The organism is Avibacterium paragallinarum, from assembly GCF_011765605.1.
GTDB lineage: Bacteria > Pseudomonadota > Gammaproteobacteria > Enterobacterales > Pasteurellaceae > Avibacterium > Avibacterium paragallinarum.
This window is the reverse complement of record NZ_CP050316.1, coordinates 111877-164845: the sequence shown is the minus strand read 5'-3', so window position 1 is coordinate 164845 and position 52969 is coordinate 111877. Positions and strand designations below refer to the sequence as shown.

Annotated in this window: 73 protein-coding genes (1 of these 73 cut by a window edge); 34 read left to right on the top strand and 39 right to left on the bottom strand. The window is 42.4% G+C overall.

Features of this window, described 5'->3' with window-relative positions; translation table 11 throughout:
* Positions 1-66 precede the first annotated feature (66 nt).
* The 24 genes from HBL79_RS00965 to HBL79_RS00850 all read left to right on the top strand — a co-directional run bounded on the left by HBL79_RS00965 (position 67) and on the right by HBL79_RS00850 (position 18607).
* Positions 67-966, top strand: coding sequence for a GPO family capsid scaffolding protein (locus HBL79_RS00965; protein WP_035688583.1), 900 nt, complete (start codon positions 67-69; stop codon positions 964-966).
* Between the two features lie 2 nt (positions 967-968).
* Positions 969-1979, top strand: coding sequence for a phage major capsid protein, P2 family (locus tag HBL79_RS00960; protein WP_035688581.1), 1011 nt, complete (start codon positions 969-971; stop codon positions 1977-1979).
* Positions 1980-1989: 10 nt separating this feature from the next.
* The gene (gene gpM / locus HBL79_RS00955) at positions 1990-2811 is read left to right on the top strand and encodes a phage terminase small subunit (RefSeq protein WP_035688579.1); all 822 of its coding nucleotides are present in this window, start codon (positions 1990-1992) and stop codon (positions 2809-2811) included.
* A complete protein-coding gene (locus HBL79_RS00950; protein ID WP_017807147.1) occupies positions 2804-3256 on the top strand; it encodes a head completion/stabilization protein in 453 nt (150 codons plus the stop codon). Before gpM ends, HBL79_RS00950 begins: the two co-directional genes overlap by 8 nt.
* Positions 3244-3714 (top strand): phage tail protein, encoded by a 471-nt coding sequence (locus HBL79_RS00945; protein ID WP_035688577.1) that lies wholly within the window; start codon positions 3244-3246, stop codon positions 3712-3714. The genes HBL79_RS00950 and HBL79_RS00945 overlap by 13 nt, the downstream gene beginning before the upstream one ends.
* Positions 3707-4387: a phage virion morphogenesis protein gene (locus HBL79_RS00940; protein ID WP_035688575.1), complete on the top strand. Its 681-nt coding sequence runs from the start codon at positions 3707-3709 to the stop codon at positions 4385-4387. Before HBL79_RS00945 ends, HBL79_RS00940 begins: the two co-directional genes overlap by 8 nt.
* A 25-nt stretch (positions 4388-4412) precedes the next feature.
* Positions 4413-5540 (top strand): DUF2586 domain-containing protein, encoded by a 1128-nt coding sequence (locus HBL79_RS00935; protein ID WP_035688573.1) that lies wholly within the window; start codon positions 4413-4415, stop codon positions 5538-5540.
* 4 nt (positions 5541-5544) lie between these two features.
* Positions 5545-6000 (top strand): phage protein, encoded by a 456-nt coding sequence (locus tag HBL79_RS00930; protein WP_017807150.1) that lies wholly within the window; start codon positions 5545-5547, stop codon positions 5998-6000.
* 86 nt (positions 6001-6086) lie between these two features.
* Positions 6087-6320: a phage holin gene (locus HBL79_RS00925; protein WP_017807151.1), complete on the top strand. Its 234-nt coding sequence runs from the start codon at positions 6087-6089 to the stop codon at positions 6318-6320.
* A complete protein-coding gene (locus tag HBL79_RS00920) occupies positions 6292-6825 on the top strand; it encodes a lysozyme (RefSeq protein ID WP_081637554.1) in 534 nt (177 codons plus the stop codon). The genes HBL79_RS00925 and HBL79_RS00920 overlap by 29 nt, the downstream gene beginning before the upstream one ends.
* The gene (locus tag HBL79_RS00915; RefSeq protein ID WP_051128122.1) at positions 6810-7151 is read left to right on the top strand and encodes a hypothetical protein; all 342 of its coding nucleotides are present in this window, start codon (positions 6810-6812) and stop codon (positions 7149-7151) included. The genes HBL79_RS00920 and HBL79_RS00915 overlap by 16 nt, the downstream gene beginning before the upstream one ends.
* Positions 7078-7338: an Rz1-like lysis system protein LysC gene (gene lysC, locus HBL79_RS00910; RefSeq protein ID WP_152436195.1), complete on the top strand. Its 261-nt coding sequence runs from the start codon at positions 7078-7080 to the stop codon at positions 7336-7338. Before HBL79_RS00915 ends, lysC (HBL79_RS00910) begins: the two co-directional genes overlap by 74 nt.
* 21 nt (positions 7339-7359) lie before the next feature.
* Entirely contained in the window at positions 7360-7659 is a 300-nt protein-coding gene (locus HBL79_RS00905; protein ID WP_035688569.1) for a putative phage tail assembly chaperone, read from the top strand.
* A gap of 8 nt (positions 7660-7667) precedes the next feature.
* Positions 7668-7838, top strand: a complete 171-nt coding sequence (locus HBL79_RS00900) for a DUF6890 family protein (RefSeq protein WP_021723664.1) — start codon at positions 7668-7670, stop codon at positions 7836-7838.
* A gap of 8 nt (positions 7839-7846) precedes the next feature.
* The gene (locus HBL79_RS00895) at positions 7847-9940 is read left to right on the top strand and encodes a phage tail tape measure protein (protein WP_035688568.1); all 2094 of its coding nucleotides are present in this window, start codon (positions 7847-7849) and stop codon (positions 9938-9940) included.
* Between the two features lies 1 nt (position 9941).
* Positions 9942-10274, top strand: coding sequence for a DUF2590 family protein (locus tag HBL79_RS00890; protein ID WP_035688567.1), 333 nt, complete (start codon positions 9942-9944; stop codon positions 10272-10274).
* Entirely contained in the window at positions 10267-11436 is a 1170-nt protein-coding gene (locus tag HBL79_RS00885; RefSeq protein ID WP_017807158.1) for a baseplate J/gp47 family protein, read from the top strand. The genes HBL79_RS00890 and HBL79_RS00885 overlap by 8 nt, the downstream gene beginning before the upstream one ends.
* On the top strand, positions 11436-11963 hold the full coding sequence (locus HBL79_RS00880; protein WP_026138599.1) for a phage tail protein: 528 nt from the start codon (positions 11436-11438) through the stop codon (positions 11961-11963). The genes HBL79_RS00885 and HBL79_RS00880 overlap by 1 nt, the downstream gene beginning before the upstream one ends.
* A 25-nt stretch (positions 11964-11988) precedes the next feature.
* Positions 11989-14733 carry a phage tail-collar fiber domain-containing protein gene (locus tag HBL79_RS00875; protein WP_052716791.1) on the top strand — a complete coding sequence of 915 codons (2745 nt, stop codon included), beginning with the start codon at positions 11989-11991 and terminating at the stop codon, positions 14731-14733.
* Between the two features lie 15 nt (positions 14734-14748).
* Positions 14749-15387: a DUF4376 domain-containing protein gene (locus tag HBL79_RS12340; protein WP_046097309.1), complete on the top strand. Its 639-nt coding sequence runs from the start codon at positions 14749-14751 to the stop codon at positions 15385-15387.
* The gene (locus HBL79_RS12335; protein ID WP_035695526.1) at positions 15365-15634 is read left to right on the top strand and encodes a hypothetical protein; all 270 of its coding nucleotides are present in this window, start codon (positions 15365-15367) and stop codon (positions 15632-15634) included. Before HBL79_RS12340 ends, HBL79_RS12335 begins: the two co-directional genes overlap by 23 nt.
* Before the next feature lie 20 nt (positions 15635-15654).
* Positions 15655-16404: a hypothetical protein gene (locus tag HBL79_RS00860; RefSeq protein WP_035688494.1), complete on the top strand. Its 750-nt coding sequence runs from the start codon at positions 15655-15657 to the stop codon at positions 16402-16404.
* The gene (locus tag HBL79_RS00855) at positions 16401-16985 is read left to right on the top strand and encodes a baseplate complex protein (RefSeq protein WP_035688495.1); all 585 of its coding nucleotides are present in this window, start codon (positions 16401-16403) and stop codon (positions 16983-16985) included. Before HBL79_RS00860 ends, HBL79_RS00855 begins: the two co-directional genes overlap by 4 nt.
* Complete coding sequence (locus HBL79_RS00850) at positions 16982-18607, top strand: hypothetical protein (protein WP_035688496.1); 1626 nt, start codon at positions 16982-16984, stop codon at positions 18605-18607. The genes HBL79_RS00855 and HBL79_RS00850 overlap by 4 nt, the downstream gene beginning before the upstream one ends.
* Before the next feature lie 896 nt (positions 18608-19503).
* Here the strand turns inward: HBL79_RS00850 and HBL79_RS12330 are convergent.
* The 12 genes from HBL79_RS12330 to HBL79_RS00795 form a co-directional block, all read right to left on the bottom strand.
* On the bottom strand, positions 19504-19776 hold the full coding sequence (locus tag HBL79_RS12330; protein ID WP_035685195.1) for a hypothetical protein: 273 nt from the start codon (positions 19774-19776) through the stop codon (positions 19504-19506).
* On the bottom strand, positions 19754-20395 hold the full coding sequence (locus HBL79_RS12325) for a DUF4376 domain-containing protein (RefSeq protein ID WP_051128075.1): 642 nt from the start codon (positions 20393-20395) through the stop codon (positions 19754-19756). Before HBL79_RS12325 ends, HBL79_RS12330 begins: the two co-directional genes overlap by 23 nt.
* Positions 20396-22075: a pyocin knob domain-containing protein gene (locus tag HBL79_RS00840; protein WP_035685198.1), complete on the bottom strand. Its 1680-nt coding sequence runs from the start codon at positions 22073-22075 to the stop codon at positions 20396-20398.
* Positions 22076-22084: 9 nt separating this feature from the next.
* Positions 22085-22699 (bottom strand): baseplate wedge 1 family protein, encoded by a 615-nt coding sequence (locus tag HBL79_RS00835; RefSeq protein WP_017805938.1) that lies wholly within the window; start codon positions 22697-22699, stop codon positions 22085-22087.
* Between the two features lie 8 nt (positions 22700-22707).
* A complete protein-coding gene (locus HBL79_RS00830; protein WP_035685201.1) occupies positions 22708-24144 on the bottom strand; it encodes a baseplate J/gp47 family protein in 1437 nt (478 codons plus the stop codon).
* A complete protein-coding gene (locus HBL79_RS00825) occupies positions 24137-24502 on the bottom strand; it encodes a contractile injection system sheath initiator (RefSeq protein WP_017805941.1) in 366 nt (121 codons plus the stop codon). The genes HBL79_RS00830 and HBL79_RS00825 overlap by 8 nt, the downstream gene beginning before the upstream one ends.
* Positions 24499-25170 carry a Gp138 family membrane-puncturing spike protein gene (locus HBL79_RS00820; RefSeq protein WP_017805942.1) on the bottom strand — a complete coding sequence of 224 codons (672 nt, stop codon included), beginning with the start codon at positions 25168-25170 and terminating at the stop codon, positions 24499-24501. The genes HBL79_RS00825 and HBL79_RS00820 overlap by 4 nt, the downstream gene beginning before the upstream one ends.
* Entirely contained in the window at positions 25163-26128 is a 966-nt protein-coding gene (locus HBL79_RS00815) for a phage protein (protein ID WP_035685202.1), read from the bottom strand. The genes HBL79_RS00820 and HBL79_RS00815 overlap by 8 nt, the downstream gene beginning before the upstream one ends.
* Positions 26106-26438, bottom strand: coding sequence for a phage baseplate plug family protein (locus HBL79_RS00810; protein ID WP_017805944.1), 333 nt, complete (start codon positions 26436-26438; stop codon positions 26106-26108). The genes HBL79_RS00815 and HBL79_RS00810 overlap by 23 nt, the downstream gene beginning before the upstream one ends.
* A 107-nt stretch (positions 26439-26545) precedes the next feature.
* Positions 26546-27370: a phage antirepressor N-terminal domain-containing protein gene (locus tag HBL79_RS00805; protein ID WP_046097306.1), complete on the bottom strand. Its 825-nt coding sequence runs from the start codon at positions 27368-27370 to the stop codon at positions 26546-26548.
* A gap of 303 nt (positions 27371-27673) precedes the next feature.
* Positions 27674-28825, bottom strand: a complete 1152-nt coding sequence (locus tag HBL79_RS00800) for a type I restriction endonuclease (protein WP_017805946.1) — start codon at positions 28823-28825, stop codon at positions 27674-27676.
* 131 nt (positions 28826-28956) lie between these two features.
* Positions 28957-29550, bottom strand: a complete 594-nt coding sequence (locus tag HBL79_RS00795) for a phage baseplate protein (RefSeq protein WP_035685204.1) — start codon at positions 29548-29550, stop codon at positions 28957-28959.
* Between the two features lie 89 nt (positions 29551-29639).
* Between HBL79_RS00795 and HBL79_RS00790 the strand changes: the two genes are divergently transcribed.
* Both HBL79_RS00790 and HBL79_RS00785 read left to right on the top strand, forming a co-directional pair.
* Positions 29640-29822, top strand: a complete 183-nt coding sequence (locus HBL79_RS00790) for a type II toxin-antitoxin system HicA family toxin (RefSeq protein WP_017805948.1) — start codon at positions 29640-29642, stop codon at positions 29820-29822.
* Positions 29823-29865: 43 nt separating this feature from the next.
* Positions 29866-30285 (top strand): type II toxin-antitoxin system HicB family antitoxin, encoded by a 420-nt coding sequence (locus HBL79_RS00785; protein ID WP_017805949.1) that lies wholly within the window; start codon positions 29866-29868, stop codon positions 30283-30285.
* 37 nt (positions 30286-30322) lie between these two features.
* Here the strand turns inward: HBL79_RS00785 and HBL79_RS00780 are convergent, their stop codons facing one another.
* The 26 genes from HBL79_RS00780 to HBL79_RS00655 all read right to left on the bottom strand — a co-directional run bounded on the left by HBL79_RS00780 (position 30323) and on the right by HBL79_RS00655 (position 47500).
* Positions 30323-32581, bottom strand: coding sequence for a tape measure protein (locus HBL79_RS00780; RefSeq protein ID WP_017805950.1), 2259 nt, complete (start codon positions 32579-32581; stop codon positions 30323-30325).
* Positions 32578-32730 carry a hypothetical protein gene (locus tag HBL79_RS00775; protein ID WP_017805951.1) on the bottom strand — a complete coding sequence of 51 codons (153 nt, stop codon included), beginning with the start codon at positions 32728-32730 and terminating at the stop codon, positions 32578-32580. The genes HBL79_RS00780 and HBL79_RS00775 overlap by 4 nt, the downstream gene beginning before the upstream one ends.
* Positions 32731-32765: 35 nt before the next feature.
* Positions 32766-33251 carry a phage tail assembly chaperone gene (locus tag HBL79_RS00770; protein ID WP_017805952.1) on the bottom strand — a complete coding sequence of 162 codons (486 nt, stop codon included), beginning with the start codon at positions 33249-33251 and terminating at the stop codon, positions 32766-32768.
* Entirely contained in the window at positions 33251-33679 is a 429-nt protein-coding gene (locus HBL79_RS00765; protein WP_017805953.1) for a phage structural protein, read from the bottom strand. The genes HBL79_RS00770 and HBL79_RS00765 overlap by 1 nt, the downstream gene beginning before the upstream one ends.
* Positions 33680-33730: 51 nt before the next feature.
* Positions 33731-34804, bottom strand: coding sequence for a DUF3383 family protein (locus tag HBL79_RS00760; protein ID WP_017805954.1), 1074 nt, complete (start codon positions 34802-34804; stop codon positions 33731-33733).
* Entirely contained in the window at positions 34791-35300 is a 510-nt protein-coding gene (locus HBL79_RS00755) for a phage neck terminator protein (protein ID WP_017805955.1), read from the bottom strand. The genes HBL79_RS00760 and HBL79_RS00755 overlap by 14 nt, the downstream gene beginning before the upstream one ends.
* Position 35301: 1 nt before the next feature.
* Positions 35302-35661, bottom strand: coding sequence for a hypothetical protein (locus tag HBL79_RS00750; RefSeq protein ID WP_017805956.1), 360 nt, complete (start codon positions 35659-35661; stop codon positions 35302-35304).
* The gene (locus HBL79_RS00745; protein ID WP_241431794.1) at positions 35661-36116 is read right to left on the bottom strand and encodes a hypothetical protein; all 456 of its coding nucleotides are present in this window, start codon (positions 36114-36116) and stop codon (positions 35661-35663) included. The genes HBL79_RS00750 and HBL79_RS00745 overlap by 1 nt, the downstream gene beginning before the upstream one ends.
* Positions 36103-36456, bottom strand: coding sequence for a DUF4054 domain-containing protein (locus HBL79_RS00740; RefSeq protein ID WP_017805958.1), 354 nt, complete (start codon positions 36454-36456; stop codon positions 36103-36105). Before HBL79_RS00740 ends, HBL79_RS00745 begins: the two co-directional genes overlap by 14 nt.
* Before the next feature lie 9 nt (positions 36457-36465).
* Positions 36466-36687, bottom strand: a complete 222-nt coding sequence (locus tag HBL79_RS12405) for a hypothetical protein (protein ID WP_017805959.1) — start codon at positions 36685-36687, stop codon at positions 36466-36468.
* Positions 36687-37640 carry a DUF2184 domain-containing protein gene (locus tag HBL79_RS00730; RefSeq protein ID WP_017805960.1) on the bottom strand — a complete coding sequence of 318 codons (954 nt, stop codon included), beginning with the start codon at positions 37638-37640 and terminating at the stop codon, positions 36687-36689. The genes HBL79_RS12405 and HBL79_RS00730 overlap by 1 nt, the downstream gene beginning before the upstream one ends.
* A 73-nt stretch (positions 37641-37713) precedes the next feature.
* The gene (locus tag HBL79_RS00725) at positions 37714-38130 is read right to left on the bottom strand and encodes a structural cement protein Gp24 (RefSeq protein ID WP_017805961.1); all 417 of its coding nucleotides are present in this window, start codon (positions 38128-38130) and stop codon (positions 37714-37716) included.
* 11 nt (positions 38131-38141) lie between these two features.
* On the bottom strand, positions 38142-39197 hold the full coding sequence (locus HBL79_RS00720) for a DUF2213 domain-containing protein (protein WP_035685209.1): 1056 nt from the start codon (positions 39195-39197) through the stop codon (positions 38142-38144).
* A gap of 87 nt (positions 39198-39284) precedes the next feature.
* A complete protein-coding gene (locus HBL79_RS00715) occupies positions 39285-39719 on the bottom strand; it encodes a hypothetical protein (RefSeq protein ID WP_017805963.1) in 435 nt (144 codons plus the stop codon).
* Positions 39716-40897, bottom strand: a complete 1182-nt coding sequence (locus HBL79_RS12400; RefSeq protein WP_241431796.1) for a phage head morphogenesis protein — start codon at positions 40895-40897, stop codon at positions 39716-39718. The genes HBL79_RS00715 and HBL79_RS12400 overlap by 4 nt, the downstream gene beginning before the upstream one ends.
* Positions 40842-42149, bottom strand: a complete 1308-nt coding sequence (locus HBL79_RS00705; RefSeq protein WP_035685212.1) for a phage portal protein — start codon at positions 42147-42149, stop codon at positions 40842-40844. Before HBL79_RS00705 ends, HBL79_RS12400 begins: the two co-directional genes overlap by 56 nt.
* 2 nt (positions 42150-42151) lie before the next feature.
* A complete protein-coding gene (locus HBL79_RS00700; protein WP_046097305.1) occupies positions 42152-43501 on the bottom strand; it encodes a PBSX family phage terminase large subunit in 1350 nt (449 codons plus the stop codon).
* Positions 43482-44009 (bottom strand): terminase small subunit, encoded by a 528-nt coding sequence (locus HBL79_RS00695; protein ID WP_017806476.1) that lies wholly within the window; start codon positions 44007-44009, stop codon positions 43482-43484. Before HBL79_RS00695 ends, HBL79_RS00700 begins: the two co-directional genes overlap by 20 nt.
* A gap of 10 nt (positions 44010-44019) precedes the next feature.
* Entirely contained in the window at positions 44020-44274 is a 255-nt protein-coding gene (locus HBL79_RS00690; RefSeq protein WP_021723600.1) for a hypothetical protein, read from the bottom strand.
* Positions 44258-44473: an Rz1-like lysis system protein LysC gene (lysC, locus tag HBL79_RS00685; protein WP_046097555.1), complete on the bottom strand. Its 216-nt coding sequence runs from the start codon at positions 44471-44473 to the stop codon at positions 44258-44260. The genes HBL79_RS00690 and lysC (HBL79_RS00685) overlap by 17 nt, the downstream gene beginning before the upstream one ends.
* On the bottom strand, positions 44439-44804 hold the full coding sequence (locus HBL79_RS00680) for a DUF2570 family protein (RefSeq protein WP_228523718.1): 366 nt from the start codon (positions 44802-44804) through the stop codon (positions 44439-44441). Before HBL79_RS00680 ends, lysC (HBL79_RS00685) begins: the two co-directional genes overlap by 35 nt.
* Positions 44761-45168, bottom strand: a complete 408-nt coding sequence (locus HBL79_RS00675) for a M15 family metallopeptidase (RefSeq protein ID WP_017807118.1) — start codon at positions 45166-45168, stop codon at positions 44761-44763. Before HBL79_RS00675 ends, HBL79_RS00680 begins: the two co-directional genes overlap by 44 nt.
* Positions 45161-45493: a phage holin, lambda family gene (locus HBL79_RS00670; RefSeq protein WP_017807585.1), complete on the bottom strand. Its 333-nt coding sequence runs from the start codon at positions 45491-45493 to the stop codon at positions 45161-45163. The genes HBL79_RS00675 and HBL79_RS00670 overlap by 8 nt, the downstream gene beginning before the upstream one ends.
* Before the next feature lie 154 nt (positions 45494-45647).
* Positions 45648-45965: a hypothetical protein gene (locus tag HBL79_RS00665; protein WP_130239081.1), complete on the bottom strand. Its 318-nt coding sequence runs from the start codon at positions 45963-45965 to the stop codon at positions 45648-45650.
* Positions 45966-46052: 87 nt separating this feature from the next.
* Positions 46053-46565: a hypothetical protein gene (locus HBL79_RS00660; RefSeq protein WP_017807600.1), complete on the bottom strand. Its 513-nt coding sequence runs from the start codon at positions 46563-46565 to the stop codon at positions 46053-46055.
* A 176-nt stretch (positions 46566-46741) separates the two neighbouring features.
* On the bottom strand, positions 46742-47500 hold the full coding sequence (locus tag HBL79_RS00655; protein ID WP_035689497.1) for an XRE family transcriptional regulator: 759 nt from the start codon (positions 47498-47500) through the stop codon (positions 46742-46744).
* Positions 47501-47619: 119 nt separating this feature from the next.
* On the opposite strand from HBL79_RS00655, the gene HBL79_RS00650 reads away from it, so the two are divergent.
* The 7 genes from HBL79_RS00650 to HBL79_RS00620 all read left to right on the top strand — a co-directional run bounded on the left by HBL79_RS00650 (position 47620) and on the right by HBL79_RS00620 (position 51488).
* A complete protein-coding gene (locus HBL79_RS00650; protein WP_035689499.1) occupies positions 47620-47820 on the top strand; it encodes a YdaS family helix-turn-helix protein in 201 nt (66 codons plus the stop codon).
* Positions 47821-47842: 22 nt separating this feature from the next.
* Complete coding sequence (locus HBL79_RS00645; RefSeq protein ID WP_035689502.1) at positions 47843-48136, top strand: hypothetical protein; 294 nt, start codon at positions 47843-47845, stop codon at positions 48134-48136.
* A gap of 41 nt (positions 48137-48177) precedes the next feature.
* The gene (locus HBL79_RS00640) at positions 48178-48654 is read left to right on the top strand and encodes a hypothetical protein (RefSeq protein ID WP_046097540.1); all 477 of its coding nucleotides are present in this window, start codon (positions 48178-48180) and stop codon (positions 48652-48654) included.
* Positions 48655-48700: 46 nt separating this feature from the next.
* Positions 48701-49471 carry a phage antirepressor KilAC domain-containing protein gene (locus tag HBL79_RS00635; RefSeq protein ID WP_046097539.1) on the top strand — a complete coding sequence of 257 codons (771 nt, stop codon included), beginning with the start codon at positions 48701-48703 and terminating at the stop codon, positions 49469-49471.
* On the top strand, positions 49468-50274 hold the full coding sequence (locus tag HBL79_RS00630; RefSeq protein ID WP_035689420.1) for a helix-turn-helix domain-containing protein: 807 nt from the start codon (positions 49468-49470) through the stop codon (positions 50272-50274). The genes HBL79_RS00635 and HBL79_RS00630 overlap by 4 nt, the downstream gene beginning before the upstream one ends.
* Positions 50271-50954 carry a replication protein P gene (locus tag HBL79_RS00625; RefSeq protein ID WP_052716809.1) on the top strand — a complete coding sequence of 228 codons (684 nt, stop codon included), beginning with the start codon at positions 50271-50273 and terminating at the stop codon, positions 50952-50954. The genes HBL79_RS00630 and HBL79_RS00625 overlap by 4 nt, the downstream gene beginning before the upstream one ends.
* 108 nt (positions 50955-51062) lie before the next feature.
* On the top strand, positions 51063-51488 hold the full coding sequence (locus tag HBL79_RS00620; protein WP_046097538.1) for a recombination protein NinB: 426 nt from the start codon (positions 51063-51065) through the stop codon (positions 51486-51488).
* 37 nt (positions 51489-51525) lie between these two features.
* Here the strand turns inward: HBL79_RS00620 and HBL79_RS00615 are convergent, their stop codons facing one another.
* The gene (locus HBL79_RS00615; protein WP_035689454.1) at positions 51526-52179 is read right to left on the bottom strand and encodes a P22AR C-terminal domain-containing protein; all 654 of its coding nucleotides are present in this window, start codon (positions 52177-52179) and stop codon (positions 51526-51528) included.
* A 308-nt stretch (positions 52180-52487) separates the two neighbouring features.
* On the opposite strand from HBL79_RS00615, the gene HBL79_RS00610 reads away from it, so the two are divergent.
* Positions 52488-52969, top strand: the 5' portion of a protein-coding gene (locus tag HBL79_RS00610; protein ID WP_035689442.1) for a recombination protein NinG. Its footprint extends 124 nt past the window's final position; only the first 482 of its 606 coding nucleotides appear in the window; the start codon lies at positions 52488-52490; the stop codon falls past the right edge of the window.

Below are 52969 nucleotides of genomic sequence, written 5' to 3'. Positions count from 1 at the left end.
TTTGCCAAAGATGGGAAAGAATGCCCGAAGTAATGATTGAAACCTTGCAACAAAAAGGCAGAAAAAATGAAGAACGAAAGCAAAATCAAAACAGGGTTTATTTGTGTGGCGACATCGGGTTATTCCGTTGATGGTCGTCAGATTACTGCCGCCGAATTGCACGAAATGGCAGAAAGCTATGATCCTGAATTGTACACTGCGAATTTATGGCTAGAACATCGCCGCTTTATGAGTTTCGGGCAAGTGCTAGAACTCAAAGCTGAAGATCAACCTAACGGCGAAACCAAACTTTATGCCGTAATCGCCCCAAATCAACATCTTGTTAGTCTCAATGCTGAAGGGCAAGGCTTATTTTCTAGCGTTGAAATTATGCCGAATTTCCGAAATACGGGAAAAGCCTATTTATTCGGTTTAGGGGTAACGAATTACCCAGCTTCCGCAGGAACAACAAAACTTGATTTTTTCAATGTAAATCAAAATGGTAGCGAATTTGGCGAATTTGTAAGAATTGATTTTGCTATTCCCACAGAAAACGAAGAAGAAAAAATTAAGCGCGGGTTTCTTGGGGCGTTAAAGGAATTTTTTGTAAAACCAGCTCAAACCAATGAGCAAACTCAATCCGATAATAACAATAACAAAGAGGAAAACCTTATGACCGATGAACAACTTGCCAAATTTGGTGCTGTGATCGCTACCGCTGTGGCTTCCGCTTTTAGTGCCAAGCAAGAGCCTGAAAAGCCCGCAGAGCCAAAGGCAGAGCAACCCAAAGAAGCCCCTGCTGCGGAAAATCAAGGCGTAACCAAAGAAGAATTTAACCAACTTTTAACTTCTTTCCAAACCCTTGAGCAAAAATTTAATGCGTTAAGCCAAGAAGCAACGCCCGTGCCAAACGGCGTGCCAGTAGAAGGCAAACAAAACGTGTATTCCGTAAATGGCTATAACATTGATTTAAGTAAAGGATTTTAATAATGAATCGTCAAGCATATTACGCCCTTGCGGCGGCATTATCCGCACATTTTAATGTGCCAATGGACGCGGTTTTACGCGGTGAAAGTTTTTCACTGAAAGCCCCTGAAGCTGCCTTATTAGGATCAAATATTCAGCAACGTTCTGAATTTTTGAAACAGATCAATATGGTGCAAGTGGCTACCTTGAAAGGTAACAAACTCTTTGGAGCAACTGAAAAAGGGGTAACAGGTCGTAAAACAAACGGACGCAACCTTGCTTCACTGGATCACACACAAAACAGCTTTGAATTAGCGGAAACCGATAGCGGTATTCTCATTCCTTGGGCGTTATTTGATTCTTTTGCATTGTTCAAAGATCGCCTTGTTGAGCTTTATAGCGAATATTTCCAAAATCAAGTGGCATTAGATATTTTGCAAATTGGTTGGAATGGTCAAAGTGTGGCAGCAAATACCACAAAATCAGATTTATCTGATGTAAATAAAGGTTGGTTAAAGCTGCTTGCGGAACAAAAAGCCGCTAACTTTATGACAGAAGCAGAGGCTTCAAGTGGAAAAATCACGATTTTTGGCGAAGGTTCCTATTACGCTAACCTTGATGAATTAGCCTTCGATTTACGCCAAGGCTTAGACTATCGCCACCAAAACCGAAACGACTTAGTGTTCTTGGTGGGGGCGGATTTAGTCAGCAAAGAAACCAAACTCATCCAGAAACAACACGGCTTAACCCCAACAGAAAAAGCCGTTTTAGGCTCGCATAATTTAATGGGTAGCTTTGGCGGTATGAATGCCATCACTCCGCCTAACTTCCCTGCTCGTGGTGCGGTGGTAACGGCATTAAGTAATTTGAGTGTGTACACCGAAGCGGAAAGCGTACGCCGTGCATTGCGTAGTGATGAAGATCGTAAAGGGGTGATTACCTCTTACTATCGCCAAGAAGGCTATGTGGTTGAGGATTTAGGCTTAATGACCGCAATCGATCACACTAAAGTCAAATTTGCAGGTGAAAGCTAAGGGGTAAAAAATGGGAATGCGTGAATTTCAAAAACGAATGGAAAAACTGACCGCACTTGAAAATCCAGAGGCGGCAAAAGTGGCTGATGTGGTTTCGCACAGTCAGCAAGAGGTGATTGATATTGCCTTAAAAAATGACGTTGAGAAAATTCGCTCACTCTCTAGCCTTGCAGACCGTGCAGAATACAAACGCAATCACTTTTTTCCAAAGTGGTTGCCGTTGGTTGAAGAATATTTTGCCAAAGGAGAAATTTATCAAAATGACGTTATTGCCTATTGCATTATCTATTCTTTTGATGTTGGCGATTTGGGCAGTGCTACACGATTGGCGAGAATGGCTATTGCCCAAAACCAAGCAATGCCAGCCAATTTTCGCAGTACCTTGCCGACCTTTGTGGCTGACCAAGTGTTGGCGTGGGCTGAAAGAATGGCTCACCAAGGTCAAAGTGTGGAGCCTTATTTTTCTGACACATTTGAAGCGGTGGCGACAGCGTGGAAACTCCACGAAATCGTAACGGCGAAATGGTACAAATTCGCCGCAACGCTCTTTTTACGCAACGCACAAGGCGAAGTTCACGCGGCTAGCGTTGCAGACATTGAAAGCCTTGAAATGGCGTTATTTTTGGCACAAAAAGCCAATGAATACAACCATAAAGCGGGCGTAAATTCAATGATTGACCGCATTATTATGCGACTTAAAAAACTCCACCAAAGTGCGGATCTTAACTTGGTTATTCGCCATCTTACTGTAGAAGACGCAATAGAAAAGTTACGATCCCGCACTTCTTTAGCAACTCCAGCCCTAGCCGACAAGGAGCAAGCCGATGTTTAACGGGGTGGCGATTGAATATGATGATAGCGTTATCAGTTCTAATGGCTTTTGGGGCGATATTGAAGTGAGCGAATTTCAAAAACAACGTGCTATCCCCGTTCAAGTGCCAATCGAAATGATTAAGGCTTCACTGATTCAGGCAATGCAAGAAGTTGAATTGGAGCTTGAGGAAGTGGCACAGCATTATCAATCCAAGGGCATTTTGCACGTTCGCGAGATTACCACCGTACAAATTGGCGGGGAAAACTTCGCTCAAACGCAATATAAAAAAGCGGTATTCGCCCGTGCCAAAGCGGATTTATTACCCGAGTTCCTCACGCTATCCGCAAGGGAAATCCACGAGGGGCGGGAGCTGGTACAAGCACAAAAAAGCCTGTTGGCTGAATCCTCTTTCGCAATTCGTCGCTTGAAAGGGAAAAAACGGGGGAAGGTATGGCTACTTTAATGCTGTATCAGCAATTAACGGAATTTTTAAAAAAGCAACTGCCCGAAAGTTATCGGAAGAACCTTTATTCTTGGATTGAAAAAGGGTCATTGATTAATCAAGGTGGCGATATTACCCCAACAGGAATTGAGGTTGCTCATATTCGCTATTCAGCTACGTTGCTTTTTAATGAGTTTCCTTATCGTAAATTATCCGCCTCGTTGGTTATGGCTCAAATTCAAACGTGGCTTAATGAACACGATGAATTACGTTGCCAATTAGATTTTGCGGATTGTGATTTTAGCTTAGATATTTATGACGATGACACGGCAGATTTAACCTTTGATATTGAATTTCAAGAGCCAATTACCGCCGTTATTGATCCAAAAGGCACGTTAGAAATTGACGGTCAGCGGTACAAACTTGATGACATTGAAATTATTACCGCAGAAAAAATAGAGCTAATTATTAATGAATGACATTATTTTGAAATTATCAAAAGAAAGTTTAAAACGCTTCCGCCGTGATATGCGGTTACTAACTCTTTCCCCCGATAAGAAGAAACAAGTTATTCAGCGTACAGCTTGGCGAATTAAAGATAACGCGAAAAAAGCCGTTAATCAACAGCGAAGCCCTGATGGTAAACCGTGGGAAAAGCGAAGAGTTGGCAAAGGGAAAATGCTTAAACGCCGTGCAAAATTTTTGAATACAAAAATACAAGGCAATAACACGGGCGTATTAGGCTATAAAAATAAAAAAAGTTCGGAGTTATCCGCAGAACATCAATACGGCTTAGAAGTTGAGTTAGCGAAAAATCAAAAATTGACGTTAGGCGACAAAATTCAACTTATCAAAAATAAAAATAATCCTTGCTCTGATAGCCAAGCTAAAAAATTAAAAGATTTAGGCTACCAAATTAGGCTTAAAGGTGGGCGAAGAAAAAATGCCAGTTTACGGGAAATCAAAGCACGCTTAACAATGGGGCAAGCTGGGCTAATTATCCGCCTAATGAGTAAAGCATTAAATCAAAATAAGCAAAATGCGGTAAATGGAAAAATAAAACTACCTGCACGCCCATTTTTAGATGAAAACACGCAGCACAATGCTGAAATAATGGCTGCCGAATTAGCTAAAGTTTTGACACTAAAATAACAACAATAACAAGAGGTCAATCACTATGTACCCTTATGTACGAATTAACGCCCTTAATCAATTAAGTGGCCCGACAAAAGAAATTGAACGCCACGCCCTATTTGTTGGCGTGGGTGAAACCAATAAAGAGAAATTGATTGCGATCACCCCTGACAGTGATTTAGACAAGGTTTTTGGCACAACTGAAACCGAGCTAAAAAAACAGGTGCATACCGCGATGGTCAATGCCAATTCGGATTGGTACGCCCACGTGTATATTGCTGATGAAAGCGGTTATGACTTTGTCGAGTGCGTGAAAGCGGCTCAAAGTGTGGCAAGTTTTGAATTTTGCGTCAATACCTACACCACGGGCATTGATAAAAGCAAAATCAACGCGTTGCAAACCTTATATAAAGAATTGCTTAATTCCCTTTCTCGTCGCACCTTTTTTATTCAGTCAATCGGCGGAATTAACGCTGATCCAAGCGAGGGAGAAACGTGGGACGAATATGTTGCAAAACTCGTTACCCTACAACAAGAGATCGTAGCCGAACACGTTATGCTTGTGCCTAATTTAATGGGCAATGATGTTGGTGCGTTGGCTGGACGTTTAGCCAATTCTGCCGTTTCCGTCGCAGATAGCCCCGCTCGCGTTAAAACAGGGGCGTTGGTGAATATTGGTGATAACAAACCGAAAGACAAAGACGGCAATGAAATCACCATTGCACACCTAAAAAGCCTTGAGCAAGCCCGCTATTCCACGTTTATGTGGTATCCCGACTATGATGGCTACTATTGGTCTGATGGGCGAACCCTTGATGTAGAAGGTGGTGATTATCAAGCGATCGAAAATGTGCGGGTAATTGATAAAGCGGCTCGTAAAGTGCGATTACTTGCCATTGCGAAAATTGCCGATCGTTCATTTAACTCAACCTCATCAAGTACTGAGTTTCACCAAACTTATTTCGCAACCCCTTTACGCGAAATGAGTAAATCCACCCAAATTGCAGGGATCACCTTCCCTGGAGAATGTATGCCACCGAAAGAAGGCGATATCGTGATTAACTGGATGAATAAAAACGAAGTCAAGATTTATATGAAAGTGCGAACTTATGATTGCCCGAAAGGCATCGAAGTCAATATTTTCTTAGATTTAACCACCTTAGGAGATTAAGGCAATGAGTGCAAGAATTTCAGGAATGAACTTTGATATTTATATGTTAGGTCAGCCGATCCACGTGGAGGCGGTGAGCTTATCCATTTCCGACAACAGTGCAGCGGCGACAAGCCGCGGTGTGCCAGATGGTTTTGTTGATGGTGATGTATCCGCCGAAGGTGAGCTTGAAGTAGATACAAAAAACTTCGGCAAAATCAAAATGGTTGCGGCTGCCGTAGGCAGTTATCGGGATTTACCCGAAACTGATCTTGTGTTTTTTGCCAAACGAGGCAGCGAACGCCAAAAAGTGGAAGCCTTCGGCTGTAAATTACTGATTACCGATCTGTTAGATATTGATCCTAAAGGTGGTAGTAAATCCACCCGTAAAATCAAATATTTTGTAACTAGCCCCGATTTTGTTCGCATTGATGGCGTGCCGTATCTCTCTAGCTACGACACCCGCGATTTAATCGGCTAACCCTATTTGGCGACCGTTTGGCATTAACATAACAATAATAATAAACACAAGAGAAACGAGTTCGCCAATCTTTTTGAGGTGTACCAATGTTTAACGACATTATCAATTTTTTCAAAACCAATACTGCTCCGATTTCAGGATCAGTTGCCGTGGCTTTTGGCAGCTTATCGCCAAATGAAGCCGCAGCGATTGCCAGTATTGTTTTTGGTTTTTGCACTATCGCAATGAATTTTTATTTTAAACATCGTGAGCTGAAACTACGTAAACAAGAAATCGAACGGAAATATCGCAATGAAAATGAGCCAAAAAACAAACCATAAAGGATTATTAATGTGTGCGGTTTTCGCTGTGCTTGCCCTTGTTGGAGCGAAATATAGCCAAGATTTACGCACCAGCCCGCAAGGTTTGCAACTGATTGCCAACGCAGAAGGCTGTGTACGCAATCCTTATCAATGCCCAAGTGATGTGCTAACGGTAGGTATCGGCACAACGGACAACGTAGAAAAAATTAAGCCGAATAAAATTTATTCCCTTGATGAGATCGCCCGCTTGTATGCCAAAGGGATTAAACAAGCAGAACAATGCGTAAACCAACACGCCAACGGGCAAGCAATGCCACAAGGGGCATTTGATGCCTTAGTAAGCATTACTTACAACGTAGGCTGCGGAAAAATGCAAAAAAGCACCCTGTTTAAGCTAGCAAAACAAGGTTATAAGCCTGCAATGTGCGATCAGTTTCCCCGCTGGGTTTATAGCAACGGGAAGCCCCTTAAAGGGCTGATTGAGCGGAGAAAAAAGGAGCGTGATTTATGTTTGGACGGTTAAATTTTGCGGATATTGGCTTGTTTGTGGTGATGTTCTTCGGTGTGCTATTTATCGCGTTTATAAGTTCCCAAAACAGTAAATTAAAGCAAGAAAACCGCCTACTTAGTCAGCAAGTCATACAACTTGAAAAGCAAGAAAAGGCGATGGTTCAGCGGTTGGAAAAATTACACGCGATGACTGAACAAGCGTCAAAAATGGCAGAAAAAAACACCGCACTTTATCAACAAAAACAAAATGCGTTAAAGGTGGCAAATGAAAAACATAAAAACTGGGCTAATCAGCCTGTGCCTGATGATGTTATTCGGTTGCTCAACGCAGCCCATTAACACGGCTCAAGTGATTATTTGCCCGATTGTAGCAAGTTGCGATCGCCCTACGCTAGCGATTAAAACCAATGGCGATTTAGTCAATGCCTTAATAGATTATCAGCACAATTTGAGCCAATGCCAATTAGCTAACCGTACATTAAAGCAGTGTATTAGGGACTACAACCAATTTTTACAACAACAATAAGAAACCAAAAGGAAAAACACAATGAAAAATGAAGCAACCCAATTACTTGAAAAATTCGGCATTAAAAATACGCTTACCGTTGAAATTAACGGCATTGAATTAACTTTTAATCGTGATGATGCCGCGTTTGACGCGTTTACGAACGAAGTCGAAAAAGACAACCGTATCACGCCGATCAAAGATTATCTGCTTGCGACAATCAGCAAGGAACACAAAGAAACCTTGTTGCAAATTATTCATTTGCCGGGTGTGGCGTTGGCGTTAAATGAAAAAGTGAGTAAAGCCTTTATCGCTGACATTGAAGTTAAAGTAAAAAACTAATTGAGAGGGTGGAACGGTTGGAGCAAAACGGCTACGCACAAGCGATCGCCTTGCGTATGCACTATTTACCGCACGCCGATAACCACCCTCAAAATTTAGCCCGTGCCTTATGGCTAGACAAAAGGCACTGGGAGAATATGGCGAACACCGTCGCAAATGGGATAAGCAAATGTTTTTAGGGTAAAAGATGGCAATTAAAGGCTTGGATTATGTAATCCATTTAACCGACAAAATGACTGGTCCGCTCAAAGGCGTAAGCAAAGGCGTTGATAATTTTGTTAGCAAAACAAAATCCGCAATGAGCAATATTGCAATGGGTGGGGCGGGGCTTTTTGCGGTGGGTAAAAGTATGCAAGCCGCCTTAATGCCCGCAATCGAGATGGATAGGGCTTTAGGTGAGATGGCTTCTCTTGGTGTGGCTGATAGTGCGATTGAGAAACTTCGCAATACAGCCACCGAATTTGCCGTGGAGTATGGCAAAGATTCCGTTGAAGTGGTGAAATCTGCCTATGGCATTAAACAAGCCTTCGGCGAACTTTCCGATCTTGAATTAAGCGGTTTAACCAAAACCACAAATGTAATGGCAGCAGCAATCAAAACCGACGCGAATAGTGCCAAAGATTACCTTTCCCGCCTTTACAGCATTTACAAAAACGAAGCAGACAGTGTGGGCAAAGTGCAATGGGCCGAAAAAGTCGCCTCACAAACTGCGATCGCTACAACCCTATTTAAATCCAGTGTTACTGATATTGAAGCGGGTTTTAAAACCGTTTCAGGCACAGCCCAAAAAATGGGCGTTTCTCTTGGTGAACAAATGGCGGTGATCGGTCAGTTAGGCGATAAAGTGGATACCACAAAAGCAGGAAAACAATTTGAAAGTTTCTTACTTGGGCTTGATTCCGCAGAGAAGAAACTTGGAATGAGCTTTCACGACAACAACGGCAAACTACTTAGCACCGACAAAATTTTACGCAAATTAAAAGCCAAGTTTGGCGATGTAACCAAACATCGGGACATTTTGAAAAAAGCCTTTGGCGGTGATGGAGCTTACAAGTTTATTGCCAATATGATCGACGAAAGCGATCGACTTGGATCAAACATTGACAAACTCGCCAACGTGAAGGGAATGGACGCAGTGAGTGCTCAAGCTCATAAGATGACGGACGTATGGGAACAGCTAGAAGCCTTAACCAAGGGGATCGCGATTTCTATTGGTTCATCACTTCAGCCCGTACTCTACCCTATCTTAAGTAAAATTGTTGGAATTGGTAAAGGCTTTTTAGAATGGCTTAATACTTATCGCAATATTGCCCGTTGGATTGGTTATTTATTCAGTGCCTTAATGGGGTTTGCCGCGGTTGGACCTGTGATTATGACCTTAAAAGGTATTTTCGGGCTTTGGTGGGGATCAATGAAAGGGGCTTGGGCAATCATTACAAAACTCGCACAAGCGACAAAACTCAATATTGTGCTTAATAAACTTTGGGCGGCGACAATGTGGGTAATTAACACTGTAATGAAAGTGATCTCCATTGGTGCACGCTTAATGTGGGCGGCGGTAACGGGCCCTATTGGTTTGGTGATTGCGGCGATTGCCTTAATTGGTTATGCCATTTATGCCAACTGGGACAAAATCAAAGCCGCTTGTTTAGCAGGCTGGGAATGGCTCACGGCACAATGGAACGCCTTTACGCAGTGGCTTTCTGAACTTTGGGGAAGTTTCAGCGGTGTGCTAGCGGAATTGTGGGATGGTATTTCTGCCGTATTTACGGATTTATGGGCGGGTATTCAAAACGGTTGGGATCAAGTGGTGGCGTTTTTCTCCAACATCAGCCCATTAGAGAGTTTTAAAAAGTTAGGGCAAGGGCTGACTGATATTTTTACGAACGCGTATAACAGCCTAAAAAATAGCCTCATCGGAATGGTGAATTGGCTGATTGAGAAGCTGAATAAATTGCCGGGCGTGAATATTGATTTAATCCCAACTGTTAGCACAGAAAGCACAAATAACTCGCTAACAAGTGCAGAAAAAATGGCGAGCTTAAGCCATTCACTGAACGCGGCAAACCTTGCCGCAAATGCAGGCAATATCGCGGTCTTGCCGTCGCTTCCTGACGCGGTGAAACCGAAAACCGAATTTAAGCAAGGCTTTTTGGCAAACAAAAACATTTCAAATCAAACCTCGCACACCGTGAATTACGGTGGAGTAAATGTGTATGCCAATGATCCAAAGGCATTTGAAAAACAAATGCAGGATAGAACCGCACTTGGAGCTGCTTAATATGGATAAGCTGTATTTTGACTTATTGATCAAAAACGAAGATTTAACCTTAGATAGCGGCGGCTTGCCGATATTATGCTACAACCAGCAATCTATCGCCCAAGATATTAAGCACGCGATTTTGGAAAGTGGCTTGGCGACGCAATTAATCGCGGAACGGAGCAAAATTTTACGCCGCGATATTATTTTGCAAATGATTTTTTTAGCTGAAGATGATGAACGGCTTATCCCTGGAACTATCACGATTGAGGAAGAAAGCCCGAACCGCTTATTTTTAACCGCAGAAACCTATGATTTTGGTTCGATCAATTTAGGAATTAACGTCAATGAGTAATGAATTTAAACAAATCCTTGTTGATTCAGGATTACCCACAGAAGAAAGCGAAATTCGCCAAGAATTTGAACGGCTCACACAGCAAGAGGGGCTAATCACTAACACTAGCCGAATGTCGCCTTTTTGGCGTTTAATCTCCGCAGTTGCTATTCAGCCTGTGAAATGGCTTACTCATCATTTAATCAGTGAAATTTTGCCGAATTTATTTGTAAAAACCGCAAAGGGAAAATGGTTACAGATTCAGGCTTGGGCGGTGGGATTGGATTTTAAAGAAGCAACCAAAGCCGAGGGGGAAATCACCTTTTACAAACAAAGCGATCTCACGCCGATCATTATTCCACAAGGCACAATCGTACAAACCGAGCGAATTAATGGGGTGATTTTTAGAGTTATCACCACGGCGGCAACGGAGATCCCCAAAGGCTCAATCAGCGGAAAAGTTCCCGTTATTGCGGAAGCTGCAGGCAGCGATTATAACCTTGCGTCAGGCTACTATCGCATTTTACCCGAACCCATTAACGGCATTGAAAGCGTACTCAATGAAGCCGAATGGTTGCTTACACCGGGATCAGATAAAGAAACCGACGAAGAGTTACGCCAACGCTATCGCACTCAGTTTTCTAGTGTGGGACAACATCATATTGATAGCGTTTATCGCGGAATGATAGCCAAAATTGCTGGGTTATCTGTGGATCGTATTTACTTTAAACACGACGCACCAAGAGGACCGGGAACAGCGAACGCCTATCTTTTATTAGATACGGGGGTAACCAGTCAGCCTTTTGTCGATCGCGTTAATCACTATGTTCGTGATGAGGGATATCACGGACACGGGGACGATTTACTTTGCTTTGCAATGCCTGAAACGCAACATCGTTTAACCTGTAAACTTTATTTTGCTCCTAGCCAAAATGTGAGCGAATTAAAACAAACTGAAATTAAAACCCAAGTAGAAAATATGATCCGCTGTGCATTCCGCGAAAATAATAATTATGCGGTAACTAAAACCTATCCGCATAGCCGCTTTTCTTGGTCGCGGTTAGGTGAAGAAATTCACGAAGCTCAACCGTTGATTTCTTCAATTATTTGGGGACAACAGGATATTTTGAGCGATCTCGCTATTCCACGCATTCAATCTTTAACCGTGAGTATAGAACAATGATAAAAATAACCTTGCCTTTTTGGTTGGATAAAGGCGAATTAAATAAAATCGCCCGACTTTTTGAAAAATGGTGGGCTTATAGTTTAAGGATGTTATCCACGCCATTTTCAATCTTTGACGAAGAAAAATGCAGTGAAACTATTTTAAATTTCATTGCGTATTCTCGTGATATTGAACGTTTCAAGGGTGAACCCTTAGCCCTTTATCGTAAGCGGGTCAAATATGCCTTTTTAAATGCCAAAGACGCAGGCAGCAAAATGGGATTTATCCGTATTTTTGACCGTTTAGGAATTGGATACGTTGAAATTGAAGAGCGTTTTGATTTAGAAAATTGGGATGTCATTAAAATTAAACTTAATGACTCACAACTTGCAAAAAATCCCGAATTATTAATGTTAATTATTCGCAAATATGGGCGAACTTGTCGCCGATATACGTTTGAAGTAATGACAAATAATAAACTCACCATTTATCACGGTGAATTTGACTGTGATTATCGTGCGTATCATTTTAAAGCCAACGTATAACAATAATAAAAATAAGAGGTGAAAAATGGCTAATTTATTAACGCCTGAATTTGAACAATATATTACAAAGCAGACCGTCAATAATGGCACAGTTATTTTTGATGAATTTATTTTTGCCAATATTCCCGCACTGAATGAGCATAATTTAACGGATTATTTAACCTTATCTGCGGTGAATGATCATATTGTTCATCGACAAGCGGTTTCAAAAGCGGGTGTAATCAATCAAAATTCGGTGGTTTATTCCGTAACCCTTGGCACTGAAATTGGCGATTGGAATTACAATTTTATTGGCTTAATCAATAAAAGCAAAAAATTGCTTGCCTGTGCTATTCAATCTGAACCCATTAAAAAAATCAAAAATAAAGCGGGCATACAAGGTAACAGCATTACACGCTCCGTCTTGTTGGAATTTAGCAATGCCAAAACTTTAACCAATATCAATGTGAATGCCCAAACGTGGCAAATTGATTTCACTCTACGCTTATCTGGGCTTGATGAAAAAATTCGCCTAACCAATCGCGATATTTACGGCCGTGCAGTGTTTTTTGATGATGGTTTTTTAGTAACCAGAAAAACAGGAAATACTTACAATATTAATGTGGGAACGGCTTATATTGAAGGGGTAAGAGCAAACATTACACAAAAAGCAGAAATTACTGCCACTAATTTACCTTGTTCCGTCTATGTTGATGTTGTTCATCACTGTACCGTAACGGGGGCTTATGAAACGGAGATCCAGTTTTTAACGCGTAGCAAAGCAGACTATCGGGATAATGCCGACCATCAGCATTATGTACAGATTATTGCAGATATTGACAGCCGAGGAAATATTACCGACAGGCGATTACTCGATGGGCGTTATATCCCCAACAGCAAAAAATCTAATGCAATTAATTCGGCAAGTAGCGACACCGTGGCGACCAGTAAGGCAGTGTATGACCTTAACGACATCAAGCTAGATAAGGTTGGTGGCGAGGCATTTTTGAAAACCATCGACTATACCAAGGCTAATGGCTATACCTACAGCGGGTTTTATCGTCCAAACGGCGCTAGACTTAATAATCTCCCACTCAATGGGTTGATGATGCACATTACCCACCCAAGCTACAGCACCAATGCTCACGCTAGGGGGATTTGCTTTAGCTATGGTAGCTCAACGGGCAATATTGCTTGGGATATATTTACGACAGCCTTTGATGCCAATGGCAATCACCTTGGTCAAAAGCGCATTATGACCGAGCTTGGTGGGACATTTACGGGTAATATTGCCGCACCAGATATAACCGCAACAGGTCTTATTAATATTGCTAACAATCGTTGGGGGCGCATCCGTGCCACCCTACCCGATGGTGGCTATTGGCAGTGGGACGTCAATCCTGCCTCAGCAACAGACCCAAGATTTAATTATGTCTATCGCTCTGCAAGTGGCGAGCAACGCTGTTTAGCATTTCCGCAGCTTACTAAAAATGAGGTTGTAGCGTATCGGGGTTGGGTCGACGAGAAAATCCAAAGCATCATTCCTGTCGGCGCGGTCGTGGCATTTCCAAGTGCGGTGCAAAATCCGCACGGATTTTTGCGATGCGATGGCTCAACTTTTGGTAGTAGCACTTATCCCGATTTATACCGTGCGTTAGGCAATAGCAACAAACTGCCTGATTTACGCCGCTCTGATGTGGGAATGACGGCGTATTTTGCCACAGATAACATTCCGGCGGGCTGGATTGCCTTTGATGAGATTGAAGCGCTGGTGAGCGAACAGGCTTATCCCGAACTGTATCGCCACCTTGTGGCGAAATATGGCAGCCTTTCCGCCGTGCCGAAAGCGAAAGACCGCTTTATTCGTAACGCGGGAGCATTGCTTGCGGTGGGTGAGGTGCAACAAGACGCCCTTCAAGACCACTTTCACTATATTCCTACCGAAGCAGGGGGCGATTATCAAGCCGAGAAAGATATCACTATCGTTATTCGCGATAGTGATACCACCAATGTGGTACCGGGTGCATTTAAGCCCGCACAAAAAGGCAGGGTGCAGGCAAACAACACGGCGGTCGCCGATGGGGCAAGGGCAAAAACCTACCTTGCTTCTACGAAGGATACGACAGAGAAAGATACGCGAACTGCGGAAGAAACTCGCCCGAAATCCCTTGTTCTCAAACTCTGCATTAAAGCACAAAACACGCTCGATGGGGTGCAGTTTTGGATTAAAGCCTTTGGCAATGTGAGCAATGCGGGTGAGCTTGAGGTGGGCCGTTTGGCTCAAGATATCCAACAAGTGCGGGCAGAAAAAGCGGACATTTCGCATACGCATACCGCAAGTGAGATAACGGATTTAAAGCTATTGATAAAAGAGTCTATTGCAAGATCAATTTCAAATAAATCCGTCATAGGTGGGTTCAAAGTGATGAAGTACCCCGATGGGACAATGATTCAGACCTATTGTTTTAATCAAAATGATATTGTGGGTACGCGAGAGAAATCCTTTATGTGGCCTGAAGCCTTCATTGATATACCATTAATTTTCGCATCACTAACCACTTCGGTTAATACCTCTCACGATTGCGGTATAAATATTCTAACTAAATCTAACAAATCACAGTGTTTTTATTATGAGTATGAACACGGAACCCTTAATCAAGGAGCGATGCGAATTCAGTTTTTGGCAATCGGTAGATGGAAAACGAGCCGCAGAAGCAGAGAGACTGTACTTGCACCAGAAGTATTAGAGGAACTGGAAAGTTATTTTAGAGAAGCTGGCTTATTAACTTAACATTAAGGGGAATTTATGACGATTTATTTTAAATCAGGCTTTTATCACGGCACAGCACCTGAAGGTGCTATAGAAATCAGCGAAGAAACCTACCGCACTTTACTTGAAGGGCAAAGTGAGGGAAAACAGATTATCCCCGATGAGCGGGGCTATCCCGTTTTGATTGAGCCACAACCAAGCCCATATCACCGATTGCAAGGGGGAAAATGGGTGATGGATGAGGCAAGACAAGGGGAACGGCTCAGCGAGCAGCGAAATCAAGTGCGGTCAAAAATTAATGCCAAACGAGATAACTGTGTTGATGGCGGCGTGTATGTGCCAGAAATCGGCAAATGGGTGGATACAGATGAAAAAGGGCGTGCCACCTTGGTAGAAATCAAAGCGGATTTTGACTTAAACGGCAAAACGGAAGAAAACGGCGAGCCACGTATTTTCACCCTGATTTGTGCGGATAACACCGCTCAACCGTTAGATTTTGGTAAATTCAAAGCGGTGTGGAACGCGGCGAAAACGCTCAAAGAAAAAATGTTTGAAAACGCCTATATGCACAAAATTTTGTTAGAACAAGCGGAAAATCCGCTTGAGTATGACTGGTCAATCGGCTGGTCGCAAACCTATGAGGAATACCAAAATGAGCAAGAAAAATCCATTTAAAACTTGGGGCTATCACGTTTTGATTGCCCTCGACCAACTTTGCAACGCCTTAACGGGCGGTGGGGCAGATGAAACCTTTTCCAGCCGTTGTTACCGCCGAGCCGTGTTAGAGAGCAAACCCAAAGCCCGCTGGCGGTTTTGGTTTCGGCTGGTGAATGGGCTGTTTTTCGACAAAGACCATTGCAAAACCGCCTATGAAAGCGAGGTGAAACGGCGGCAATATCCGGAGGATTTTATCACTAATTAATGTGAAATAGGTTATTTACAATGTGGAAAAAACAACAATTACAACTTCCCCCACAAACAAAAACAGCCTTACAAAACGCACAAAAGGGGATTACCTCCCCTTTTTCGTTATCGGTGCAAGGGACAAAATTAGGCGTGCATAATTGGACGCACGGGATTAGAGAGGATAGCGGGCGGTATTTATCGCCTGAAAATGCAGTGAACGTGATACAGGCAAAATTTACCGATTATAGCGACCCCCACCGCCCTAAAGGCGAGGTGCAATGTGTGGCGATAATGATTACTGCGGCAAAAATCGCAGATTTTATTACCGCACTTGAAAATGCGGCGGTTTTGCTACCCTATCCTGAATTTAAACAGGCTTTGGATTATGCCAAATCACAGCAAACGTTAAGCGATAGCAAAATGGTAAAAATGCCGACCATCGGCAATCCCTCTTTTTTGCCAAGTGCGGACATTACCCCGCAATCTGCCAGAACGTTGCAAGCGGTAATGCGTAACGCCAACGCTACTGCGTCAAAAAGTCTTGATCCTATGGCGATGTTGGCAGAACTGAAAGCGAAAAAAGCGGAGCGTGAACAAAAAAATCAAGAAAAAACCACCGCACTTTTAAATGCGTCAGTGGAAGCCTATTGCTACACGAAAAAGGCTCACCTTGAGCAAATTGCGTTAGAGATCTATCAACATATCCCCAATGCAAGCAATATTTTTACGGCGTTACTGGTTTTTATCGGTGAGGATTTAACGAATTTGAAGGAGATGATGAGATGAGTTTTTTACAGCCTCAACGCCCCCGCCCTTCTGTGCAACTTGCTTTAAATGGTAAGCCTGTTTTTTTGCTTAACCCATCAATAAATATTACGTTAAAACGCGATGAAGCCGATATGAGCGGGCAACAATCTAGCACCCAAAAAGCTGATAAAGGTGTGAAAGCAAAAGAAATGACCGTTTCAGGTTTGATCCCTTACCGTGAAAAACAATGGCTAAAGGATTTATTCAATTTTGCTGAAGCCACAGAAAAATCAGGTGAACAAGTAACATATCGGGTTTCTTCCATATCGGCTGAAGCGGTAAATATGCGTGAAGTACAATTTAGCGGATCAGTAAGTATGGTTGAACAAGGGGACAAAATGGCTTGGCAGGTGAATTTTACGCTAAAAGAAGTCAATAGCGTCAGCGAGAAAAAAGAGAAGCGTAAGACCAAACCGAAGAAAAAAGTGCAAACGGAAAAAGCACCTGAAGCGAAATCGACACAACCGAAAGTAGAAGCCACCTCGAAAGAAGTACCAAAAGAAGACAATAGCATTTGGAAGAAAATTGATGACGCAATCGGAAGCGGAGGGGAAAAATGAAAATTATTAAAGAATGCCTGATTGACGGCAAAGAATATGATTTAAGCCACTGCCATATTGTGTTAGAACTCAATAATGCAGGGCGGGGCTTTATTGTCATTGAAAGCGATGAGAACTTAGCGGGGAGAGCCGTAGAAATTAATGTAGGAGAAGCTGCCCATTTTTACCAATATTTTAATGGCGTGATTGAACACGCTCAAGATGACAAACCTAAATTTAAAAAGTGCTTTATTCGTGAGAAAGTTGCCATTTTTGAGGGCGTACATAACTGCTCCATTCGCCACGCAACGCTGAATGATATTTGTGCCTACTTGCAATCTAAAACGGGGATTACCTTTAAAATTCCCTCTCAACCTTATGCCACAACCCCAATCCCGAACTTTACCCATTCGGGATCAGGCTATCAGTTACTAAATAACTTAGGACGGTTGTTCAATATCCCTGATTATTTATGGCAACAAGGAGCTGATGGCACGGTTTTTGTAGGAAGTTATCAAGATAGCCGCTGGTATGGCAAGAATATTGAGATAGACAGCACTGAAGCCTTAGATAGCAGTAACAATCGAATGACGTTGCCAATTTACTCTGCGATTCGCCCAGGTGCGTTAGTCAATCAACATAAAATTACACAGACGGAATTGATTAATGATGAACTCATTTTGCAATGGCAAAGTGTTGATGAGAAGGGTAAACCAAAACAGAAAAGCCCACAACGCCAAATGATGGAGAAAGAATTTCCTGAACTTGCAGGCGGTTATCACTTACCACGTTATGCCAAAGTGATCGGTGTAGCTGATCCAAGTTCGGGCGGGGATATTGCCGATCCGTTTCGCCCTAAGTATGCGGTAGAATTACAAGTTCTCAATGAAGATGGAAGTGATGACACAAATACGCCACCTTATTCCGCCGTACCTTTACCCGTTACAAGTACAGGTTCACAAGGTGGCGATTTTGCTTTTCCTGAAGTGGGGACGATTGTCGAAATTGGCTATGCCTATGGGCGACCTGATAAGCCTTTCGTGCGGACGTTATTAGCTCAAGATAAAACCGTGCCATCAGTAGCTATTGGCGAGCAACTTAAACAGCAACGCCCAGAAGTGTTTGAACGTACCGATGCGGCAGGCAATAAAACCCGCGAAACCGATCAAACCATTACCGATCGTTCATTTATCCGCGTGATTGAAACAGACACCGAAACGAAAAATATTGGGACATCACAAAGCAATATTGACGCAGATAAGCAAATCAACGTAGGCGGAAATTATAGCCTTAGTGTTATTGGCAATATTACAACGGTTACTGCGGGCAATAATACAACAGCGATTGATGGCACATTCAAAGAACAAATAAGCGGCATTGCCGAGCGTTGTTCTGATGTACTCATTAAGCTACAAGCTCCAGCCATTCAGCTTCTAGCGAGCCAAATCAATATCGGTTCAGGCAAACAAAATATATTAAACATTATGGAAGAAACAATTCAAATCGTTGCTGACCTTGCTAACACCGTTGCAAGCCACACCCACAACGGCGGTTCAGCCCCCGATCAAAGCAGCACGTTTAATAGCTACAATAACAGAGCCTTAGCCGAGAAAGGTAAACTCACGCCGATTATTGAAAAGTAGCCATATCACCGCACATCTAGCCACCTATTTAGGTGGCTTTTTATTACCTGCCGCCTTTATTTAAAAGGCTTTGGCTACAGCTTTCCTTTTATAAAGTGAAACCAAACTGATCCACGGAAAATTTTTCACGCCACGTCAAACGCCACGAAAAATCCACTCTCCCACCCGCGTTTTTTGTGTTAAAAATTGCTGTTTTTTCAGTTAAATTTCATAGGGAAAAACTCACTAAAGCCAGTACGGAAAAGGGATCTCTATAAAAAATAAATTTGATCTTAACTGAAAAAATTACAGTAAATTTCAGTCATTTTCAGTTAAAAAAGATCGGAGCTTGTAAAAGGTTTGCATTAATATCTTGAAATATCAATAAAATTTCTATTTTACGTGAGATTTTTTATAGAATTTATTTACAGTTAAGATGATATAAGTAACTAATTTGGTGACCATTGGTCACCAAATCAGACAAAAGCAAAGCGTTAGTTTTTTTATAATAGGCTAAAAATGGTCACCAAATGGACACCAAAAGAAAAGGGAGGATAAAAATGAGATATAAAAAAAGCCGCTATTGGCGACTATCTTATTGATTTACTTATGCTTTTAAATGGTGCCCGAGGGCGGACTTGAACCGCCACGACTCGAAAGTCGAGGGATTTTAAATCCTATCCATTATAAATACTTATAAACAATAATCACTAATAAAATCAATGATCTAATCGTCTAATCATTATAATTTTATCTCATCAAATTATCAGTATTTCCCACCTTTTTATATCTATTTCGTCAAATTTACGTCAAACTAAAACCCCTTCTCCACACAACATTCTTTTCTCGTTATATTTAACATTACTTAAACAAAAAAAACGAGAGCCATCGCCCTCGTTTTATTCCCAGCTTAGGTTTCAGTGATGAGCGGTAAAATCCTCCGGATATTGCCTGCGTTTCACCTCGCTTTCATAGGCGGTTTTGCAATGGTCTTTGTCGAAAAACAGCCCATTTACCAGCCGAAACCAAAACCGCCAGCGGGCTTTGGGCTTGCTCTCTAACACGGCTCGGCGGTAACAACGGCTGGAAAAGGTTTCATCTGCCCCACCGCCCGTTAAGGCGTTGCAAAGTTGGTCGAGGGCAATCAAAACGTGATAGCCCCACGTTTTAAATGGATTTTTCTTGCTCATTTTGGTATTCCTCATAGGTTTGCGACCAGCCGATCGACCAGTCATACTCAAGCGGATTTTCCGCTTGTTCTAACAAAATTTTGTGCATATAGGCGTTTTCAAACATTTTTTCTTTGAGCGTTTTCGCCGCGTTCCACACCGCTTTGAATTTGTCAAAATCTAACGGTTGAGCGGTGTTATCCGCACAAATCAGGGTGAAAATACGTGGCTCGCCGTTTTCTTCCGTTTTACCGTTTAAGTCAAAATCCGCTTTGATTTCAACCAAGGTGGCACGCCCTTTTTCATCTGTATCCACCCATTTGCCGATTTCTGGCACATACACCCCGCCGTTGACGCAGCTATCCCGTTTTGCGTTGATTTTTGACCGCACTTGGGTTTGTTGCTCGGTGAGGAGGTTGGCTTGTTGGGTTTTGTTTAGCACCCATTTTTCGCCATTCCACTGGTGATAAACACTAGGGCGATAACCTTGTTCTATGATCTTGCCCTCTTTTAGCCACGGCTGCTGAAAGTGTTGCGTTGTTTCAATCGCTTTTTCTCCTCGCAGCATTAAGTCCTTTTCATCGGGGGCGTTGTCACAAAATAAAATGCATTCCCCTTTTTGATTAAATACGTAAAACATTTATCCCTCCTTTATCCCTATCACTAAGTAATTGGCTTTTCCATCTATCCATTTCCCAACATCCATTCCTCGTCCAGAGCCGTGCCAGACTTGAGCGGTTACCTCTCGTCCGGTTAAATAGCATTTTTGATAATAATGTTTTCCAGCCCCCACTTCTTGAATATCCCAGCCTGATAAACTGGGGTCGTCGAAGTTTAAGGAGATAAAAAATTTACATTCATTTTCAGAAAAACCAGAAGGTATAGGAAGCGTGCTACCGTGCTGAACTACGCCAGTTAATATTTGTACATCTTTAATACGGCTATCACAGCGTCTCCATTCACCCCATTCCCCATTGGCGGTTTGATTTCGAGTGAATATCAATCCATAATCATAGGTGTTATATACCTGTTTATAACCATAAGCTGATGGCATTACCGATAGGCTCCCTGCTGTGGCTTCAACGGGATAGCCTCTGTCACAACGTGCATTGTTATTTCTAGGTTGCCCTGCTATACAAGGGAATTTCAGTTCGTTAATGTTCATCTCACCTAAATCTGCGATGAGACTAAAGCTACCAATTTGAGTAAAAAGCGTTTTTAAAGAGTGACCATTTCCTAGGTTAAAATCTTCACCTTTTAGAGTGCCGACAACCTCTAATCCTTCTTGAGTGAGTGACATTCCTTTTTTGCTTCTATCCTCACTTAGGTAGAAGGTGTGTCCCTGTTGGCTGTGGTAGTTTGCCCATTCTCTTGCTTGATTGCCTGCAAATAATCGCTTCATTACTAAGGTTTCATTGAGTACGAGCGTTTTTTTTATCATACCGCCTTCCTCAAAAATGGCATTTCCATCCACTCGTGCCCAGCCATTCGCCCAATTATTCGTGTCTTTAAAGCGTTTCCAAATTTTCCCTGTGATAGAAAAATACACTTGTTCCGCACTGGATAGCACAAACAGCACGCCAGAGGCATTTTCGGGATAGTTGTTATTGGTGGTATTAAGGTAGCTGGTGTTGCGATATAACCCTTTGACTGTGATGTCATTGAGATTGTCACTGGCTGTTAAGGCTCGCTGAGCAAAATCTGTAATGCCGTAGCCGGCGAGGGTAGTGGCTTTATCGGCTTTAAGTTCGTTAAGCTGGTTTACCGCCTTACTCGTTGCCACGGTGTCGCTACTTGCCGAATTAATTGCATTAGATTTTTTGCTGTTGGGGATATAGTTACTCAGATTGCGGGTTAAGGCATCAATCAGCCCTTTCAACGTTTTCCCTGCTTTGGCGGTGAGCCCTAGGGTTTCACTATCGCTGTCTAACGCATTAGTAAGCTGTACAATGCCTAGCTGGGTTAGACTGGCTTTTGAAATTGAGTGGGTATGCCCTGTTTCATCCACAAAATCCACGGTTTCAGCGTTGATCGCTTTTGGGGTGCTGTGTCCTTTAGCGATCTTCAAAATGGCATTAAGTAACGCATTGATATTGTCTTCTGTGGGTTCGATGCCCGCATTTTCCATTACAGCTTTGAGCTGTTTAAAAAGCCACTGATCTTTTTTGTCGTTCATCTGCTGAACGTAGTTAAAATCTTGTACTGTTGGCGTATCATCGCCTAAATGTGCCCAACCTGCTTCATAGTTGGTTTGTGAAAAATCGGTGGTATCGCCATTTTTCGCCCAAACAATTATTTTAAATAAATCCAGTAATTTCATTGCTTGTCCTTATTCGTCAATCAGTTCAACAGACACTTTTACCCCAGCCGCTGCGGGTATCCACGGCTTGGGATCTTGCTCTATCGCATCTATTTTATTTTTGCGATTACGTGTAATTTTGATATGAATTTCTGCATCCATCTTTTCTTGTACTAATACTTTGCTAGCCAGAAATAAGGCTTGGCACGCCTTAATCACATCTTCCACTGTACCGTGTGAATGGTTGGCGATTATTTTCCATTTGATCAGTCGCCGATAGGCTTCATCAGGCATATAGCTCACGGCTTTGGTATGCGTTTGTAGGGCGAGATCACGAATTGGAGCTTGGCTAAAGGCTTTGGCTTTGCTTTGCCCTGTAAAGCCAAAATACCAATCACCATTCATCTTAGTAAAAGGTCTCGGCATTCCTACAATATCGCCTACCCCGTCTAATTGCCGCCCGATTGCGGTATCAATATGCCGTTCAAGGAGCATTTGTTTTAAACTGTGTTGTAAATCGGTGTGAGGGGAAAGTAACAGTGAGATGAGGGTGTTTAAATTAGGTGAATAGCGAAATTGAGAAAGCTGTCGTTCTAAGCCTAATTGCACAAAATCCGCCTCAAGTGCGGTCAAAATTTTTGGCATTTTTCCTCCTAGCTGATAACGATGATAGCAGGATCGAACACTGCTTCTTCATCAGGTGCAATGACAATATTTTGTTCTTGGTAACGGGGTTCGGGATCGGTGATTTGATTGGTTTTCCCTATTTGCACGGTAACTTTTCCAACCCCTGACACAGCAATGCAGGCGGCGATGAGGTGTTGATGAATGACATCAGAGCCTACCCCTAACTGCTTGCCATAATCTAAAATATTGTTCATTACGTTCACGATATAGCCCGCTTTTGCCATTTCTCCTTCATCAACAAAGGTTTCAACGATGATTTTCAACCAAATATATCGCTTACGAGGGCGACTAAATTTGATCAAGTGCGGTTGGTTTTGGCTGTCTTTTACGCTGAGCGAGGTTCGTCCGTGTGTACCTATGCCGATGGGCTTATATTTCAACAAGGCTTTTGCAATGTCTTGATCTAACCCGCCTTTTATCACAACGTAAATACTGCGTTTTGGTATACCGTTAACCGTTTGATCCGTATCATTCTCATACACTCGCAAGGCGTTCACCCCCACGACATTCCGCAAGTTGGCATACAGTGCGTCCACCGTTGCCGCACCGTTTTGCCATACGCCAAGGTGATAGCGTTGATAGAGTTCGGTATCGCTTTCTTCAAAGCGTCCCGCCGTCCCCTCAACCAGATTATTCACTTCAACTACGCCATCTAGCATTGTGATAAGCTCGCTCATCTGTCCGATCTCTGCTTTATCCTCGCTAGGTTCTTCGGTACCCAGTTCAAGACGCAAGCCAAGCCGTGATAGGGTTAAATTCGGGCTGACAGAAATCGAAAAGTGCGGAGTAGATTGTGCGGTGATTTCAATAATCACATTATCATTTTGCACGCTGACATAATCGATCTCTTTGAGTTGCCCACTTAGTCCTTTAATAACACTTGCAACAGAAGAGCGAGTGGCACGAAAGCGATAGGCTACGCCATTAATTATCGCCGAAAATTCATCGTTAGGATTAATGGTTTTGGTGTTTAACTCAATGCGTGCATAAGCGGCTTGATTAGCATTAATTCTCGCCTCGCTATCCGTATAATAAAGGGTTTGGCTTGCTACATTGCGAACCGCTGTATAAGCAGGGATTAGGGTGTCCGCTTGCCCGAAGAAAATCACGGGAACGGTGGATCGTTCAGCCTGCAGGCGTTTCACCCCTGTAAAGGATACCGCCCGATCTAAATTCGCCCCTGTGGCACTCATTGGATACATCGCCCCATAAACACCCTCAACTAATTCCCAAAGGCTCGCAAAACGCTCTGCTTCAATGCTGAGCATTGTACCCAATACGGTTTCAGGAGTGATTTCAATCTCATTCCCAAACGCCTGTTTTGCTTTTTCAAATAATTCTTGCAATTGCTCAGGCATACGCTTACGCACAAAGCCGCTGCGTGTTAATCCATAATTAGCCATTTCGTTTTACCTCTATGCGATCTTGAATGCTCCCCTCATTTGTCCGAACGGAAAAGCTCACCACAAGCGTCCGCTCTTTACGGTGAAATTCTAAAGAAAGCCGTTCCACTGCCTTTACGCCCACAACGCCCATTATCTTTTTTCTGAAAATGGCTTGAATGCGGGTGCTATCGGGATTTTTCGTTAAAATTTCGTCAAAATAAGGCAAGCCTATGGTGGTATCTAAAAACCATTCCCCTAAAAACGTTAAAAGCACAACTTTGATTTGTTGTGCTTTTTGATTTATGCCTTCGACTATGACTAGCTTGTTATCTTTAAATAGCAAATCGTGCTGTGCATTTAATTTTAAATCGATCATTGTGCTGTTCCTGTGTTGCCTCCACTGTCGCCTTGATGGGTATGCCCTTGTAGAGAGATTCCCCCTGCTTGCACATCGCCCGTTGCTTTGAGAGTTCCGCTCACTGAAACACTACCACCATCGCCTGCCGTTGAGATACCACCATTAACCAGCACATTGCCGTTAAAAGTGCTGATTGGGGCGTTTACGGTAAAGTTGTCAGTGGTGATGGCAACATCGGGCGATTGGATCACAATATTACCGCTAGGCTCAATTTTGATTGAACCCTTGCCATATTTGATACATAAATTGACGGGATCGGCTACGGGTGAGCGACTATTTCCACCCAGTACACAAAAGGCATCGGAAAGATCGAACATTCGCGGATCGTCTGGTGCGTCTTGGCTTCCGCTTAGCCAGTTTTCCAGTGAACGTTGTGAGAAAATCAGCACGCAACCATCGCCCGCCTTGATCGGTAAGGTAATCTGAGCCAATGATCCGTTAATATCTGCCATTGGAAACAAAACGGGAATATTGACAATTTGCGGGGCTTTCAGCACCTCCCCGTTAGCAAGGCGTTTCGGGATAGTAGGCTGTGCCGTTACCCGTACCGTATTGGCATCATAAGCTAAAATTTTAGCGGGCAATGCCACATTAATTTCAGAAAGTGCGGTCAAAATTTTACGCATTTTGCTCCTCCGCTTTTTTGCGTTTTTTACGGTGTTTGCGTTGTGCTTTTTGTTCCGCTTTGGTTGGGGCATTGAGATCGATTAAATGTAATTCCGATTGCCAATCCGCTGAATGACTATCGCCCGAATGCTTGATTTTTTCTACCCGAAACCAGTTGGTGATGGTTTGGCTTTCTAGCTTGATTTTGTCGCAAGGATTAACCATTGGTAGCAGCAAACTTTTTACATTCCAGCCATCGCGAGCTTGACGATCAAAAGCGAATTTTTCTTCTTGCTTTTTATTCGGTGTATCTTGCTTTTTACTGCGTGCCGCTTCCCGTGTACGCTCAGGAAAGCCGATAAGTCCGCTGTCTTTCGCCAGCACATAGCCCGTCCGCTTCGTTACCCCCTTGCGATTGACAATTTGCAATTCGCCATTTTGGATAGACCATTCAAGCCCCGTGCCTGCGACCACTTTATCTAAGGCTGTACGAGCTGCCCCGTAAAAACTAAAGCCATTCGCCCAAAGGCGAGATTTCAAACTATCTGCCCCCACAAGTGGCACGCCCATTTTAGCGGCAATATCATTGACAATTTGCGTTGAACTCACTCCACCTTGATAGCCTAGCGATACCGCGGTATCACGAATTTCTATCAGCCCATCAAGTACATAAAGCTCCGTCACCCAATCGGCGTTATCGTGATAAGAATAAGCTGTAGCAATATCCCCCGAACATAACAAAATATTGCCCTCTTGCTCATAGCCTGCATATAACACGCAACGCATATCGGGTTGCTCCACCGCTTGCCTTGTGGTGGGGGCTAAATTGTAAATTTTGATTGTGTTTTCATTGGGTTTATTTTCGCTGTCTTTTTCAATATCAAAAGCAATCCGCATAGGCGGTTCAATCACAATGCCCTCTTTCTGTCCTTTCTTTCCGATCACTAATTGATAACTACGCAAAAAACGGTAACTCATCGTCCACCTCAATATAAATGAGCGTTGCTTGCCCTGATACAAAATCATCACGCCCGATAATTTGTTGATTATCCTCACGCACAATAATTAGCTCACCGAGTGGCAATGCCTCACGGCGAATAGGCTCAATCAATGGTCGGTTAGGTAACAGCACAATGTTTGAAGCTAGCTCATCGTTATAAGCATTTTCAATGGCTAACGTCCAAAAGCTCAGCGTATCATTCCAAGAAAAATGTAAGAAAAAGACCTCATCATCGAAATTCACTTCGGTGATAAAATCGTTTTTATTAGCAAGTTGAATGGTAAACATATCTTTCCCTTATATAAAGAGTCGTTTTTGGTGCAAAATTTTAAGCACGCCAAAAGCCGCTTGCGGTTTCCCACAAGCGGTTAAAGTGCGGTGATTTTTTGTAAAATTTATTTCACATAGCCTAATTTTGGCATTGTGGCTGCGGTTACGGCTTGTTCAAAATCATTGAGCCAAACCGTAAATTCGTGGTGAATGTCAAAAAGCCCTGCCGCTAAATCATTGCGGACGTAAGGCTCGTAGCCCATTATTTGGTGAATTTGTCGCAGTGCTATTTCTGCTTTTTGGGCTTTGGCGACCGCGAGACGATGAAATTTCACTAAGGCTTGGGCGGTATTAAGCCCAATGGCGATATGTTCTTGTTTTTCTGGAATAATCAATTCGCCTTCTAAGATAATTTTGTGAGCATACTCCACTGCTTGCGGTAGTTGCTCTTTTGTTAGCTCATCAATGTGATTGACGTTGAAACGCTGGTGAATAAGTTGATAGGCGTCAGAGTAGATTAAGCCTTTTTTGCTCACAAGCATATTGACTGCATCGCGTAAACCTGTGCGATCATCAACTGTGGTTTGCGATCTTTCTGCCTTGCCTTTATTCCAATAATCAAACAACGCCTGATAACATTCCCTTTTGTAGGTGATGAGTGTTTCTCTGATTTCAGGCTTCACACGTTTTACGTCAATCCCAAATAGCCAGCCGTTGAGGTATTGGATTGGGAGGCATAATGTTTGTTGTTCGCCGCTAACTGAGGGTAAGGTTATCATAACCGCACCCTGTGAAAGCACTTCGTCCCGATGGATACGCTGGCGTTGGGCGTGCCAATCTAAACCAATATTTTCACAAATTGGTTTCATTGCAACATAATGAATGTTGTTTTGCTCAAATGTAGTTAGAGTGCGGTTGTAAAATTGGATTGTTTGAAGTTGAGTGTTCATAAGAACTCCTTGTATTTTTTTCGATATTAAGATTAACCCTGTTATAGGGTTGCCAAGAGGTTCGAAAGCCTTACAAGGTAGGCTGGGATTATTCCCCTTTTGGGTATTTTATTCTCCGCCCTCTCGGCATAGAGTGAAATGTGCGATCCATTCGTGATGAGAAATAGGAGAGACACAAATTTTACGCATAAAAAAACCGCTATGCTGTCGGGTGCGGGTTACCGCCTTGTATGTAGGTTTCGACACCTATGAGATTAATATAAAATAAAGCCCTATTTATTGCAATAGGGCTTATGCTTTTTTCTACTTTTTCCTAGAAAAATTGTTATCATCCTGACAATATTCTAAGCAATCTTTAATTAAACCGCTAATTCTTAGTATATTCTCAGGTATATCAATAATAATGTTAGATCCACTAATTTCTAATCCTGCTCGCTGAATTTCCGCTTTATGAATTTCAGCTAGCTCTAAAGGAACGGTGATACTTGGTCGCTGTTTACTATCAAAGTAACGCAAGATCCATCGGTTTGTTTTTCCTTTATACAATACCGTAAAATATGATTCGGTATCTTTGGCATCAATTTCTGCATCTTCGCCTAGAATTAAAACAACATAATCAAACAGTAAGCGTTCCGTGTATGTTGTTACAATTTTACTGTTCTCTGGATCAATTACCGGTGCTTTCTCGTCAATTTCTTGATCGTGTTCCTGTTCTACGGCTTCTTCCAAAGGCTGATTTTGTCTTGATAAGCCTGATACAACCATTGCACTTACTGATTTTTCTACTGCCTGCTTAACAATCGGCGTAATAGAGTCAATAAATCTTTGATTCAGCTGTCTGCCAATATTTGAGCGGCTGGCAACGTAACGAACAAATTCACTATCAACATCTTTTAAGCTTTCTGTAATTGTTTTCGTAAAAGCCGAAAGATAAACACTTTCTTCTGCTAGTGTTCTCAAGGCTTCTGGCTGAAATCTATCGTGGCAGAACTGGCTTAGTTGATTTATTTTGGAATCATCTACATTCTCAAAATTGATCCGTAAAAATGGCGTATCGTCCATTATATTTTTTTCTTTTAGATCCGTGAAGAAACGCCATTCTCTCCCATTTGTAACGGCTGCTACGGTAACTTCAGGCGTTGCATTAAAATATCTTGATAACTGTGGAACGTGATTCGTCAAATTCTCATTGTACGATTTTGCCTCAATAAACATCACCGGGACATCGTGGCAGAATAATGCGTAGTCCACTCTTTCACCATTTTTTGCCCCAACAAAATCAGCAGTGTATTCAGCTCTAACTCTAGTTGGATCATATGGGCTAAATCCTAATATATCTAATAAAGGTAATATTAATGCCTGCTTTGTTGTTTCTTCTGTTGTGCAATGTGTTCCAACATTAATGACGTGTTGTATATGTGATAAAACGCGATCTTTAAATAAATTCTGGCTCATATTAACTCCTAAGCTGAAAATAGGAATTAATCATAGCAAAAATAAATAATATTTAAAGTGAGCGGGATCACAAAGCTAATTAAATAACTAAAGCTATAGGTAATAATTTTGATGTTTAAGAGATTGCGAATTCAATTTGCATCGCCCTTAATGCCTGCTATTTTTCCAAGCCCAGTTATCCCCCGTTTTTTTTGTAAATCCGTTGGCTTTCCTGTTGCTGCTTTACCCGCATTTGCTTTTGTTTGTCCTGCTTTACCTTTCGTGGAGGCATCAACCTTTTCAGGAGGCATTTCTTCGGTTCTGAGAGTAACTTTATTGATTTTGCGAAACTCAGCCTTAACATTTAACCGTTCGCCATCATCGCTATTGCGTTCAATCTCAAGGCTCTCAATGGCAAAATCCTCATACACATCAAGCCCAGTAACAATGGTAATCAACTCACGGCGACCGTGTAATTCTCGCAAGGTTTCTTTGGCTTCGATTAATTTATATTTGCCAAGGCTGATATTAAATAATGTCCCCGCACTGGTAATCACGCCGCTTAAACTCAAGCGTTCACTTTCTTGCGTGATGTGATCGGAAATTACTGTGCCGTCTTCAACGGGATATTCCGTGATTTGGCTACTTAATGAGGTACTTTCCGTTAAAAGGGCATCAAGCTCTAACACGCCAATGGTGGTGCGTTTGCCCGCAATAGCGGAAAATAAAAGGTTTACGATACTCATAAAATACCTCTAAAAAACACAACAAAACTGTTACAACACAACAAAATTGTTGTATAATATAATCACTGTATAGCAAAGGAGGTCCCCCGATGAAATACAGTGAATTCTTGCGATACTTGCTTGAGCAAGGCTGTAAAGTCGAAAATACAAAGCGAGGAAGCCATCGCAAGGTAATGTTGAACGGACACCAAACTGTATTTCCCTACCACGGTAGTCAAGAAATCGGAACGGGGTTAGTTCACAAAATCAAAAAAGACTTAAAATTAAAATAAGCCTTTTCGAGGGGCGTTTTTTAGCCTGATTTAAGGAGGAAAAATGTTACGTTATCCTGTTGAACTAAAAGCCGATGATAACGGCACTTTTCTTGTTACCTTTCCCGATATTCCCGAAGCGGCAAGTGTCGGAGAAGACATTGAAAGTGCCTTACTTGAAGCAGAGGAAGGATTAGAAACCGCACTGGAATTTTATTTTGATGATAAACGCCCAATCCCATTACCGAGTAAACCTCAAGAGGGGCAATATACTGTTCCGCTCTCTTTATTGCGATCATTAAAAGTGTTATTACTGAATGAAATGCTTGCTCAAGGTGTTCGCAAAGCAGAAATGGCTCGTCGCCTTGATGTACATATGCCACAAATCGATCGCTTATTAGATTTTCGCTATCCTTCTAAAATTGATTTTGTTGAAAAAGCCTTTAAAAAACTAGGGCGGGAAATTCATTTGGCGGTGAGTTAATATTCTACTAAAACTGCGGTCAAAACTGACCGCACTTTTATCCTGCATATTCAATTGACCCCACACCAAAAGGGGCAGGGCGGTTCTGTTTGAGCTTTCCTGATACCGCATTGGCGACCCCTGCTGGATTGGCAGTGCCTTGAATATTGAAGTTATTCGTTTGAGTAACGGTAGATTGCACGTTACCGCCGTATTTTGTATAACTAGGCAATGTGCTTGTCGGTTGCACATATTGGCTAGTCGGGGAAACTAACGCCGCTCCCGTTACATTGACTTCAGCTTTCGCACCATCAGAAAACAAATCTTTGATCCAATTTGGAATAAGGCTTTCAAACCAACCTACGACTGTATCAATAGACTTCTGCCACGCATTTTTAAATGTGTCGGTTACTTCATTCCATTTATTCACCGCCGTGGTTTTTACACCGTCCCAGATTTCGGTGGCTTTGTTTTTGATACCTTCCCACATCTCATCGGCGGATGTGGTAATCGCCGCCCAAATCTCGCTGGCTTTGGTTGAAATCGCCTCCCAAACTGCAAGTGCGATCCGTTTGACATCGTCCCAGTAAATAATTAACAACGCGATTGCCCCAAGGACTAACCCGATAGCAAGTAAAATCGGGTTAGAGGCCATTGCAACAAACATTGCTCTGGCCACTGCCCAGATTGCTTTAATCATCATTTTTGAGGCAAATAAAAATGCCTTACCGACTAAAAAGATCGCTTTTTTAGTAAAAAGTAAGATTGAAATAAAGGGTTTAATGATAAAAATGGCGAATTTAAACCCTTTACCAATGATCGTTCCAACAGAAAAAAACGCTTTCCCTAGCAATTTCAATGGAGCGAATATCGCCCAAAGTAGTGAAATAATCCCACTGATTACGGTTAAGGCGATGGAATAAAACGGTAAAAATTTCAGACTTAGCCCATCAATGAGTTTTCCTGCATTGCTGAAAGCTCCCGAAAAATCACCATTCACTAACGCCCGAATAATCCGCACTACTGATCCTACGGTTTTGATGAGATTTTTCAGCCCGTCAATCACATAGTTCATTACACTAGTAGCGAAGCCTTGCCAGTTTGACAGGTCAAGATCAACATTCGCCAGTTTTGCGAGGTCGCGAAGTAAGCCTTTAATATTTAGCCATACGCCATTGGCGAGTTTTCCTACTGCTTGGAATTTGTCCGCCCATTGATCGAACCTGCCAATCAATGCCCCTGTAAGAGAAATATCCCCTTGCGTCCAGCCGTAAATATCTTCTAACACCAAACCTACCGCAGTTAATGCGGCTGCCATTGCTAAAAAAGGAGCGGCAGCACGGGTGCCGTTAATGATAATCTGCTTTAAGCTGAGCTTGGTCGCATTCAGCATCGGTAGCAGTTTCGCCCCGATCGCGGAAGTGGCTAAAATCCCAACTAAGCGAATATTTTTCGTGATCCATTCCGCTGCGTTGTAAAAGGTTTCACCTAGCTTTGAGGCTTTGTTTACAACACGATCAATGAGCTGTCCTGCTTTATTCCTGAGTAGCGTCATTCCTCGCCCAAAGGTTTTTGGCATTTGATCAAATTCTTTTTGAATTTTCTCCGCCTGCCTTAATAATCCCTGGGCCAACTCTTTTGATGTGAGTTTTCCTGCTTTGCCAAGATCTTTTAATTGCCCAATGGGTACGCCGAAGCTATCGGCAATGGCATTAGCAAGGCGTGGAGCTTGCTCAATAATGGAATTAAGTTCATCACCTCGCAACGCCCCTGAGCCTAACGCTTGCCTTAACTGCATTAATGCCGCTTGCTGGGCCGCAGGATCGCCGCCGCCAATCGTCATTGTTTGCCCGATGATTTCCGTTAAATTTAACGTATCATCAAGGCTTAAGCCTAAATCGCTCGCATTGCGATTAACTTTAGAAAACAGATCCGCACTCGCTAAATAATCCTGCCCTGAGCGTTGCGAAATGGCAAAAATCTCATCAAGAGCGTGTTTATGCTCCTCAGCGGATTTGGTTGCGAGTTTAACCCGACTATCTACCGCCGCCCAATCATCGGCAATTTTAATTACATTACCGCCTGCGACCATTGCAAAATAACCACCAATCATATTCCGCAAGGAAAGCATATGGGTTTTCGCTTGATTGATCCCCTCCCCAATAGCTCGACTTTCTTGGGCTGCCCCTCGCAATGCGTTGCGTAACTTGTCCCGAATTTGCCCCGCAGCGGTCTGGGTTTGGGTGATATAGCCTTTGAGCTTAGAATTATCTACCTTGTACTTTAAGACGGTTACCAGCTCACGAATAACATTCATCGGTGTTTCTCCATTTGTTTTGCTTCCATTGCCTCAACCGCATCAAGTAATCGGTTAATTTTCAACAGTTCGCCCATATCCGTCAGCCCTGCGGTATTGAGTTCCGTCAAGGTAACTTTGCCCGCTAAAAAAGGACGCCAAGCGAGCATTTCACTTAACGTCCTTTCACTATATTTGCCAACGCTTAGGCTTTCTTCGCTCCCTCTTGCCCCGACCCAAGACGGGCAAGAAATTTCATAAAAAAAGGCTCAAAATTCAGCCTTAAAATGAAAATCACCAGCTCAATGACTTCTGACATATCGTCAAACACCTGATCGAAATCATTTTTTTGCAATTTTTTATCCGTGCCGTTGTTGAAATCATCACGTTGTACGGTTACCAATTCAGGTTTCACCAACATATCGACGAGTTTAACCAGTTCCGCCCCACTAAGTTGTTGGCTTAGTTGCTGTAAACCCTCGGCAAATTCCGTCGCACTTTTTTTCGCAAGCTCTGCGAGCTGACTGGCATTCGCTTTTTCGGGAGTATCTACACCAAATATTCCAAACATTTTTGCGAACGAGGGAGCAAGGGTTTTCTGTAAATCGCCAAAAATGCGTAACTGATCCATCGCTGAAAACTTTTGCACGAAAAACGTGCTTTCGCCGATTTGAATTTCTTGTCGTGCCATTAGTCATTTCCTCCAACAAATAAAATACCGTCTGAGGTTTCAATCACCCATTCACGGCTGCCAATTTCTTTGCCAAAATCAAGTTTGGCGGATTTTGTTACCCACGCCGTACTTGCGGCGAATAAGGAACGTCCACGCAAATCTTTCACCGCAATGGGGAAAGTGGAGTTTTTGCTCACCTTATCCGCCGCATATAACGCACTTAACACGTCATTAGTGCTGCTGGTTTGAAGTAACGTTAATGTAATTTTTTTACGCGGATCAGCACTGGTTGAGCGTGCTACTTCGCCATCTGCTCCTGCAACGGAGGTAATGCCGTCAGAAATTTCTTCAATATCAATAAAAGTGCCATCGGCAAAGCCTGTGGCAATAGCGGCACCAATCACGATACTCACTTCATCAGGCGCATAGGTTGCTAACGCTGCCATAAAAATTCTCCTATAAAAAAGACCGCACTTTTGCGGTCTAGGGTTAATCAATTAAAGGCTATATGCCAAGTTACCTTTCAATTCGGCAATATGAATTGCTCCCGCAAGGCGTGCGGAAAATTTCACATCTTGCAAAATACGGCTTGCCTTGTTGTTATCGGAAATGTTCGCCGATCTTGGTAGGCTGATGACATAACTCGGAATTTCCTTGTTGTCGTCATCTAATTCAACGGGGGCAATCCCGCCACGACTGACACCTAAATCTAACGCTTTGCGAATGGCCGCACCGATTAGCTCAATCCCTTTATCTGTATAAGGCACTTTGCCGTAAGCGTTAATCAGTACGGAGGTAACGTTAATCTGCACCTCTTGCACTAGCCAATCACGGAAGCGAATCACATCAATCCATTCTCCCGCTGCCACTTTTCCGCCTTGGGTTACAGCAAAACTGCCGTTGAATTTCTCAAAGGTTGTGGCGTTTTTCTTCGCACAGGCGAGATAATCCCCCTCACTTAATGGCGAGAAAGACACCCCGGCGAGCTTTTTCAAATTCCACGTTTCCGCACCAGGGTAAAAGGTGAACGCGTAACTCATTAAGGCGATTTCTGGATATTCTTCATCGGCTTTATGGGAGTACATCACTGCACTACGGTAATATTGCTTCGCTTCTAACTTGCTGGCGATGTCCGTTTTATCCGAAGACTGCAAGAGTTTTTCATCATTGCTTGCGGTTGCGAATAATTTGCCGTTCGCTTCTGCCCAAGCGGCGGCTAATAGCACATCATCCACTTCACGGGAAACAAAGCCTAAGCCGTACCAATCATTATTTTCTTTTGCCACGGCTGCCAATGCGTCAGTAACGCTTTCGCTCGCATCTTTACGCCCGATAAACACTTGTGCAACGTGCGTAGGTTGAGAAAATGCCGTTGCCACCGCTTTATACAGCGGATCGGTAGATCGCAAGCCGAGATCTAATAATTCATTCGGATCGGTAACCACTAACAGACGAGCGGAATTTTTTAAAGTATGTTCACCTAAAATCAACAAATCACTAAACGACTTGCCAGCGATTGCTGTTGTGTTGAGATCAATTGTAACATTGACCAAACGATCAATTTTTGCCATTATTTTTTACTCCTATTTGAGTGATGTCGGAAAGCCCGCCAACTTGGCTCGTGACCTCCACCTGTTCAATAATTGAAAGCATATCTTCAACCGCAACGGCATAGCGGATTTCAATTTCCACCATCGCACGATCTTGATATTCCTGTTGTTCATTGAGATAAGCTAAGTGCGTAATTCGCCCAATTCGCACCAGTGCAACACCTTGCTCATTCCATCTATTCCGTTGTGTTACGGTACTTAACTTCATACAAAGGCCACGCAACGCATTTAAGCTGTTTTCTCCGAAATAGTTAATCTCAAGGATGGCATCAACATGGGTTTTCACTTGTTGATTACCTTGATCATCAAGCTTGGAATAATGGGAATGTGTAGGCGTTTGTTCAAAACGTAATTCATAAGTGAAAAAAGGCTTTTCAGGCTCTCGTCCATTTTCATAAGCACGAATAAAAGGACGTGCGGAAAGCGTAGAAAGCAAATCATAAAGTGTGTCTTGCATTTTATTTCACCCGTTGCGCTACATAGCGGTGATGTTCGATCACGCCTGAATGGTAAGTAGAACGCGCCACCACTTCATAACGTTCCCCCTCAAACAACACGATCGCGCCGTTAGTTTGGTTTTCACCTGCCACATCAAGGCGAAAATTCGTGTAAATTTTCACCGCACTTGCAATATGTCGCCCTTGCATCATTGATGACAATCTATCCATCTCTCGCGTGTTTAAGGGCTGAATTGATGCCGTAAATTCTTGCTCTACTTCTTCGCCATTTACCCATTTACCTTTGATATATTGCCCCTCTGTTCGCACCAATAACTTGTAAGTCTTGCGAAAAGAGGACTGAAAAGGAAAAGACTGCATCACACCTCCACTTGATAGCGAATAGCTTTGGATAGCAACTTATAATGAATTAGCGGCTTTGAGCTTTTCTTGCGTTTTACCGTGGCTTTTGCATTTGGTTGCCAAGGGTAATCTCGCAAAGTATTTTCTTGCTTATTCTGATACCATTGACCAAGCCTTGCCATTTCTAATCTCAGGTCACTGCCTTTTGCCACATTAGAAAAAACACGGCCTAAATATTGAGCAACTGCTTTTTGGTTATCCGTAAAACTTTGACGAATAAAGGGACGAGAGGGAATTTTATCTGTACCAAACTCATTCCAAATAGCAATATCAACCAAATTAGCTCCGCTTTTTTCGTGCTGTCCTGCGTCAGACTGAATACCAATTTTTACACTGGCATTGGCCATCTTTTGCATTAACGCAAGCTCTTTTTCTAAGCCCTTGTTATTAATTTTGACTTCAACATCGCTCATTATTGCCCACCGTGATTGCCCCTAAGCGTAAGCAAAGATCGTTGAGTGCGTCGAAATTGGCTAAAAAGCGTTGGGCATTGCTGCCGCTCTCGCCATTAGCAAAATATTCACGCTCTAAATCCCCCTCTCGCTCACGCTTTAACCCTAACGGGTTCGCCCTCGCCTCGACAGATTGAGCCAGCAAATAGGCGGCGTACCACGCTACCGCCTCATCTTGCTTTTCTTCCGTCAAGCATTGTGGGCGATAATTTTCTGCAAGCTCAAGTGCGGTGTTAATTTCTTCCGTTTCCATTTTTTGAGATACGGGATAGAAAAAATGCAGTAATGCGGTAACGCCCATTGATGACTCCTATTTTTTGCCTTTGTTTGATTTCTCGGACTTAGTCTCTAGCACTTCTGAGTTGCTTTCAGGTACTTCCGAGTTTGCATCAGTGTTGATTTGTATCAACGTCCCACGTTCAAGCAAAGAGGCTAACCCTACCGCATTCTCAGCCACTTCAATTTCCTGATTTGGGGCGATAAACACCCCATCAAGGCGAATTAAACGAGGCTCAATATTACGCACTAACATTAGGCAGTTACCTCCGCTTTGGTTGCTGATAATGGATAACGCAAGAACACACCGCCAATACGGGCAATACAATTCACCACAAGCTCAAGATTGCGTTCTTGTGCTGGTAACTGCGTGAAATCTTGCGGGGTTTCAAGGCTCAAGTTATCCGCATTTTTCTCATAACAGATGACAAGGTTTTTATTGCCTGAACCCGCTTTTTCTAGCTCCCATAAGCCCTGAATCACAAGATTTGGGTGTTTACGCTTGAAGAAAGTTAGAACATCAACCTTGTCAGCGGTGTCCATATATTTGCTGGATAAGGTTTGGTAATCACTCAATGCTAACAATAAATGGGTAGGCTGATGCGTGCCTTTTGATTGCAAAATCACCGTGTCGTGCAGATTATCTAAATCCGCTAAAACTGCGTCCGCTTTCGCCGCTTTCCAACCGCCCGCGATTGTGGTTTCGCCCAAATTCGGGTGATTAATAAAGCCGTTTAAGCCAAATTCTTTATCGCCTAACAAGGCAATTTCATTCATTTTGATTTCAACCGCACGGCGTGCTGCTCTGGCTTTTGAGGCAGGTAAATCGGTTTGGTTAGCCGCCGCCGCTTTAAGCTCTTGAAGATTGTAACCATAAGACGCACCGATATTTTTCACCTTAATGGCACGTTCCTTCATTGCCACATCTGCACGTGGTAAGTCATCAGCATAGTTGGCAATCACTTTCGCCATTCCCACCGTATCAAAGGTACGTTCAACAATGGTTTCTGCCCATTCAGGGGCTTCTGAGGACATCGGCACAAGGCTAAGCCCGTTCATCGCAGGGAGTTTTTCTTCATAAGTGCGGTTGCGAACCACTTCCAATTGGCGGGCAGTAAATAACCCCGCATCTTGGTTAAAAACGCCAGCAGCATTTAAGCATTTATTGATTTCATTGAGTTCAAAGGCATCTTGATGAAAATCTGACATAATTTTTCCTTATAAAAAAGCCCCTCAATATTGAGGAGGCGGATTGAACAGTTAAAAGGGAACCGACTTGCGATTACGCTAATTCCACTAAGGCGAGCTTGCCGTATTGACCGCAATCGACGACATCGGTTTTAAAGACGGCATTGGGCAACGCAGTCGTACTATTTGACCCTACTTCGCCCGTTGCAGGGTTAAACTTCACCGCACTGCCTGCCGTTACTATTTTGCCGTTTTCAACCACACACCAAACCACGCCTTTGCGTAGCACGGAAACCGCATCAAATTGAGCATAGCCACCCACTACGGCGTGAGAATGTAATGCGATGCCAACGGGCGTTGTGCCACCTAATTTCACCTGTGTGGTTTTTGTCCCTTGGGTTAAAACAGTGCCAAAATTGACCGCACTTTCTGCGGCGAAAGTTTCCACTAAATCATAGCGGCTATCGCCTTTCATTCCTGCGAACGCAGGGCGTTGAAATGATTCGTACATTGCTGTTCTCCTTATTGATTGCGACTGGCAAGCATTGCCGCACGTCCTGTTAATTTTTCACCTTTTTGCCCGTCTTGGGTAAAGGTGTGTGTTACTTGGCTACGTTGCGAACCTAACGCGTCTTGGCGAGATTTTGCTTCAGCCATTGCCATATCAAAAGCCGCTTCAATATAGGCATCAGATTTTTGCGATAAATCCGCACCATCTTGACGAATAGCCCCGATCACCGCTTCACGCAATTGGCGATCTGTGCTATCTGCTTTTACTTCAACTTGATGCGCTTTCGCCACATTCTCTAACTCAACGCGAGCTTTTGCGATATTAACCGCATCTTGCTTGAGCTTTTCCATATCTGCCTCAAGGGTTTTCACTTTGGCATCTAACGCATCTGCCCGAGCGGTTTCTTTGTCCTTTTCAGCAACAGCAGTTGCAACATCTTGTTTCAATTTATTTAATTCAACAATCACTTCTGGGGCGGCTTGATAAGTAATGCCACTATCTAAGCGAATGTCTGCGAGTTTTGTTTCACTCATTTGAGGTTCTCCATCTTCACGAAATTCTACGGCATCCGCCGCGTCCATATTAAGCTGTGTATTACCTGCACGCCCTGCTTTAACGATAGCTAAATGATTGGGCTTGATATTACGTTGAATTGCGTCATAAGGCTCACCATCTTCCGTAATGCCGCTTTTCATCTCAAGCTCAACAGCATAGCCAACCGATAATTCTTTTTTGCCTAATTCCACCGCCTGCGTATTGTGGATCACAATATCCGCGGTTAAGTTATTGCCATCTTGTTTGCCCTCTGAAAGCACCGAACCAACCACTAGATGGGCGTTATCTTTGTTGATTACACCGTGATGTTCATTAGTGATTGGAATGCCTTTATAAGCTCGCAAGCTATCAGCATTAAACACTTCATCAGGTGGCCGATATTCCCGCCGTTTTGTGCCGTCAGGCAACTGATAAATAAAAACCCCAGTCCTTGTTAGAACTGGGGTATCAAAAATAAACCCGTTATCATCTCGCCTTGCTTGTATCGCTCGGCGATCGTATCGCATTACCATTTCTATATTTATCCTAAATTTATATTCTAATTAATAGACCCCCCCCTGAAATTTTGTATATTTCAGGGGGGGGCTGTGAACATTAAATCAACTAATCGCCATCATTCGATGGTAAGCATCTTTTTTACTTTCTCGCAAGGATTGTATTTCGGACTTCGTCAGGTGTTTTACGTGAATTGAGTATGAATCTTGCTTCTCTATAATCTCTTTCGTTGCTAAAAGAATTTTCTTTTGTTCGGTTTCAGTAATATCATCATCAATTTCTTCAAAAAGTGCTTGCAATTCATCTAATAGGTTCATTTCATCACTATCAAGCTCACTTTCTTCTAACTCATTTATCCAATAAATGAATAACGAAGTCAAAATATAAAATGTGTGCTGATCGGCATCGGCAAACATTTCTTTTTCAAAAAAAGCCTTATGTTTCAGAATATGTTTAGGGAGTAACGCAAATAATGCCTTGCGATCATCATCGGTTTTGGTGTGAACAAACTGCACTAATACTTTAAGAAAGTGTTTCATAATGATTTCCAATTAGGGCTTGGCGTGGCTTTTTTCTCAAACGTGATAATTTTACCATCTGCCTTAGATTGAATAACAGCGATTTTACGCTTAGCATCGAAAATAACTAATCTATCTTTACGCTCATCAATATAATTAGGCTTAGTCGAAAGAATAAAAGCAATGGCTTCGTCAATACTTAGTCCTAATTGATTTAACCTTTCTCCCAATCTAGCGATAGCGTGAATATCAAGAATAATTCCATTATCAGCAAACCTATTATATAGTTTTTTTGCTTTTTCTTTAAACTCAAAAGACCAGCTTTTTTGATTAATTTCTCTAATCTCTTTGGGTTCATTAATCTGTTTTTGCCACATCATATATGATAATGATAGCTCAGCCCCAACTACACCTTCCAACTCCTCAAACTTAGGCAATACCGCCTCCGCACTACAACGGCATAAAATTGGCTGCCCAGGGTGTCCGTCATCAGGGGGATTGTCCCAGCGAAATTCCTTTCCCTCTCGTTCAACGTGTGATAAACGTTCCCGTTCATCTAAACTGCCACGCCAGATATAGGATTTTACGCCGATATTTTCTTGACGTAATTGGGTGAGTCGTCCGTTAAGCTTGCCGATTTGATCGCGTGCAATTAACGTTGCACGGCGTTTAGGAATATCAAGGAGCTTTTCTAAATCCGCCGCAAGGCTTTTATAGCTTTCGCCTTTGCGTAGTGCTTCAACCATTCGATAACGTAGTTTTTCGTGTAACTGCTGCGGTACCGTTTTAATTAAACTAATATTCTGCCATTCAGCGAGCTTTAACGCCTCATCAAGCCAAGGCTCTGATACAAAAATATCCACTTTGTACGCAGATTTTAGCACTTTGTGAAATTGTTTCTTGTTAAACTCTGCCGTTTGCGACAGGAATTGTCGCACAGCAGGGCGAATGTCATTATCACGGGTGTAAAAGGTGGTTGCCTGTAACAATTCGGTTAGCCATTGCTCTAAAATCTCAATGCTGTCATCTTGGCGTAGCATTCTCTTTAAGTGCGGTGCAATTTCAGGCAGTTTTTTTCTTGCTGTATCACTAATTTGCTTGGCGATAGCTTGCAAATACTTCACATACTCCCGCTCAATCGCCTCAGGAAACAGCCACCGTTTTTGCTTTTTGGGCTTTTTGATAGTCGTTAATGTCATCTTCGCTTACCTCTGGCAAAGCCGCCGCTGTAATCCCCAATTCTTCTGCAATTTGCTGCCGTAATTCTTGCGTTGATAATGCCCCGCTATCTACTAAGTCAATCAGCCGTCCGATTTCTGCTTTGGCGGCTTCGGCATTCAATTTACGGGCTTCCGCTTGCTCTTTATCTGTTGGCGTATTGAGTGATGGAAAGTGAATTTGCCAGTTTTCAAATGGCTTAATATGTTTTTGCAACATCATCAATTCAATCAACCGCTCTAGTACAGGTTTGATTTTGTGCTGCTGGATACCCTCAATCAGGTCATAATAGCTCTCAAAATCACTTTTTCCTGTGGCGTTCATTCCTTTTGCTGATTGCCCGAATAAAATTGCCACGGGAATATTCACATCTGCCGAGATGGCGATTTTGAACTCATCAAGCACATCAACGATGCCATTTAAATCAGCGTTTAAAATGGTGTAATCATCTTCAAAATCTACCGCCACCCCGTTTAGTAGATTGCGCCCCCGTTCAACAAGGTTAATCCGCTCTCTAATCTGATCTTCTAAACCGTTACCGATGGCAAGGGCAAGCCCTTTCATTTTATGCACGGCTTGCTGTTTACGCTCCAGAATTAATGATGACCAAGTGAGCGATGTTTGATAATCACGGATTTTTTGATACGCTGTCTTCACGACACTACGCCCAACCCAATGCAACCCTTTTTTTAATCGCTCAGGCATTGGATCTCCACCCATAAATAACAAGCGGCTTTCGTGAATTTCCACTTGGCTTTCAAGAGAGCCATTCACCGCCCCAATATTGAGGCGGTAGGTTTCAAACCGCCCATAATTGGTTTGGCGTGGATCTAAATAGCGTCTTGTTGTCGGTGAAATTTGACTTAAATCAAACACCCTCACCTCATCAATGCGAGTAAGTTTATTGATGTTCAACGGCTCGCTAAGCTTCGCCCCATCATCGGTTAAAAGCAACATCACCGAGCCACCGAATAGCCGCGACCAACGCACCATATCCGCCAAGGCTGGCAAAATTTTCAGGCGATCAAGGTCATTGAAAATCACGTTATCCTCATCACCTTCAATCTCAACAGAACGAGAAATCGCCGCATCGGCTGGCATATCTACCACCCGAGCCGCCAACCCACCTAGTTCATACAGGGTTAAATCCAAAAGTGCGGTGCTTTTTTGTGGTGTTTTTTGAAAGTGGTTTAGCCCTAAGGCATCGGCATAGCCGTCTTGGTTAAATGGCATAATTAACTACCTAATCCAATAAATCGTGATAACACATCGTCTTTCGGGGCAAAGCACATCACCAAGGCATCTGCTTTATTTGGTGAGGGGATGCCCCGTTTTTTCATTTCTTTTTTGCTCTCGACTTTCACGCGCCCGTTATTGTCATAATCCACATAAGGGCGGGATAACTCCGCTTTTAAATAATCCAGATCGTGAATTTGCGATGAAAGGCTGATTAGCTCATCAACGGGATAGCTTTCCTGATACTTGATGGCTCGATAGGTTTTGTAAAAGCGATCTCGCAGCCGCCACCACGCTTGAGCCTTGATATTGGCGAACATATCTCGATTGGTTTTACCGAAAACATATTCTTCTTCAGGTTCAAACACCGCCCCGCCTGCATTAAACCCATTAATCACGAGCCTTTTATCTTTAATGCGGTTGTAATGGGCTTTCACTCCTGCCCCAACGCCAATGCTATCAAATACAATTTCATCAGCGTTAAACTCAATGGCGTTGAGCCTTGTGCGATCCGCACTGGCAATCACATCATCGCCTTTCCATTCATCAACCCGTAGCACCACTGAACCGTGCGAAAACGCATTGGCATTTGCATCAGCCCCTTCATCAGCCACATCAAAGCCGACAATTTTTCTGCCTTCAGGTTTAAACCCGAGTTGAATATGTGCATCAACGGCGGCATCAATCCATACGGGCTTAATGATCACTTTATCGCTATCTGCAACGGGTTCCCCCTCCCAAATATGCCGATAAAGCTCATAATCTTTCGCCTTGCAATCTTCCATTTCTAATCGCAAGGTTTCGGGGAAAAAGGGATTATCTGTGAAATTAACTTTAATCAGGACAATATCGCTTGGCGGCGAAACAACAAAGCGTTGATAAGTATCATCAAGAATATTTTTCGGGTTAAAGGAAACCCAAATTTCAGAATATTCTTTCCGAATAGTTGGGATTAAAATTTCCCAACTCTCTTTTGACACATTTTCGGCTTCTTCCACCCAGCAAATATCGATCCCCTCAAGGGATTTAATTTTAGTTGGGTTATTTTTGATGCCGTAAAACAGGAAAATCGCCCCCGTTTTAAGGTTGTAGATTTTGTTTTTCTGCACATCAAATTCAGATTGATAGCCATAGCGTTCGATTGTGTCGGCAAGTAACTGAATCACCGAATCACTAATCGAGTTCTGTAATTCCCTTGCACACAAAAAACGGCTTGATGATCGGCGGGCAATTTCAATTAACAGCCTCGCTATCGTCCAAGACTTACCACTACCACGCCCACCATAAGCCACTTTGTAGCGATGAGGCTCAATAAAAGGCAAAAATTTACTAATCAGCTTCTGCGTCATCTGAAAATAAATCCCTTAATGAGCCTAATGCCATAGAGCCATCGCTTGAGGTTAAATCTACTTTTTGGCTGAACATTCCTAAATGCTTGCCAAGTAATTCAAACGCCTTATTAGCCCCAGTTGGTTCAAACACAAAACATCGGTCATCTACCGCTTGCGTTGTTCCCTCTTGGGCGTTTTTAATTACAGTAGTAATGGTTAATGGCTTCTTACCTGTACATATAGCGAGATATTCTTGCAGATCATTAATAATCCCATCAACCGTTAAATTATGGCGTTGTTTATGTTTATCTTGTAATGCTTCAATACGGAGTGCGATCGGAGTGTCCTTTAATAATTTTTTTGCATTTGAGTTGATTGCACTTGATTTCATTTTAGAACAATCATAACTCTGCCGATACGCTTCACTTGCATTCCCAAGCTCAATATAGAGCTGACAGAATTTTTCTTGTTTTGGTGTCAACCCACGCCCTTTAGACGTGGACTTAACCCCGTCTTTCTTTGGCATAGGTTAATCCTTATTTAATTTCTCCAGTAATACGAATTTTAAACATTGGCACATATTCAGGGTTGTGGATATTCAGCAGTCCCTCAATAAAAAAGCCGATTTGATCTGCGACAGTTAAAACCCATTCAGGAATAAAATTAGCCGCCCCAATAATGGGGGCTTCACTATCAATATCTTTGACATAAACAGGAATACCCCAAAGCCATCCATAATGCGTGAAGCCTTCCTCAATCAATTTCTTTTTCGACTTATAAAGCATTCCCATTTGATTTACTCCACTCAATCACCCCACTTAACCGCCCCGCACAAATCTCACGTTCTTTCTGCACCACTCGCAAATAAATAATCGCATCACCATACGTTGAGCCGTTAAATGCGGTTTGCTGACAAGGGATTAAATAAATGCTCGGTGGTAGGTGATACTCTGTTTTAATTTTTGTGCTGCAACCGCTTAATAACATCATCAGGCAAAGGCTCGCGGCTACAATCCTGCCCTTTAATCCTTTTATAAATAACGCGAATATCTTCATCGGCTTTTTCTCGCTGTACTTGTTCAAGTGCGGTCTGTTTTTGTGTCGTTTTTCGTTCATCTTCGAGCTGTTTTGTTCTTTCTGCGAGATTATGGTTCAGTTGCTGTATGGTTTGAGCTTGCATTTGATTTTTGGCTCTCAAGCTACTTATCCTCTGCGACTGATACCAAACCCAACCACACAAGCCCAAAATCACGCATAACCACAACAGCGAGGAATATTTACGGATAAACGGCACGATGTAATTCAAAATGCGGGCCATCATAAAAACGTTCATCTTCACTTTTCCCATTACCGTTCCAATCTCCACCCCAGCGAATGGTGACATTTAATTCTTTGGCCGCTCGAAACATTGCCTTCGCAATTTCCTTAAATTTATCCCGTTCTGACCAAGGGATTTTTCCTTCAACCAGCGGGGCTAAATCCACCGCGTGACCGGTTAAATGACGGCTATTCATTGTTTTAGTTGCCCCTTGCTTAAAGAGTTGGGCTTGGCGTGCTTTTGTTCTTACCCCTTCAATCACCGCAAAATCAACGGTGCTATATTCAAGGGCTTTTCGCACGACCTTAACCAAATCACCGTGAACACCTTGTAAATGCTTTTCACTACGTTGGCTAAATTTAAACATCTTTTTCTACCCGTTTTTTTAACACCAGCATTAAATATTCACGGATTTTCTCCGCACCAATAAACCCGAGCATTCCCCCGATAAAGGTAGCTAGCCCCTCTGAAAAACCAAGATGATTTAACAGCGACATACTTGATAAGGTTAAAGCACCACAAATTGCCCCATCCAATATCCGCTGGCGAAAACTCGTTTTCTGACGCAAAAAGGCAGCGCGTAGCAAAGACATAAAAAACGCCATCGTGAAACCCACAATGGCATTGTAATTTTGATGAATATATGCCCCTAAAATAAGCCATATATTCGGATCGTTGTTTGGCATTTTCATCACTCCGCCTCCTTTTTGAGGCAATAAAAAGCCCACCTGTTACAGTGGGCTATAAGTTCTGCTAAGATAAAATTCCATGAGGATACAATTAAATCTATTTTATCAACCAAAATAGAATCATCTTCTCTTCCTAAAGAGGAAAAATCATCACTACTCAACATTTTAAAAGGGTTGAGCGGAAAAGCCCTAGAGCGGGTAATAACGAAATTGGTAGATCTTGGATTTGAGAATGCGGATCAAGCAATCCCTCTGCTGAAAATAGCGTTTGAGTCCTTGCAGAAATCTGTTTCTTAAACACAAGATTTGCTATTAATTCACCTGACTGATTACGAATAGGTAATAAAACCTCTTCTAGTTCCTTTTTCTGGCAAGAGTTAGGAACGGAAAGCATTAATCTATCGTTTTCATCTATCCAAAGCTCTATACCTAAAAAAGTAAAAGGTTGAATAAAACCGCTTTCAGCTTTCATCATTCCTCCAATATTGAGCTTCTAAGTTTCAAATAAAAAGCCCCGACCGTTTCCGATCAGGGCTGTTAAAAGTTTGCTCACTCTATTTTGTTACATCTCTAACACAAACGCCAACACCTCTTCCATTGATGAAAACGTGAGTTTGTTTAAATCTTGCTTAATCAACACAATTTCAAATGAGCCATCAATATCTGTCCACCCTAACTCGGCTAAACGTTTTATCATCGCTTGATACTGCATAATCTCCGCGGATAAATCACCCGTTTGAATCGCATTAAAATATGCTCGTTTTAAATTAACACTAAAGCCATAGGATTGATTTAAGTAATCGACATCAATAGTAATATCTGCACCAATAAAGCTATCTGCTGGATCAGAAAATTGAATACGTATATTCATTGAGCCTTTATAGTTAGCTTCAATCGTGCTTGGAATATTATTTATTACGGTAAAACCTTGCTCTTGTAAAAAAGAAACTGCTTCATCTACCATTAACGAAATTGCGTTTTCTTTTTTATCTCGCAACACACTCAAACGTTGTTCAAATAACGCATTACATTCTGCCTTTAAATCTGCAAGCTGTTTACGCAATTCAAATGACATAGTTATCTCCTTTTAGGATTGACCAAATGCAGAGCAATTTATAGTGAAAAATAAACCCACAAAAAAGCCCTAGATTGTATTCTAGGGCTGTAAAAATTCATTCGTGCGTTTTAAACGTGCAAAACCGCACTATACGGAAAATACTATACTAAACGGGTACCCATTTCAAGCTTTTTTTATAACTCTTGCACATTAATCGGCATTTTTCTAATGCAACGTCCAATTACCTTTAATCTCGCCTTATTTTCCTCTGAAATATCAAAGCTCAAGCCCGTACGTTCATTTTCCGCCACAGCCCTTAACATTCCCTCAGGAGTCTGCAATAATCGGCGTATATAAAGCTCTGAGTTAAGTATGAATAAATAAATTCCCTCCCCCGCATATTGCTTACAATTCACATCAATAAATAGCAAATCTTTCTTATTAATCAGAGGCTGCATACTATCGTTAAACATCGACATAACCACAATGTTATCTGCTGAACGTTGCCTTAATAAGGCAATAACCCCCTCTTCAGAAAAATGTAACGCATCAAAATACTGCTCAAAATGTTTATTAAGTACCTCAACCCCTGCTAATTTTGCCAAGCGTTCATAATTAAGGGCTAGAACACTCAAATTTTCTGCAGTATTATTTTGTAATTCAGCGGTAGGTTTATTTCCACCGTGAGCGTCAAAAAAATTATTTTGATTACTGCTGATTGGTGAATTCTTCACCGTTGAGTTGATGATGTTTGTACTGTTCCCTGTTCTCAACCAATTCGGATCTACCCCTAAAGCATTCGCGATCTCTAAGAGGTTTCGGGGTTTTTTCGTTTTGTTAGCAATTATATGACTTACCGCCATTTGCGTTGTATCAATCATTTCAGCTAAATCTGCTTGGGTAAGCCCCTTGTCATCCAATACTTTTTTTAGTCTCTCGCCTAAATTGTCCATGATAAATCCTCTAATTTTTTTTAATAGTAAAAGAATTTTTTATTGAGATCAAAAAACAAAACTTTAAAACAAAATGTTATTCTGATAAAATTAACTTTATTTCATCTAAAGTATTATTTATGAATAAAGTTTTAACAAAAATCATTGCAGAATGTGGAGGCACGCAAAAATCTCTTGCTAAAAAATGCGGTGTTTCTCAAATGACCGTTTCTTATTGGCTAAGAGGAGGAGGCATAAATGCCAAATACATTCCCCTAATTGCCAAAGCCTCCAACGGCAAAGTGACCGAAGCAGAAATCTTACGTTCACTTTCTGAGTAAACAATACAGTGAGAACGGAACAATGGCACGCAATAAACTTACACGATCCGCAAAACCCATTGCAGATCGCGTTATGGAAAAATACTACAAGCAAAAACAGTGTGAAATCGCAGAAGCAATGGAAACCACGCCCTCAACGGTCAGCCGTTTTGTGAGTAACGGAGAGGGAAATAACACCTTTAACTTTATTGCCGCAAACGGGTTCGATGTTTTTGATACGCAAACCCATATTGCACTGGAAAAAAGTGAACTCGAACTTTTGTTATTAGCCGCCAAAGGCTTTGATGACAGGTTACGGAAAAAATACCTCAAATAAAAACGACAACGACGACACACAAACAACAAGGAAGCAAAAAAATGACCTTACGGCAGAGATTTAAAGATACTTTTAAATTCAGAAACCCTAAACAGGCTTCGCCATTTACAGGCTCCACATTGAAACGGGAAGCTGCTAGAACCGCCAGCCGCGACAGTGAAACAGTTTGGGCAATAAACCGCTTCGACATACCCGCTAGAGGTTTTTTTAAACGCTGCACCCCGTTTAAAGATAAATTGTTCCGCTTGACGATAACGCGCTATGTCATTCTCAAGTGCGGTGCATTTTTCTTTATATTCGGACAGTTCTTTCTGAGCCGTTTCGTGAGCATATCTGAGTATTTCAATTTGATCCTTGAGCAACGCAACACGCTCACTCAAGACAGCGTTACTCTCAAAACCAGAGAGCAAATCAAGCGTGGTTTTGACAGAAGTGAAAATAGAGGACATATCCATAGCAAATCTACTCGTTGTGAAAATGCATTAGATTGTAAGAAAAAAGTAAATTTTAAGCAATAAAAAACCACCGTTGGCACGGTGGCAATTCATTAAAAAGGAATTATCTATGAGCAGATTATCAATGATTTCAGAACAAAATGCAAGCATAAAAATGAGCAGTCGCGAAATTGCGGAGTTATGCGGAAAACAACATAACCACGTATTAAGAGATATTAGAGCTTATGTTGGAGCTATTTTACAAATAGAACGAGGTATCAATGTTAAATCTCTTGATTGGAGTGAGAAAGAGGGTGTAGAACTTTTTGGACATACCCCCATTGGCGGTGTTGTGTGCCAGTATGAAGTTAATTCTCAAAATAATCAACGCTATCCAATCTATTATTTAGACAAATCTGCAACGTTAACAGTTATTTCTGGTTATAACGTCATTCTGCGTAAGCGAATTATTGATCGCTGGCTTGAACTAGAAAATCAGCAACAAAGCACCGCACTTTTGCCTCAAAACTATTTGCAGGCATTAGAGGCGTTGGTTGAGAAAGAACGACAAAATCAAGCTCTTGCATTAGAAAACAAGGAGCTAAAACCTAAAGCAGCATTTGTTGATCATTATGTTGACGTTGGCACAAGCAAATCCCTGCGAGAAACCGCCAAAATTTTAAATATGCCGGAGAAAGCAATGATTATCCGCCTTATTGAAGATAAGGCGTTATATCGTCAATCTGGCAACCTCTTACCTTATGCAGATAAACAGCAACAAGGTTTATTTACCGTGAAAACGGGGACAACTGATCACGATCACAATTACACGCAAACGCGAGTAACGGGCAAAGGTATTGAGTGGATCGCACAACGTTATGCTTCGGAGTTAATGCTATGAGTATGTTACTAATGGTTAAAGCAATGCAGTGCAAAGTGGGTAACCCTACCCGCAAATTAGTATTATTGAAATTAGCGGACAACGCTAATGATGAGGGCATTTGTTTTCCGTCTTACCAAAACATTGCGGATCAGTGTGAAATTACCCGTCGCAGTGCGATCTCGCATATTGAGGCATTGATAGAAACGGGCTTTGTTGAGAAAAAAACACGCAAAACACCAGAGGGTAACACCTCAAATTTATATGTGTTACACCTTGATCGAGATGGTGAAAATTCTGCACTACCTAGTGAAAATGATTCACTAAGGGTAGTGAAAAATTTACACCACCCTAGTGAAAATATTTCACCAACCCCTAGTGAAAATATTTCACCCAGAACCAGTCACTCTATTAACCAGTCAATTAACCATACTTCTTCGTCCGAAAAAATTTCGGACGGCAGCGTGGGCAAAAAATCTCGGTTTAAATTTTCCGATGACGATATGACTGCCGCACAGTGGATTTTTGGATTAATCCTAAAACTTAACCCCAACACCAAAACGCCGTCTTTCGAAAACTGGGCGAATGAGATCCGCCTGATGCGTGAGCGTGATAAGCGAACGCATAGGGAAATTTGCGGACTGTTTCAGTGGGCAAACCAAGACTTGTTCTGGAAAACCAATATTCTTAGCCCTGCCAAGCTGCGGGAGAAATGGGATCAGCTCACGGTGAAGAAAAACAACTCAAAACCACAGCGTAAAACGGCTTCAGAATTGAATGCGATTGAATGGAACACCGAGGAAGGTTGGAGAGGAATGCTGTGATCAGACAAGTTAATCCGCAAACAATGCAAAACGCAATGGCAAGACAAGCTAAATTTCCCAGCCAGCCACAGCAAAAATCGCAACGCTTGCCCAATGAGATTGAAAAATTGGTTGATCAGATTTTTTCGCAATTATTCGCTGCTTGCCCAGCAATGCGTGGTCAATTTGACGAAGTGCAGCTACCCATCACCAAGCGCACTTGGGTTTTAGGCTTTGCGGAAAACAATATTCGCACCATTGAGCAAGTTCGTGCGGGAATGCGTAAAGTGCGGTCGAAACCTGATGATTATTTCCCCGGTGTGGGCAAGTTTATTTCTTGGTGCAAGCAAGATCGCTTTGAAGCGTTAGGTTTGCCGAACGAAGAAGAGCTTTACCAACGACTCAAGAAATTCCAAGGCTACGGAATGCTGGAAATTCACAAATTCCACTTTGAGAGCGATGCGGAATATTGGCTGCTGACGGATTTGTATTGCAACAACCGAGAAGCCACGGAAGAAAAATTGTGCAAAGCAGTGAGCAAAGCGTTGAAAGCGATGGCAGCACGCTTGGAAGCGGGTGAAACGTTGCCTAAACCGCAAATCACCCTGCCAGCGAAACCGAGCTTTGTTCCGCCTGAAGTGCAAAGAAAAATTAATCAACACGGCATTGAAAAATGCAAAGCGATTTTAGGGATGAAATGATGACCGAACAACAATTCGACAAAGACACGTGGTGCACGCCGAAATATGTTTTTGACTGGCTCTTACAGCGTTCGGTTACGTTAGATTTTGTGAAGAAGTGCGGTGGGTATGGAAACTAAACAACGCTTTTTCTTGCGTAATGCACGCATACAGCAAAATGCGATCGGGGTAATACATTCCCTTGCCTTAGATGATAAAAACCCCGTAGTGGTGGAAATAAAGCCCTTAACGCGTACGTTAGCACAGAATGCAAAACTTCACGCAATGCTTGGCGATATTGCCAAACAATGCGAGTTTCAGGGCAAAAAGCAAACATTGGAAACGTGGAAAATGCTTTTTGTGAGCGGTCATAAAATTGCCACTGGTGGGCAAGCGGAGATGGCGATTGGCTTTGAGGGTGAAGTCGTGAATTTACGCGAAAGCACCGCACAAATGGGCGTAAAGCGGTTAGCGAGTTTGATTGAGTATGTTGATGCTTGGGCAGCGGAGCAAGGCGTGCGATTTAGCGACAAGCAAGGGTTTTACGGGTATTAAAAACCGCACCGAAGTGCGGTTGGATTTTGAGGAGTTTTTAGAAATCTAGCTGTTTTGGTGCGGGGCTAATTTTTGGAATAACCCGTTGCCAATTGAGTTTTTTCGATTGAGTAAAGGGCTGGATTAAACGCTGTAGGGTGGCTTGGCTTTCTTCATAATGGCGTTTGTACTCGTAGGCGTGGCTGTAAACTGTGCCACTAAAGGTTGAGCCAAGGGCATTGAGTGGCTCGTAAAGCTCGGCGAGTAGGGTATTCATTCGTTTGTGGCTGAACCATAACCAAGCAAGTTGTTCAAGCTCGTACTCGGTGAATTTAAAGGTGTATATTTTCTCGGGTTCAGGCAAAGCGAGTTGTTGGGGGTGTGTTGAATAAGCCCCTGTTTTGCGGATTTGTGGAAGAACTTCAGAGGTTACCCAACGTTTTACTTTTTTAGCTGATGGAAGTTTTGAACCAAGCACTAAAGAATACATTCCGCTTTCATTAACGAATAGTACACGCTGTTTTCTGCGGATTGTATCGATGACCTCACGTTTCGTTAGGTCATCTGGATCAACGTGATCCTTAATGGCTTTATGTGGATTTGAATATTCCAATAATTCAGCTAGCTGAGTAGCACGGAAAAAGATTTCGTTATTTTCGATAATAGTTTGAATTTGGAAGTGTTCAAAATTGAAGATAGTTAAGTTTGACATTTTTTTGGTTTCCTTTTGAGAGAAATCCCTAACTTATTAGGGCGTTCGACAGCTCAAAACCTGCCAAAAATCAGGCGGACTTATTCCCTTGCGGTATTGTATTCGTCGCACTGTCGAACATTGATTTAAGTTGTTGTTTTTGTATCAGGTATAAGAGATAGGAGAAACCCAGATACAAAAAAATCACGCTAACGGGGTGAGTAACCGTTTTTGGTAGGCTTTTGAGACCTGTGTTAAATCCTACGCTTGAATTGTGGGGTTGTCAAGATTGGAGATGAATTAATGATTATGGAAGGTTGGGAAGTTTAATGGCAAAAGCACCAAAACAGCATAAGTGCAAAGTCTGTGGCACTTATTACACAAAGACAGTCAGCAGCCTGCAAAAAGTTTGTAGTGTGGACTGTGCAATAAAATTATCGGCAGAACAATCACGTAAAAAACGGGAAAAAATTGCAAAAGCAGAACGGGCAGAAACTCGCAAAAGAATGACCGCACTTAAGGAAAAGAATAAAACGCATAATCAACTCATTGCTGAAGCTCAAAGTGCGGTGAATAAATATATCCGTTTTCGTGATGCGAATAAGGAATGTATCTCGTGCGGTACGCCGTTGATTAGCGAGAAATTAGGCGGGGGATTTGATGCGGGGCATTATCGTAGCCGTGGTTCAGCCCCGCACTTGCGGTTTTATACGTTAAACATTCACGGGCAGTGCAAACGCTGTAATCGCTGGTTAGGAGGAAACTATCACGAATATCGCGTAGGGCTGATTGAGCGTTTGGGTATTGAAAA

Excerpts from the sequence above, each read along its gene's own strand:
- HBL79_RS00635 (WP_046097539.1), top strand. The coding sequence starts at position 48,701 with ATGAGCAGATTATCAATGATTTCAGAACAAAATGCAAGCATAAAAATG.
- HBL79_RS00670 (WP_017807585.1), bottom strand. The coding sequence starts at position 45,493 with ATGAAAATGCCAAACAACGATCCGAATATATGGCTTATTTTAGGGGCA.
- HBL79_RS00780 (WP_017805950.1), bottom strand. The coding sequence starts at position 32,581 with ATGAATGTTATTCGTGAGCTGGTAACCGTCTTAAAGTACAAGGTAGAT.
- HBL79_RS12330 (WP_035685195.1), bottom strand. The coding sequence starts at position 19,776 with ATGAGCAAGAAAAATCCATTTAAAACGTGGGGCTATCACGTTTTGATT.
- HBL79_RS00705 (WP_035685212.1), bottom strand. The coding sequence starts at position 42,149 with ATGCCATTTAACCAAGACGGCTATGCCGATGCCTTAGGGCTAAACCAC.
- HBL79_RS12405 (WP_017805959.1), bottom strand. The coding sequence starts at position 36,687 with ATGTTAGTGCGTAATATTGAGCCTCGTTTAATTCGCCTTGATGGGGTG.
- HBL79_RS00765 (WP_017805953.1), bottom strand. The coding sequence starts at position 33,679 with ATGGCAGCGTTAGCAACCTATGCGCCTGATGAAGTGAGTATCGTGATT.
- HBL79_RS00920 (WP_081637554.1), top strand. The coding sequence starts at position 6,292 with ATGAAAATGAGCCAAAAAACAAACCATAAAGGATTATTAATGTGTGCG.
- HBL79_RS12325 (WP_051128075.1), bottom strand. The coding sequence starts at position 20,395 with ATGTTTTACGTATTTAATCAAAAAGGGGAATGCATTTTATTTTGTGAC.
- HBL79_RS00740 (WP_017805958.1), bottom strand. The coding sequence starts at position 36,456 with ATGGGCGTTACCGCATTACTGCATTTTTTCTATCCCGTATCTCAAAAA.
- HBL79_RS00810 (WP_017805944.1), bottom strand. The coding sequence starts at position 26,438 with ATGTTTACCATTCAACTTGCTAATAAAAACGATTTTATCACCGAAGTG.
- HBL79_RS00830 (WP_035685201.1), bottom strand. The coding sequence starts at position 24,144 with ATGGCTAATTATGGATTAACACGCAGCGGCTTTGTGCGTAAGCGTATG.
- HBL79_RS00930 (WP_017807150.1), top strand. The coding sequence starts at position 5,545 with ATGAGTGCAAGAATTTCAGGAATGAACTTTGATATTTATATGTTAGGT.
- HBL79_RS00745 (WP_241431794.1), bottom strand. The coding sequence starts at position 36,116 with ATGAGCGATGTTGAAGTCAAAATTAATAACAAGGGCTTAGAAAAAGAG.
- HBL79_RS00795 (WP_035685204.1), bottom strand. The coding sequence starts at position 29,550 with ATGAGTATCGTAAACCTTTTATTTTCCGCTATTGCGGGCAAACGCACC.
- HBL79_RS00895 (WP_035688568.1), top strand. The coding sequence starts at position 7,847 with ATGGCAATTAAAGGCTTGGATTATGTAATCCATTTAACCGACAAAATG.
- HBL79_RS00840 (WP_035685198.1), bottom strand. The coding sequence starts at position 22,075 with ATGAAATTACTGGATTTATTTAAAATAATTGTTTGGGCGAAAAATGGC.
- HBL79_RS00720 (WP_035685209.1), bottom strand. The coding sequence starts at position 39,197 with ATGGTAATGCGATACGATCGCCGAGCGATACAAGCAAGGCGAGATGAT.
- HBL79_RS00750 (WP_017805956.1), bottom strand. The coding sequence starts at position 35,661 with ATGCAGTCTTTTCCTTTTCAGTCCTCTTTTCGCAAGACTTACAAGTTA.
- HBL79_RS00965 (WP_035688583.1), top strand. The coding sequence starts at position 67 with ATGAAGAACGAAAGCAAAATCAAAACAGGGTTTATTTGTGTGGCGACA.
- HBL79_RS00915 (WP_051128122.1), top strand. The coding sequence starts at position 6,810 with ATGTTTGGACGGTTAAATTTTGCGGATATTGGCTTGTTTGTGGTGATG.
- HBL79_RS00725 (WP_017805961.1), bottom strand. The coding sequence starts at position 38,130 with ATGTACGAATCATTTCAACGCCCTGCGTTCGCAGGAATGAAAGGCGAT.
- HBL79_RS00650 (WP_035689499.1), top strand. The coding sequence starts at position 47,620 with ATGAATAAAGTTTTAACAAAAATCATTGCAGAATGTGGAGGCACGCAA.
- HBL79_RS00755 (WP_017805955.1), bottom strand. The coding sequence starts at position 35,300 with ATGCAAGACACACTTTATGATTTGCTTTCTACGCTTTCCGCACGTCCT.
- HBL79_RS00860 (WP_035688494.1), top strand. The coding sequence starts at position 15,655 with ATGTGGAAAAAACAACAATTACAACTTCCCCCACAAACAAAAACAGCC.
- HBL79_RS00675 (WP_017807118.1), bottom strand. The coding sequence starts at position 45,168 with ATGTTTAAATTTAGCCAACGTAGTGAAAAGCATTTACAAGGTGTTCAC.
- HBL79_RS00655 (WP_035689497.1), bottom strand. The coding sequence starts at position 47,500 with ATGGACAATTTAGGCGAGAGACTAAAAAAAGTATTGGATGACAAGGGG.
- HBL79_RS00890 (WP_035688567.1), top strand. The coding sequence starts at position 9,942 with ATGGATAAGCTGTATTTTGACTTATTGATCAAAAACGAAGATTTAACC.
- HBL79_RS00905 (WP_035688569.1), top strand. The coding sequence starts at position 7,360 with ATGAAAAATGAAGCAACCCAATTACTTGAAAAATTCGGCATTAAAAAT.
- HBL79_RS00950 (WP_017807147.1), top strand. The coding sequence starts at position 2,804 with ATGTTTAACGGGGTGGCGATTGAATATGATGATAGCGTTATCAGTTCT.
- lysC (WP_152436195.1), top strand. The coding sequence starts at position 7,078 with ATGAAAAACATAAAAACTGGGCTAATCAGCCTGTGCCTGATGATGTTA.
- HBL79_RS12340 (WP_046097309.1), top strand. The coding sequence starts at position 14,749 with ATGACGATTTATTTTAAATCAGGCTTTTATCACGGCACAGCACCTGAA.
- HBL79_RS00820 (WP_017805942.1), bottom strand. The coding sequence starts at position 25,170 with ATGCGTAAAATTTTGACCGCACTTTCTGAAATTAATGTGGCATTGCCC.
- HBL79_RS00885 (WP_017807158.1), top strand. The coding sequence starts at position 10,267 with ATGAGTAATGAATTTAAACAAATCCTTGTTGATTCAGGATTACCCACA.
- HBL79_RS12335 (WP_035695526.1), top strand. The coding sequence starts at position 15,365 with ATGAGCAAGAAAAATCCATTTAAAACTTGGGGCTATCACGTTTTGATT.
- HBL79_RS00855 (WP_035688495.1), top strand. The coding sequence starts at position 16,401 with ATGAGTTTTTTACAGCCTCAACGCCCCCGCCCTTCTGTGCAACTTGCT.
- lysC (WP_046097555.1), bottom strand. The coding sequence starts at position 44,473 with ATGATGTTATTAAGCGGTTGCAGCACAAAAATTAAAACAGAGTATCAC.
- HBL79_RS00760 (WP_017805954.1), bottom strand. The coding sequence starts at position 34,804 with ATGGCAAAAATTGATCGTTTGGTCAATGTTACAATTGATCTCAACACA.
- HBL79_RS00620 (WP_046097538.1), top strand. The coding sequence starts at position 51,063 with ATGGAAACTAAACAACGCTTTTTCTTGCGTAATGCACGCATACAGCAA.
- HBL79_RS00700 (WP_046097305.1), bottom strand. The coding sequence starts at position 43,501 with ATGACGCAGAAGCTGATTAGTAAATTTTTGCCTTTTATTGAGCCTCAT.
- HBL79_RS00790 (WP_017805948.1), top strand. The coding sequence starts at position 29,640 with ATGAAATACAGTGAATTCTTGCGATACTTGCTTGAGCAAGGCTGTAAA.
- HBL79_RS00835 (WP_017805938.1), bottom strand. The coding sequence starts at position 22,699 with ATGCCAAAAATTTTGACCGCACTTGAGGCGGATTTTGTGCAATTAGGC.
- HBL79_RS00775 (WP_017805951.1), bottom strand. The coding sequence starts at position 32,730 with ATGCTCGCTTGGCGTCCTTTTTTAGCGGGCAAAGTTACCTTGACGGAA.
- HBL79_RS00660 (WP_017807600.1), bottom strand. The coding sequence starts at position 46,565 with ATGTCATTTGAATTGCGTAAACAGCTTGCAGATTTAAAGGCAGAATGT.
- HBL79_RS00695 (WP_017806476.1), bottom strand. The coding sequence starts at position 44,009 with ATGCCAAAGAAAGACGGGGTTAAGTCCACGTCTAAAGGGCGTGGGTTG.
- HBL79_RS00680 (WP_228523718.1), bottom strand. The coding sequence starts at position 44,804 with ATGATGGCCCGCATTTTGAATTACATCGTGCCGTTTATCCGTAAATAT.
- HBL79_RS00715 (WP_017805963.1), bottom strand. The coding sequence starts at position 39,719 with ATGAAACACTTTCTTAAAGTATTAGTGCAGTTTGTTCACACCAAAACC.
- HBL79_RS00825 (WP_017805941.1), bottom strand. The coding sequence starts at position 24,502 with ATGATCGATTTAAAATTAAATGCACAGCACGATTTGCTATTTAAAGAT.
- HBL79_RS00805 (WP_046097306.1), bottom strand. The coding sequence starts at position 27,370 with ATGAACACTCAACTTCAAACAATCCAATTTTACAACCGCACTCTAACT.
- HBL79_RS00875 (WP_052716791.1), top strand. The coding sequence starts at position 11,989 with ATGGCTAATTTATTAACGCCTGAATTTGAACAATATATTACAAAGCAG.
- HBL79_RS00960 (WP_035688581.1), top strand. The coding sequence starts at position 969 with ATGAATCGTCAAGCATATTACGCCCTTGCGGCGGCATTATCCGCACAT.
- HBL79_RS12400 (WP_241431796.1), bottom strand. The coding sequence starts at position 40,897 with ATGACATTAACGACTATCAAAAAGCCCAAAAAGCAAAAACGGTGGCTG.
- HBL79_RS00945 (WP_035688577.1), top strand. The coding sequence starts at position 3,244 with ATGGCTACTTTAATGCTGTATCAGCAATTAACGGAATTTTTAAAAAAG.
- HBL79_RS00630 (WP_035689420.1), top strand. The coding sequence starts at position 49,468 with ATGAGTATGTTACTAATGGTTAAAGCAATGCAGTGCAAAGTGGGTAAC.
- HBL79_RS00940 (WP_035688575.1), top strand. The coding sequence starts at position 3,707 with ATGAATGACATTATTTTGAAATTATCAAAAGAAAGTTTAAAACGCTTC.
- HBL79_RS00640 (WP_046097540.1), top strand. The coding sequence starts at position 48,178 with ATGACCTTACGGCAGAGATTTAAAGATACTTTTAAATTCAGAAACCCT.
- HBL79_RS00615 (WP_035689454.1), bottom strand. The coding sequence starts at position 52,179 with ATGTCAAACTTAACTATCTTCAATTTTGAACACTTCCAAATTCAAACT.
- HBL79_RS00925 (WP_017807151.1), top strand. The coding sequence starts at position 6,087 with ATGTTTAACGACATTATCAATTTTTTCAAAACCAATACTGCTCCGATT.
- HBL79_RS00665 (WP_130239081.1), bottom strand. The coding sequence starts at position 45,965 with ATGATGAAAGCTGAAAGCGGTTTTATTCAACCTTTTACTTTTTTAGGT.
- HBL79_RS00690 (WP_021723600.1), bottom strand. The coding sequence starts at position 44,274 with ATGGGAATGCTTTATAAGTCGAAAAAGAAATTGATTGAGGAAGGCTTC.
- HBL79_RS00850 (WP_035688496.1), top strand. The coding sequence starts at position 16,982 with ATGAAAATTATTAAAGAATGCCTGATTGACGGCAAAGAATATGATTTA.
- HBL79_RS00785 (WP_017805949.1), top strand. The coding sequence starts at position 29,866 with ATGTTACGTTATCCTGTTGAACTAAAAGCCGATGATAACGGCACTTTT.
- HBL79_RS00935 (WP_035688573.1), top strand. The coding sequence starts at position 4,413 with ATGTACCCTTATGTACGAATTAACGCCCTTAATCAATTAAGTGGCCCG.
- HBL79_RS00730 (WP_017805960.1), bottom strand. The coding sequence starts at position 37,640 with ATGTCAGATTTTCATCAAGATGCCTTTGAACTCAATGAAATCAATAAA.
- HBL79_RS00815 (WP_035685202.1), bottom strand. The coding sequence starts at position 26,128 with ATGAGTTACCGTTTTTTGCGTAGTTATCAATTAGTGATCGGAAAGAAA.
- gpM (WP_035688579.1), top strand. The coding sequence starts at position 1,990 with ATGGGAATGCGTGAATTTCAAAAACGAATGGAAAAACTGACCGCACTT.
- HBL79_RS00770 (WP_017805952.1), bottom strand. The coding sequence starts at position 33,251 with ATGGCACGACAAGAAATTCAAATCGGCGAAAGCACGTTTTTCGTGCAA.
- HBL79_RS00800 (WP_017805946.1), bottom strand. The coding sequence starts at position 28,825 with ATGAGCCAGAATTTATTTAAAGATCGCGTTTTATCACATATACAACAC.
- HBL79_RS00645 (WP_035689502.1), top strand. The coding sequence starts at position 47,843 with ATGGCACGCAATAAACTTACACGATCCGCAAAACCCATTGCAGATCGC.